Here is a 57671-nt window from a genome sequence, read left to right as displayed (position 1 = left end):
AGCGTCGACCGGTTCTTCTGATCCCGAGCGATCCAGGCGAGCCCTCTCTCCCACGAGATCGCGCTGGACGGCGCAGGCGCCACTCCCGGCTGAACCGCGGGCCTCGGAGAGGACTCGACCGGCATCATCCGGAACCGCTCCGCAAACGCGCGCTGCTCCGGGCTGGCGCTCCGCTTCAACCAGTCAGACCAGCAGTCCTTGCCCTTTTCGTGGAGATCCCGCAGCGCCTTCCGCACGTCGTCATCCAGCGCTTCGTCCGCGGAGATCTGCTGGACTTCTTCGAACACCTGCCTCGCGTTCGACTTGCCCTTGAACATCGCGACCAGCTCGCTCAGCCGGCGGCGCCTCGCCTCGGCCCGCTGCTTCTCCTGCTCGCGCTGCTTCCGCTCGGCTTCCTCACGCTCCTCCCTCTCGCGCTGCCTCGGTGACTTGTCGAGGGCCATGCGCCCGTAGCCCGCGGCCGTCTTCGCGCCGATCCCGTCGTGCCTCAACCCCACGTCGAGCCAGTCGAACGCCGCCTCGACCCATTCCTCGGGCCCGGTCAGCGCGATCAGGAACGTGCCCCTCGTCGTCAGGAACGCCACAGGATTCGGCTCGTCACAATCGGCCGGCGGGCTCGCGCCGTCCTGGTAGTAGCTCCTGTGGTGTACGGTCATCGTGTCCAGATCGAGCGGCAGCTCGTTGCCTTCGGGGACCCACCATGCGTCGTGGAACACCACACCCCCGCTTTCGCTCGTGTCGCCGAACAGCATGCGATGGTCCTCCCCCTGGAGCCTCGTATTCTTGTCGTCCGCCTTCTGCCAGGCGGGCACGCCGGCTCCGTGGGCCGCCGCGCTGGCCAGGCCCTTGAGCGCGCTGCCGGGCAGGTACGGCACGCCCCACGTGTGGAGCAGCGCGAGGTTCGTCTCCCGCACCGCGGCCGCGCCGAGGTTCACCACGAGCCGACCCTTCGCCGTCGCGCGCCGCACCTGCGTCCCGCCGCGCTCGATGCCCCCGGTGAGCTGCTCGAGGAGCGCCTGCCTTCGCGCGAACGCGCGCGGGTAGCCCTCGGGCACCTTGATCGGCGCCGCCTCCAGCAACGCGCGGAGCGCCTCCTTGCTCGCCGCCTCCTCGCCGTCCGGGTCCTCCCGGACGTCAGGCCAGACGAGCATCTTGTCCAGCAAGAGCCCCGCGTGTTGCACGTCGAGGCGCCGGATCTTCTTCAAATCATTCCGGCGCCCGTCAGTCGCGGTCATCGTCCTGCTCCCCCGCCTCGATGCCGAGCTCGCCCTGGACGAGCCGCCGGTACCAGTCCACACACGCGAGCGTCTCTCGTGTCAGCGCGAGGTATCTCGGCAGCTTCGCCCGGCGGACCGCATCCAGCAGCTCCTTGCCGCCCTTGATGCTGGCGTCGATGTGCCTGAGTTGGTCCGCGAGGTGATCGAGGACCAGCGTCTGCTCGACCGCCTTGCGCGATGACACGAAGTGCAGCGCCTGACTCAGCCCCGCCGACCGCACCAGCGCCGGCAGCCGGTGCACCATGCCGCCGTACTTCTTCCGCTTCCCTTCCGGCCAGCCCTTGACCGCGGTGACGTGCTCGTGGGCCAGGAGTGCGCGCTGTTGATCCAGGGACGGCATGTCTCACCCCACCATCGTCATGCGGCAGAGCCCTCGCCCCACCGTCGCCTTACCGCCGAGCTGCACGACGCCGCCTCCGGCGAGCCCCTGTACGTAGCCGAGCAGCTCCCCGGGGCCATGACGGTCCGCGCCGCCCTCGCGCAGCGGCTTCGGCTGCTTCACGGGCGTGGCAAGGACGAGCCCCGCGAGGATCGTCTCGACCGGCAGCGCCTCCTCGGTCCACAGCGCGCCCTTCACGACCGTCTTCTTGTCCGCATCCAGGCGGACCCGTGTCGTGATCTCGAGGCACGTCTGCAGAAAGAGCGCCATGACGTCGTCGTGCACCACGCACACGCGCGCGACGAAATGGCTCCGCTCCTCCGCCGCGCTATCGTCCGCGCCCCAGAGCGCCGTCGCCAGCGCCCCGGCAAAGCGCTCTAGCTCCTTCTGCACCGTGGCCTCGAGATCGTAGTCCTCGAAGACGACCTTGCCGCCGAGATCATCGAGCCGGAGGGCTCCTCCCGTGACGACGGCCTTCCCCTCGTCCGGCTTGATCGCGGGCGGCACGAGCTCCGCCCGTCCAGCCTCCCGAGCGTCCCGCCCGAAGCGCCGCAGGATGTACGGCGACGTCACCCAGGCGAACGTCCCGCGCGCGCTCCGCACCGGCAGGAAGAGCAGCGTCGCATCCGCGAGCTGCACGCTGCCCGCGTGCTCGCTGGCGTAGTCGGGGTCAGGTCCGAACACCGCCTTGTGCAGCCCCGCCTCCGTGCTCGGAGCGGCGCGGAGCACGCCTTTCAGCGTCGAGCCCGGGATGAGCGGGATGCCGGTCGGTTTCTCGCGGGCGATGGGCAGGTCGATGCCGCCGACCGACTGTCCCGTGCCGCAGTGGACCGGCGAGAGCGCGTGGATCAACAGGAGCTTGACGGATTCACTCATGGAAGAACTCCAGGAAGCGTTGGAGAGGATCGATGGCCGTGGCGCCCATCGGCGGCGACGTCTCGCGGGCATCCCTGGCCGACAGCACGCGTTTCACCTGCCAGCGGTCACGCTCTCGCTTGCCACGCAGCTCAACCTCGTCCGGTACACGCGGCTCGAGCAAGAAGGCGATCGCCTCGACTCCGGCGGGCCCCCGGTGTGGCCGGAGGACGAGCGGAGAGCCCCATCGGTTATGACCACGCGGGACCAGCGTCGTCGGCGCGGGCTCGCCATCCTGCTCGCCCTTGAACTGAAAGATGATCGGCAAGCCGAACGCGGCACGTGGGAACGCGTGCACCGGGTGCTCGGGCGGATGATTCGGGTGAGCACGCCCGGTGAGCCGCCGGATCTCGTCAGGCTCGGGCCAGAAGGAGCGACCTGCTCTTCTCGTCCCGCCGCCCCGTCGACCCATGGCCCCCTGTCGCAGCTCGCGAAGCTTGCCAAGGAGGAACTTCTGGGCCGCCAGGCCAGTCTGCCAGTGCGGCTCGCGGCGCACGACGAACGCCCGCGCGGCCTCGGTCCACGCCGGCAGGTGGGGCCAGGATACCTGGAGCCCGCGCACGTGGGACGCCCACCCCTCCTCGAGCGATGACTTCGGCGTGGAGCCCGGCTGTACCTCCGCGACAGCTCCGAACCCGCGTCTCGTGCGCCCACCCAGCCCGCCCAGGTGCGCAAAGGCCCAGAGCGCTGCCGCCATGTCGCGCTGAGCGCCGCTCGGATATCGGAGGCGCACCTGCCAGGGACCGGAGAACTGGTGCAACACGCCGTGCGTGCCGCCTGCTCCAGACCTCGCCTCTGCGCGCAGCGGGAAAGCTCCGTACGCGATCTCCCCCATCCCGGGCGCAGCGTCGAACTTCCCCGCGAGCACCTCCACAGGTGCATGGCTCGCCGGTTGCGTGACGACCTCCACCGTCAACCGGCTCGGCTCATGCGTCGACCCGAACACCTCGTCCTCCGCCGCGCGCAGCTCCTCGACCTCCCGGCAGCCGCGCGGATTGCACGCCCGCCACCAGAACCGGAGCTGCCCGCGGATCGACGCCCCGCGGACCGGCGTCACCGGGTCGGCGCGCTTGTGCTGGCCCTCCACCTTCACGCCCCCGCCGAAGACCGGCGTGAGGAACTCGTAGGTGCGCACTTCATCGATGATCTCGGGCGTCACCCGCTCCTTCGGCACCGCCGACGGCGCACGCCCCGGCCCTTTCCTCATGCCGCGCCTCCTTCCTCCAGCACGTTGCCGATCGCCGCGACCCCGAACCCGTCGCGCCGGTCCTCCTCCGCGTCGCTCGTCGCCTCCGCCCACGCCCGCTGGACCCACGCCCGCCGCGCAGCCGGCGGCCCCGTGAGCTCGAGCCAGTACACGCTGCCCGCCGGTGCGGCGCGCCGGATCCGCTTGGGCTGCTGCTTCGCGAAATCCCACCCGGAGATGGCGAGCGGCCGCCCCACGCACGCCGCCACGAGCCGCACGTGCGTCACCCCCTCGGCCGGCCCGAGCGGCGTACCCGGCGATAGGCGCGGACGCCATCCCTCCTCGAAGAGAGCCGGCGTGAGCAGCAGCACCCGGACCCGTGACCCGGTGTCTCCCAGGCTAGCTCCGTTCAGCACCGGCTCCGGTACCTCGGGCAGCGGTTGAGTCGCCCTGGTCCAACGCACCAACCGGCGCTTCCCTCCCATCGGCGCCAGCCCCTCGCGCAGCGAGCCCACCTTCGCCGCTGCCGCGTCGTCCACCTCGACGGCGAGCGCGAGCGGCGCGCGGGTCTCGGGGTGCACGAACCGCAGGCCTTCGGTCTCGAACAGCATCCCGTCCTCGGCTGTCGCGTGCTCGCCGACCTGGACGTGCAGCCGACTCTCGCGAGGCAGCGCGTCGATGGCGCCCTGAAGGATGCTGTCCGCGTCCTCGCCCGTGCGCCTCCCCGGCCCGGCGAGCCACCGCGCAAAGGCGTCCCAGCGGAGGAAGGCCGGTGGGCCTTTGGCCTTGCCCTCGCGCTCGTGCCGCTGCGCCCACACGGGGACGAGATCACCGGGCAGCCCCTCATCGACCAGGAGCGGCGCTGCCACCGGCGCCGGCGAGAGCGCGGCGATCGTCCGGCGGTCCGCGTCCGCGAGGAGCGCGAGGTCAGCGGGGGTCGGCGCGTAGAAGGTCCCCGTGTCGGGCTCGACCAGCCACGGCCCCCGCACCGCCACCGCGCGGAGCGCCGCGAGCTCGTCCGCGCTGGTCCGCGCGAACACGCCGTCGGCCCCGAGCCCCAGGCGCGTTCGGACCACCCCCGCGATCGTCGACGGGAGCGGAAACGCGCGCGCCGCGCTCTCGCTGCGCCCCTGGTTCGGCCGGCCGTCACGCACCACCAGCGGATCGCGCGGCTCGATCGTCCACACGCTCATCCCTGCGCCTCCTTCGCGGCGCGCGCGAAGACCCGCGCCACCGCCACCTCGCGACCCAGTGCGGGCCCGTCGATCTCGCGCTTCTCGATCCAGCCCCCGAGCTCGTCCAGGACCGCGCTTCGGATGTCCTTGCGCCCGAGGATCCGCCGCGCCTCCACGCGCTGCACGGCGCGCGCCTTATCCTGCGCTTCGCCGTCAAGGCCCGAGACCAGCCGCTCCAGCGCAGCGAGCTCCTCGATCATGGTCCCCGGCAGCTCGTCCTCGACTTGCAGATCGACGATGCGCTGGAGCCGCGGCACCAGCGCGTCCCAGCGGTCACACACCATCAAGGGCTCTCCAGAGCGCTTGTGCACCGCGATCGCGAGCGCGTTCTTCCGGTCCGTCGCGCCATCGGATCTGGCCTTGGCGTGCATCTCCGCCTCGCGGGCCGCGCCGAGCCCCTCCTCGAGCGGGCTCCACGAGTGGACCACGGCGAGCCCTGCCGACATCGACGGCACGCGCTCGGCGGTGGCCCACGGCGCCAGCTCCTCCCGGAACGCCTGAGCCACGCGCATCGCCGTCGTGAGGGCTCTGTGCAACGGCAACAGCGCCAGCACGTCATCGCCGCCGGCGTAGAGGAGCGCGCCCTCGCCCTCCTGCACGATCGCAGGCACCCGCTCCCGCGCGAAGCGCGCAAGCGTCGCCGAGAGCCTCCGCTGCTCGCCGGGCGTCTCGAGCATCGCGATGAGATCACCCATCGAGTCGCCGTCCGCGACGAGGATGCCGTAGTAAGCGCTGGGCTCGTCGCGTCCGGCGGACTTCAGCAGCGCGCGGCGCCTCTCCTCCACGACGCGCCTCGTCGCCTCGCTCGCGCCCGCGTCCTCGAGCGCCTCGCGCACGCGGCCCGGGTACAGCACGCCACCGTCGATCCTGCCGAGCAGGCTGGAGCGGAGCAGCGGCGGGGCGTCCTGGAACTCGCCGAGCACCCCGGCCTCCTCCAGCGCTGCGCGGTAGTCGCGCCATGCCCGGCGGACGGCCTCCTGGCGCGTCTGGTCCCGATCGAGCCCGCGCAGAAAGGGCAGCGTCGAGAGGTGGTTCGTGCTGGGGATGCGCTCGGCCTCGTCGATCACGCGTCGCCCGAAGCGCTTCAGCAGACCCACGCCGCAGAGCCGCTCGCTGCCGTGCACGTCGTAGAAGCGACGCCGCTCCTCGGAGCCGAGCGCGGCCGGACGCGCTCGGCCGGTGACCGGCTTCTCGTAGATGCGCTCGTCGAGCACCGCATCGCGAAGACCGTCGAGCGAGGACTTCGGCACGCCCTCCCTGGCCCATGAGGGCTGACGGAACCCGCGCGTCCGCTTGCGCGCCGCGAGCATGCGCTCGGCCTCGGCACGTCCGGCGGGGAACCCGCCACCGAGCGGCACGGCGACCCAGGTCGTCTCGAACAGCTCCGCGATCTGGGCGCGCGCGGCGCGCTCGTGGAAGTTCTCCAGGCGCCGCGGGTCGTCCCGGCCTACCCGGTCGTCTCGACCCACCCGCCCGAAGATCTCGGCGGTCCATCGATCGCGCGCCTGCTCGAACGCGCGGACTCCGGAGCGCGCCACCTCGACCGGCTCCCGGTCCGCGGGCACGAGCGCGAGCACCTTGTTGGCCACCGTGAGGCTCGACGCGGGCGCGAGCTCTTCGACCGACGCTGGCGCAGGGAACAGCAGGGCCTCGTGGCCGCCGGGTCCGATGGCCTCGGCGATGCCACGCGCCACGGCCTTGCTGAGCGCGGCGATCCACCAGGAGCCGAACCACAGGTCGTGACAGCGCCGCGCCCGGGAGATGAACTCTTGCAGGCTCTCGTGCGCGGGCGCCAGAGAGACGACGAGCAGATGCTCAGGCACCGGATCTCCCTTCTACGTGTTTCATGGCTGCGCATCGTTCGCGCCAACGAAGTGTCACGCAACCCATGGAGCAAGCTTGCCCCTGTGCTCGTCAACCAGAAACACCATGGTCTGCTGAATCGGCTCGCGCGCATAGGACTTCACGGCCTCGACGAGCGCGCCGGGGTCGAATCCTGGACGCCGAGCTTGCCTTACCAGGTGCCCGCCGATGGCACAGAACAGCTCGGTGTCGGGCAGCGCTCGTTTGACCACCTTCTCGTAGCGCTCGGTATCGAGACGACCCGCCAGCGGCGCGAGTTCGACCGTCAGCGGCGGACGCAGCATCTCATCGACATGCGACGGCTCCCGGATGGTCGCGGCGCGCGCGAGCTGAAGATGCCACATGAGGTAGCGACGGAGGCGGCGCTCGTCGAGCCGCGCCATCGTTGTCGCCCCCTGTACCATGATGTCGAAGGCCGAGATGCCGTGGATCACCATCTCCAGCCAGCGCTGAAGGCAAGCGCGTAGCTCGTCGCGAGCGGCGTCACCGCCCCTGTCGAGCTCCATCTTCATCAGCGCCCGGACCGCGAACGCGTCGGCCGCATAGTCGACCTGCTCGAGCACGAAGCCGGCGCCACCGACGGCGGAGTAGTTCGTGCTCCGGAGAGCCTGCCAGTCGTGGAGGAGCTCGTGCAGGATGAGCAACTTCGCGAAGCCTTGCTGATGAGGCACGGTGCTCCTGCGGAGCGCCTCGGCGATCCCCTCACCCAGCGCGTAGTGCCCCTCGATCACGCGCAGCCTGAACGCGCTATCCTTCTTCGTATCGGTCGACCGCTCCAGGCGGACGAGGCGGTCGATGAACTTCTTTCGATCGTTCGCCGACAGCACGTCGCCGGGCAGGTGCTCGGCCTTCATGTGTCTCTTCAGCTCGTCGATCGCCGCGGCCATGGCATCGAGGACATCCCGGCGCGCGATCACGTCCTCCGCGCCGCGCGGGATCTCGGGCTCGGTCCTCGGGTTGAACGGGAGCGAGTAGAGCCGCTCGTAGCTCGGAGCCCGGTACTCGGTGAGCCAGATGTCCTTGCCGACCACCGTCGGGTTGATGGCACGACCGACCGCGAAGGCGACCTGCGCCGGGCCGCCGACGAAGAGCGAAATGCCCGAGCGGTCCGGGTAGCGCGTGGGCGCGTGCGACAGGAACTGGGTGAGCTGCAGCACGAGCGCCGGCACGTCCTCCGGCGTGAGGCGCAGCGGGGCCGAGGAGCGGAGCTTGACGAGGCCGGCCACGTGGTCGCCCTCCTCCTTGATGAAGTCGGTGAAGACGGCCCTGGACGTGTCCCTGCCAGCGGTGTCGACGTAGATGCCGACGCGCCCCGAGCTCGGTACCTCCTCCGCGGGCAAGCCGGCCACCACGTCGAGGAGGGCCGGCTTCTCGACGGCCGCGGCCTCCATGGGAAAGTGCTCCCAGGGCCCCCCGCCAGGGGGCTGGTTGAGCACCACCTGCCTGCCCCCGAACTTGGAGAGCAGGTAGCCCAGGTGGACGAACACGGAGAGCGGGCCGCGACCGCCGATGAAGAGGACGGCGGTCCGGTCCCCTCGGATCGTCTGGACCTCCGCAACGAGCTTCTCGACAGCACGTCCCACGGCCGGCCAGTCGATCGGCGCGTCGTCGGGCGGAGGCGCGAGCCGCGGGGCTCCGAACTGCGTCAGGAGCAACGTACGGCGGTCCTCGCGCTCGTGCGGGAGCGTGTCCCGGAGCTCGTCGACCGAGACGGCAGGGTAGAGATCGACCGCGATCAGGATCTGGAGTTCGTTGTTCGGCATGATGGCTCGCTCCTCATGAACTGCTCTATCGGCCCTCGGGCAGCGGGAAGTCGTCGCCGAGTTGTTGCCGGAGCGCCTGGCAGGCTGCTCGCGTATCCCAGATTTCCTGGGCCCTCCTCAGCGCGGAGAGGAGCGCCCCGAGGCCCTCCTTGAAGCCGAGCATGCTCGCGCTCGTCATGTTCGAGCAGAAGTCGTAATCACGCGACACAGGGTGCCGGATCCGCAAATATGAAACGTATTGACGCTCCTCTGCGCTCCAGCCCGACTCGAACCTGTTCAGTATTCGGGAGACGAGGCTGATCAGCGCTCCCAGGTCGTCGTACCCGGTGATCTTGCCGGAACCATCCTTCTTGACCGACACCGCGAACTCGTCGTGCGCGGCGACCGTCAGCGCGATCCCCTTCGGGGCCTTCCTGCCGTGCTGCGACAGGCGGAGCTCCTTCCAGCGCTTCAGGACGCGGATGACGCGGCGAAACTGCTCCACGTCCTCCCCCGAGCGGCCGCTCATGATGACGCTCTGGAGCTCCTGCGGATCCGACGGCTCCCAGCGGCGCTCGTCCGCCCTCTGCCCCGGCTTGCCCTTGGCGATGTAGTCCTTGCCGTCGGAGTTCCTCTTGCCACTCGAGTAGATCGCGAGGTCGACATGGTAGATGTCCTCCCCAGCCTCCTGATAGAAGACGGTGACGCACGAGCGGCGCATTTCAACCTTCCTGGTGTGACCGTCGAGCGCATTGTGGACCCAGGTCTTCACCACGAGAGGGTCCGGGTACTCGTCCTTCGACAGGTCGAAGCGCAGGCCGACGTCGAGGTCGAAGTCGCCGTCGACGGGCTTCACGCCGAGGTTCATCGCGTAGCTGCCCTGGTTGAATGGATCCTCGTACGAGGGGATCTTCGCGCCCGCGACGCGCTGCCGCTTGATGCCCTCGCTCAGCTTGCGGAGGATGCGCTCGCGCTTCGTCGAGAGGATCTTCTTCTCGTGCTCCCTGTCGAACCGGATCGCCTCGTCGAACTGCATGAAGTACTTCTGGACGTCTGCCACGGTATCCACCTCCAGGAACGGCGCCGCAGGAGCGCGCGGTCACGGCCCCTCCGGCCAGTCGCCCGCTGCCCTGACCGAGAAGACGCCGTTCCGGGGAAGATCGATCGCGGGCTCCGTCGATTTCTCGACGGCGCGTCCTTCTCGGTCACCGCAGGCAATCCAGCCGCTCGCTCACCTCCTGCATCGCCGGCCTGGCTGCCGGTACCTTGCTCAGCATCCGGCCGGTGAGGTCGCGGAGCGCCGGCGGGGTCTGCTCGCCGAGCCGATCCATCGGCGGGCTCTCGAACAGGTGGAGCGCCATGAGGTCCTTCGGCTCCTCCGCGACGAACGGCAGGCGGCCTGCCAGCATCTGGAACAGGAGAACGCCGAGAGAGTACACATCGGCTCCCGCGCCGACGCTCTTCGACTTGATCCACTGCTCGGGCGCCATGTAGTCCCAGGTGCCGAGCAGCGCGCCGCCGCCGGTCGAGACGTGCCCCACGGCGGGCAAATCGCTCCGCGCCTCGGGGCGCACCTTGGCGAGGCCGAGATCCGCGAGCCGGATTCGTGCCTCGTCCAGCGCGTGAGCGTCCAGCAGCACGTTGGCCGGCTTCAGGTCGCGGTGGACGATCCCGCGGTTGTGCAGTGCAAGGAGCGCGCTCGCGATCTGGGCAGCGAGGTGCGCCGCGATCCTCGGCGGCAGCGCGCCCTCCGCGTCGGCGAGCGCGCGCGCGAGGTGGGTCTGCAGCCGCTCCAGGACCATGTAAGGTGAGCCCGTCGGCAAGGTCCCCGCGCCGAGCAGGCGCACGACGTGGGGGTGCTGGATGCTCCGGAGGACGCTCGCCTCGTTCCGGAACCGGGTCACGATCTCCTCGTCGGCGCACCACGACTCGTGCAAGACCTTCACGGCGACGGGCTGCGCCGCGCCGTCCGCGCGCGCCTCGTAGACGTGGCACATGGCCCCGATGGCCATGACGCTCACCACCTCATAGCCCTCGACGTTCGCTCCAGGCGCCAGCATCAGTGCTCCCCGTTCTCCTCTTCCCCGAGCTCCCCCAGGTTCGCCGGCCGCAGCGACTCGATGCGTTCCATCCACGCGATCATGTGCCGGAGCTCGCCGGCGCAGGAAGGGTGCTCGGCGATGAACGCTCCGGCATCCACCCGCTCTCCGGCGTCACGCCGGCGCACGTACGCCAGCAGCGCAGCCGTGGCGTCCTCCTGCGCCTGGATCGCGCGCAGAGAGCCGCCCTCCAACGACGGCGCCGGCTCGCCCGTCAAGCGCGCGCGGAGCGCTTCGAGCCCCCGCCGAAGGAGACCGGCGGCGGCCGCATCGGTCTTCCCCATGCTCCGGGCCACCTCCGAGAGCCGGAGATCCCTCAGGTGGTAGAGCCATATCACCTTCCGCTGCTCCTCCGGGAGCTCGAAGATCAGCCCGAAGACCTGCCGCCACTGCTCCTCGACCGCGGCGGCCTGGCTGGGGCTGGGCTGCTGCGCCGGGAGTTCGCGCTCTTCGAGCGGCGTCTCCGCCGCCCTGTCCCGCTTCTTGCGCGCGGCGTCCCGGAAGGCCTGGTTGGTACAGGTCTCGACGATGCTCCGCAGCCACGACAGCCACTCGGCTTGCGTCGTCCCCTTGAACGTGGATATCGCACGGAAAGCCCGGATGGCCGCCTCCTGCGCGATGTCGGACGGACGCGCGATCCCGGGGTGCCTCTTCCCCAGGCGAAGCGACGCCCAGTCCTCGAGGAGCGGCGAGTACCACTGGAACAGCCGCTCCACGGCAGCCTGATCCCCCGCTTGCGCGCGCGCAATCAGCTCCTCCACCGAGAGAACGCCGTCGGTCATAAACGAACGCCATCCATCCTACACAGCCACGCGGCCCCCCTCCCCCGGATGGATGCCGTCCGGCGGTGGATCGATCGTGGGGTCGTCATTTTTCTGCAGGTCACCGGCAGGCCAGGCGCTTGAACCGGGCGTCCTCGGGGTCCCGCGCGATGAATTGCTCAACGATCTCACACCGTTGCTCGTGCACCGCCGCGGCGCGCCCGCCGTCTCCGCGGCCGGTCGCGAGCTCCTCCACGCCCTGGAGGCTCTGGCACAGGAGCAGCGCGTACTCCTTCTGGGTCGAGTCGCCCAGGTGGAGCACCTCGCCGTTGCCGGTGGCCTCGTCGTAGAGGCGCGACGCCTCGGCGAGCCGTTGCTCGTCTGCCCGGACCGCTGCGAGGGCGACCTGGGTCTTGCCCAGGATCAAGCGGTAAAACGCGTTCCCCGGCTCCGACCGGACCAGCGCGCCCGCGGCCTCGTGGGCCTCCTCGACGCTCATCGCCGCCGGGCGCAGCTCGCCGGCCCTGCGCAAGGCGTCCCCCCGCGCGCTCAACGCGAGCGCGAGCAAGGCCTTGTCGTACCGGCTCCCGTCGTCGCCGGGCCCGGCGTTCTGCTGGAACCAGCGGAGCGCCTCGTCGTACAGCGCCACGGCGGCCTGGACGCGGCCGAGCTGGAGCTCGACGTCGGCCTGCTCGGACGTGCTCGTCGCGAGCGTGCGCCTGTAGTCGCTGCTCTCGTCGGCGCGCATGGCCTTCAGCGTCGCCACGGATCGCGCGAACTCCTCGCGGGCGCGCTCGACCCTGCCGTACGCCAGCTCGAGCTTCCCTCGCTTCGAGTGGTTCCACGCGAGCTGCATGAGCAGCGCGTCGCTCGACGGGTCTCGCGCGAGCCCGAAGCGGATCCGCTCCTCCGCCTGCGCGACGAACGCGGACGACGCGGACAGGCTCTCGTTGAACCGGGCGAAGTCGCTGCGGCGGTGCTTGGTCCTCACGAAGGCATCGACGACCTCCGGGGCGTCTCTCTCCTCCTGGCTCAGCGAGGACAGGCTTCCGTCGAGCTCCGCGAGCAGCGCTGAGCGGATGCTGGACGTGTACAGCAGCCTGCCGAGCCTCCAGTCGAGGCCGCCGACCTCCGTCGCGGCCTGGACGATGCGCTGCCGGTTGTCCGCCGCGCGCTCCCGCTCCGTCCACCCCCAGAGCGCGATCGCCAGGACCAGGATCGCCGCAGCGCCGGAGATCACGCCGCGCGCCCGCCGTGCCCGGCGCCGCCGCCGCTCGGCCTGCTCGGCCGTGCTCAGGAAGGCGCGCGCCCGCTCGCTCGCCATCCGCAGGAGCCGCTCGGGATGGCTCAGGGCGCCGCTCCTCCCGCGGTAGTGATCCAGCCGAGAGCCCCCGGGCAGCCAGTCATCCGCCCTCCCTGATTGCTCCCACCTGTGGGCCGCGGCCTCGAGATCGGCATGCCGCTCGAGGAGCGCGCGCTCCGCCTCGATCCACCCGACGATGGCCGGGACCCGCTGCAGCAGCGTCTCGTGTACCAGGTCGACGCGCTGCTCGGACGGCTTCGCCGCGGGATCTGCGGATATCACGACGAGCCGTAGGGTCTCGGGCGCCGCCGTCGCCTGCCCGACCGGGAACCCCGACAGGCGCATGAGCACCTCGTCCGCCAACCGGTCTCCCCCCGCGGCGGCGAGGACCTCACCGCGCGTCCGCGGGCGCCGGGTATCGGGGGCGCCGCGGCCCACCTGGACAAGATCGAGGATGAGCCATTTGGCCCGCTCCCTCCCCTGCTCGCCCAGGCCGTCGAGGAGCAGCGCGGCGTGGCGCGCCAGCGCGCCGCTGACCTCGCCGATCTGCTCGTAGTGCTCGTGGGTCAGCGTGGCCGCGGCGCGCGACGCCCAGAGGCTGCGGAGCGTGTGTCCGAGGAGCGGCAGCCGGCCGTCGGTCCCGGCGGCGTCGCGCACCATGCGCTCGGGCAGCCCGTCGGAGAGCCGGAGTCCGGCGCGCGCCGCCATGCCGCGGATCACCTGCGCGAGCGCTTGTTCGTCCATCGGCCCGAGGTGATATCGCGACGCCTTGCTGTTCAGCAGGCGCGCCAGGCCGGGCGCTTGCTCCAGGCGATGGAGGTAGTCGCTCCGCAGCGTCGTGAGCAGCCGGAGGGGTGATCGCTCATCGGAGAGGCAGCTCGACAGCAGGGCATCGACGTGGTGCAGGTCCACGCCGCCCAGCGCGAACAGCTCCTCGAGCTGCTCCACCACGAGCAGCAGCGTCGTGCCCTCGGGGACAGCGCGCGCGAGGAGCGCGCCGAGCGCGTCGCCCTCCGAGCGCAGCGCGCCCTCGATCTCGGCCGGGGCCCTCGCGGGATCGTGCGCCGCGACGACCGGCGCGATGGCCGCCGCGAGGCTCTTGATCGGGTCGTCGGACGGCCGGAGCGTCGCAAGGATCCACGGCGCTGTCCCCGGGGGTCGCTGCGCCAGCCGCGGCAGGAGCCCGGCCTGCACGAGCGACGATTTCCCGGTGCCGCTGGGCCCCTCGATCTGCAGCCAGCGCACCGTCTCTCCCTCGCGCAGCGCCTCGATCCGGCCGAGGAGCTCCCGGACGTCCACGTCGCGCCCGAAGAACAGCTCGGCCTGGGCCTCCGTGAACGGCTGCAGCCCCGGGAAGGGACACTCGTTCCTCTCGCCCTTCCACGGCCGGGCGAGCATGTCCTGGCAGCGGATCATGGCGGGGCGCTCCTCGGGCGCCTTGGCCAGCATCGACGCCACGAAGGTGCTGAGCGCCGGGGGCACCGCGGGCACGAGCTCGTCGAGGTGCGGCGGGTCGGCGTGGACGTGGTGGTAGAGGAGCTCGACGTCATCGCTCGAGGCAAACGGCCTTCTGCCCGCGATGAGCTCGAACAGCACGACGCCGAGCGCATAGACGTCGGCCCGGTCCGTGACCTCTGCTGTGTTCTTGCACTGCTCGGGGGCCATGTACGCCGAGGTCCCCAGGAAATCGTGGGCGGCTGTCTCGACGTGCGTGTCGGCGCGCTCCTCGCTGGCCGGGGGTGGCATCTTGGCGACGCCGAAGTCGAGGATCTTCGGCCGGAGGCCGAGCGGGGACGCCTCGTCCGGCACGAGGAGGACGTTCTCCGGCTTCAGGTCGCGGTGGACGATCCCTCTCGCGTGGACCTCGACCATGGCGTCGGCGATCTGCCGGCAGATCCCCAGCGCGGCGTCGAGCGGCGCCGGGCCGTTCTGCCGCTGGATCCAGGCGCGGAGCGTGCTCCCTTCGAGGTACTCCATCACGAGGTAAGCGGTGCCGTCCTCGATCCTGTCGCAGTGCAGGACCCGCACGATGCCCGGGTGATGGAGCTGGGCGAGGGCGCGCGACTCCTGGAGGAAGCGCGCCACGCGCCGGGGGTCTCCGGCCGACTCGTCCGAGAGGAGCTTGAGCGCGACCTCCTTGCCCATGTGCTGGTGGACCGCGGCGAAGACGCGCCCGACGCCGCCGCGGCCGATGGGCCGGAGGAGCCGATAGGGACCGATCCTGTCCGCGGGGAGGTCCATGGCCTGATGGGCGGAATCTATCGGAGGAGCGTCCAGCGACACCAGCGCCGGCGCGCGGACGCGAGCGCGGGCGCGGGGCGCACGCGCTTGCCGCCGCGCGTGTGCCGCTGCAAGCTGGCCGCGGGATCGCCCGAGGGCACGACGAGATGAGCCTCAGCGCTGCTGGAGCCGCGCTCCAGGGACACGACTACCAGCACCTCTTCGCCTGGTACCACGCCCTGCGGGCGCTGAGCCCGGCGGGGGACGTCACCGGCATCGAGATCGAGGCGAAGAACGCGGGCAACGTGGATGACGTCGTGGTGCGCCGCCGGGGGGCCGCCGACGAGCACTACCAGGTGAAGTACTCGGTGGATGGGCGGCATCCCATCGATCAGGCCTGGTGGGTCACGCCCGCGACCCCGAGCGGCAAGAGCCCGTTACAGAGGTTCTGGCAGAGCTGGCAGACGCTGTCGCGGGGCGGGCAGCGGCCCTGGATGGGCCTCTATACCAACCGACCGCTCGACGTGTCCGACGAGGTGCTGGCCTTGCAGGACGGGCGCACCAGCACCCTCGGCCCGAGGCTGCGGCTGGCCACGCCGGGCTCGAAGGCCGGGCGCGGGCGCAAACGATGGGCGAGCCACCTCGGCGTCGCGGAGGCCGACCTGCTCGAGATGCTGGATTATCTCGTCCTGCTCACAGGCCAGTCGGGGTGGGCGGGTCTTGTCACGAGCGTTGCGGATCGCATGGCCGCGGTGGGGCTGAGGAGCGATGAGCTCGCGGTGGAGCAGGGGGTTCAAGCCATCCGTGCGTGGGTGACCGGGGCTCGGTGCGAGGTGGACCGGCAGGCGCTCATCGCGGAGATCACGCGTCGCGGGCTGCGCGGCGAGGCGCGACAGGCGACCGTGGTGGTGCAGGGGATCGACCGCGATCCCTGGGCGGCCGGGGCGACGGCGAGCCTCGACTGGGTCGATCTCTTCGAGGGGGACCACCCCCGCGCGCGCCGGCAGCTTCGCGATCCGGGGGACTGGAACGGGCGCCTGCTTCCGGAGCTGGAGGCGGCCGAGCGCCGCGTCCGCGACCTCGGCTTCGACCGGGTGCTCGTGCGCGGCGACATGCGGCTGCCAGCGTGGTTCGCGGCCGGCGTCGCGTTCGGCGAGACGCGCAAGGTCGAGGTGGCGTGCGTGCAGCGCGGCCAGCGCTGGAGCAGCGACGTCGACGAGCCGCCCGGGGGATTTCCTGTGCACGTCGCCTCGCCCGTGGAGCTCGGGGTGGGGAACGAGCTGGCAGTGGGGCTCAGCGTGGCTGACGACCTCTCGGAGGACGTGCTCGCTTACCTGCGGGCCAGCGCGCTCCCGGTCGGGCGCTTCATCAAGATCGCGGCCTCCCCTGCCCCGAGCCGGACGGCGATCCCGGACGCTGCGGCGGCGATGGGATGGGCGCTCGCGGTGAGGCGGGTGGTGCGCGATCAGGTGCGCGCGACCGGGGCGCGCCGGGTCCACCTGTTCCTGTCCGGTCCGGCGGGTGGTGCGCTGCTCCTCGGGCATCTCTGGAACCGGATGCCCGGCACCCAGCTCTACGAGGACCTGAACCCGGGCTACGCGCCGGCGTTTCTCATCCAGGGCTGACCCGGACGGCGCGGCCCGGCGGCACTTCGCGATCCAGCGCTATCGCCGCGGCCCCGCCGGCGTCGAGCAGGGACACCAGCGCAGGATCGATGCCGGCGCGTTCCACCTCATCATTCACGCGGATCCAGGGCGAGACCGGAGGGACTCGACGCCCAGTTCCGCGGGTAGCGCGATGACGAGCTCCTCCCAGACGGTCTTCGGCACCACGATCTCCAGGTGCACCGCGCGGACGATGTCGAGGTTGCCGATGCGCGATAGATAAAGCAGCGGCACGGTATCGGCGACGACGATCACGGCGAAGAACCAAGCTCCTGCCGGAAGTCCTCGAGGTCGTAATCGATCGCGTCGACCCCGTGCGCCGTCGCCTCCTGGAGAAACGCGTCGATTCCAATCCCGACGACCTGCGCGGCACGAACGCGCGTCATGCGCCCCTGCCGCACCTCGTCGAGCGCCCAGAGCAAGCGCAGCCGTCTCGCCAGAGCCTCGATCGGCTCGCTGCCCGCGTCCTGTGGGAGATCGACGGTGACGGTGATGTGCGGCTGGGCCATGGTTCCGCCGCGAGTATACGCCTCCTCAGGGCGACCTGCGGGCGGCCAGGCTCGACACGAGCCGAGGGCCAGTTGTCGCGCGCCGGGACGGGGGCTCCGGCGTCCCGCGGTGACCGCGGCGTCGCGCCCGTGCGCCTCCGTCGGCCGAGGTCCCGTGGTCGCCCAGGGGCGCCTCTCAGGAGCTCGAAGTGGGGATCGCACTTCCAGCTTCTCGGGAGGAGGGCGGGAGGAGCAGCGCCTCGACCGCGTCCGCGAGCGCTTCACGCCGCTCGTCGCGGAGGGCCGCGACGAGGGCGACCGCGAGCGACGCCGCGTCGATCATCGGCCTGGCGAGCTCGTTCAGCCAGAGCGCCATGATCTCGCACGGGTCGCGCTCAATGGCGGCACCGCTCAGCAACTGCGCGATCGCTTCCGCGATCTCGACGTGACCTTGCGCCCTGAGCCCTGCGAGCAGCTCCGCCGCGACGCGTCCTGGATCCACCATCGGCCCGGCGACCTCGCGCGCCCAGAACATCATGAGCGACGCCGCGAGGGTGTCGCGTCCCTCGGCGCGAAGCCTCGCGACGGCCGCGTGGGCCAGCACATCCGCGGCGTGGGCGCCCGCCACGCTGTCGACGAGCGCCCTCTGGGCGGCAAGCTCGGGGCGCGGTTCGCGCGGGGCGGCGGCGATACGAGGCTGGACCGGCGGCGCTTCCTCGGCGCGCGCCTGGCGTTCGGCGGCCCTGCTCGTCGCGTTCACGGCGCGCGCGAGCTCCTCGCGTCCGTCAGCGTCGAGGCGCTGGACCAGCAGGCTCCTCAGGTAGGTCCATGCGTTCGCGTCGATGTCGTCCGCCCGCGCGTGGAGGCCCTGAGCGCGGGCCTGCGCGGCCAGCTCGCGACCCATGGCGATGAACGCGTGGGCCTCGTTCAGCCAGAGCACCGGGTCGACGTCCGGGGAACGCCCGCTCAGCAAGGCGACGACCGCGTCGGCGAGCCCGCCGCGCCCTTCGACGCGCAGCCGCCCGACCAAGGCGATCGCGAAGAACACCGCGCGCGCGGACGGTCCGCGGGCCTCCGCTTCGGCGCTTCCGGAGATGAGCCGACCCAGGGTGTGGAACCCGTCGCGGTCGAGCCGCCGCGAGAGCGCGGCGAGCAGGACGTCGGCGTCGTGAGCGCGCGCGAGCTCGTCGCTGCGCGGCATCAAGGCGGTCAGCTCCGTGGATCCCGCGCGCCTGGTCATCGGGTCTCCTTTCCCGCCGCGGGAGCGCGGGAAGCCGGGGCGCCGCCGAGGGAGCCCAGGCCTGGGCACTGCGCGGCGCACGACCGTTCCAGGCAAGTGGACGCGGCCGTCGCCGCGCCCTCCGCGGGACCGCAGGTTTCGATCGAGGAGCAGAGGGACGTATCGTTGCCTGCGGACAGGCATTCGACCCAGCAGGCGCACCCTGGATCGTCCGCGCACGCGCTGAGCTCCTCGCAACACGAGGTCTTCCCGCAGGCCGCACACCCGTCGTCCTCGGGAGCTGCCTCGCAGATCGGACGCACGGCCATGTCCGGCTCCGCGGCCTGTGCATACCGGCTGTGGGTATCCGTGCAATGCACCAGACGATAGCTCCGCACGCCCGGGGTGACCATCACCAGCCTGTCCGTCTGCTGCGCGGCCACGTCGTAGCTGGTCGCACAGGCCCATTCGGTCTGCCGCTGCTCGACGAAGCAGTCACAAGCTTCCGTGGTGACCGCGTACTCACACATCCAGATCGTCTCACCGAGGTTGTAGCACTCATCCGGAACAAGCTTCATGCATCCGGGGATCAGGAGCTGAAAGAGAACCGTCGAAACGCACGGCAAGATTGGCCTTATTTTCATGGTGAACCTCGTCAATGGGGCCGCCTTTCTGCGGCGGATAGGTTGGTAGCGATCGATTGTCTCGTCGCCCCCGCTCGGCTTCGACGGGCCGCCGCCTTCCAGCGGCGGAGAGCCGACGCGTCGCGGACTCGCTCATGCGCGAGATCGTGCTTCAATGGGGCCGCCGCTTTTCAGCGGCGGAGAGCCCCCGGACGACGGCAACGATTGCACCGCGGATCGCTGCTGCTTCAATGGGGCCGCCGCCTTTCAGCGGCGGAGAGAGGAGATCGCGTGCGGCCGCGAAGCCATCTTCTGCGAGCTTCAATGGGGCCGCCGCCTTTCAGCGGCGGAGAGAAGGCTCGAGAACGCGAGCTCGCTTCTGAATCAGAGTTGCTTCAATGGGGCCGCCGCCTTTCAGCAGCGGAGAGACATCGAGAACACTTCGCTCGATGAGTTCGATCCAACGCTTCAATGGGGCCGCCTTTCAGCGGCGGAAGGCCGCCCGTCCTGCGGCGGCATGAGCTCGATCGCGGGGATGCTTCAATGGGTCCGCCGCCTTTCAGCGGCGGAGAGCGCGCGGCTGCTGCGATCACGAGCACGAGACGTTCGCCGCTTCAATGGGGCCGCCGCCTTTCAGCGGCGGAGAGAGGTGAAACGCCCCGGGGAGAAGCCGCGCGAGGATCGCTTCAATGGGGCCGCCGCCTTTCAGCGGCGGAGAGCATTCACATCGGGTGCGCGGACAACGCGGCTTCGCTCACTTCAATGGGGCCGTCGCCTTTCAGCGGCGGAGAGTGCTCGGTCACGCTGTCGCGTCCGTGCGCGACGACCACGCTTCAATGGGGCCGCCGCCTTTCAGCGGCGGAGAGTCGAAGTCGCGTATGTTCAGAAGGCCGGGGGAGAGTACATGCTTCAATGGGGCCGCCGCCTTTCAGCGGCGGAGAGCAGCGGGCGCTGCCCGTCGTTCCGGCGTTCCTCGTTGCTTCAATGGGGCCGCCACCTTTCAGCGGCGGAGAGGTCCGGATGGCCCACGCGGCGCGCGAAGCGCTGGACGCTTCAATGGGGCCGCCGCCTTTCGGCGGCGGAGAGAGAGGAGCGCGAGATGACGATCGAAACGCTCCTGGACGAGGTGCTTCAATGGGGCCGGGGCCGCCGCCTTTCAGCGGCGGAGAGGGAAGGAGAGTTGGTGGTGTCTGGATCAGATCTTCGATGCTTCAATGGGGCCGCCGCCTTTCAGCGGCGGAGAGTCCCCATCCGAGCCGGAGCACGCGACCACGACCAAGCTTCAATGGGGCCGCCGCCTTTCAGCGGCGGAGAGGGACGTTTCCGGCTCCTCCTGAACCGCATCATCAACGCTTCAATGGGGCCGCCGCCTTTCAGCGGCGGAGAGTCCTGCCGAACGCGTCGGTCAGACCAATGGCCTCCGCCACGCTTGAATGGGGCCGCCGCCTTTCAGCGGCGGAGAGGAGCCGCGATGTTGCCCAAGGTGGCAAGCGTTTACACGCTTCAATGGGGCCGCCGCCTTTCAGCGGCGGAGAGGCCCGCGCCGCCTCGACGGCGGCGCGGGTGCCCGAGGCTTCAATGGGGCCGCCGCCTTTCAGCGGCGGAGAGTCCCCCGTGCTGATCGCGGTGAGTTTCAGCTCGCAGCTTCAATGGGGCCGCCGCCTTTCAGCGGCGGAGAGACCCTCTTGCGGCACTTTCAGGACCCGTCGGGGAAGTTCGCGCTTCAATGGGGCCGCCGCCTTTCAGCGGCGGAGAGCCAGCCACCACGCCCTTCGTGCCGCCCACGACGACGCTTCAATGGGGCCGCCGCCTTTCAGCGGCGGAGAGTGCCGCAGTGCCGGCAGAGGAAGGGGCCCGCAACAGGGGCTTCAATGGGGCCGCCGCCTTTCAGCGGCGGAGAGCTACCGCCATTTATTAAAATCAAAAGAGAAGTAACAGCTTCAATGGAGCCGCCGCCTTTCAGCGGCGGAGAGGCTGAAGACCACGGCCTCGAAAGAGCGCCCGTTCCAGGCGCTTCAATGGGGCCGCCGCCTTTCAGCGGCGGAGAGCTCGCCAGCGAGTGGAGCCCCGCGCAGGTGACGCGCATGGTCGCTTCAATGGGGCCGCCGCCTTTCAGCGGCGGAGAGGATGCGCTCCTGCGGCTCGCGGGGGCGTACACGGCGTCTGCTTCAATGGGGCCGCCGCCTTTCAGCGGCGGAGAGTCCGGGCGGAGAAGTGCGGGGAAGGTGCGACACCTCGCTTCAATGGGGCCGCCGCCTTTCAGCGGCGGAGAGTCGTGGGCGCTCCGTCTCCTGAAGAGCGAGGCGCGGGCGTGGTTCAATGAGGTCGCCGCATTTCAGCGGCGGAGAGTCAAGAGAAAACCGGAAAAGGAAAAGTTGTTCGTGTCGCTTCAATGGGGCCGCCGTCTTTCAGCGGCGGAGAGCCGCCGGACGTCTCCGTCTGGGTCACCCGGGACGAGGTCCTGGTGCTTCAATGGGGCCGCCGCCTTTCAGCGGCGGAGAGTCAAGAGAAAACCGGAAAAGGAAAAGTTGTTCGTGTCGCTTCAATGGGGCCGCCGTCTTTCAGCGGCGGAGAGCCGCCGGACGTCTCCGTCTGGGTCACCCGGGACGAGGTCCTGGTGCTTCAATGGGGCCGCCGCCTTTCAGCGGCGGAGAGGAATGACCACCGAAGAGATTCTTAAAACTTCTCAAGGCTTAAATGGGGCCGCCGCCTTTCAGCGGCGGAGAGGCCGGCGACGGTGACGAGGGGCTCGAGCAGGCGAATCAGCTTCAATGGGGCCGCCGCCTTTCAGCGACGGAGAGCAGGGCGAGCTCGTAGAGCGCCCCCGCGCGCGGCAGCATGATGCTTCAATGGGACCGCCGCCTTTCAGCGGCGGAGAGTCACGGCGGTGAAAGAGATCGCCATCGACACGGAGAGCCTCAATGGGGCCGCCGCCTTTCAGCGGCAGAGAGAGGTCTGGGGCCGCAACGATTGCCCGGTTTCGAAGAGGCTTCAATGGGGCCGCCGCCTTTCAGCGGCGGAGAGCCCTTCAAGCCCGTCGCTCACATCTACACAACGGACGTGCTTCAATGGGGCCGCCGCCTTTCAGCGGCGGAGAGTCGCCGGCGCTGCCGTAGGCCCCGATCGCAAGGACCTGCTTCAATGGGGCCGCCGCCTTTCAGCGGCGGAGAGTGCTGATCTCGTCGTTGGCGCTCCGGCGGTCGGCCGGGCTTCAATGGGGCCGCCGCCTTTCAGCGGCGGAGAGTCATGTAGAGAATCAAGAGCTTCTGTCCATTTTTAATGTTTTAATGGGGCCGCCGCCTTTCAGCGGCGGAGAGTTCGCTCGTGGTGTTGATCTCGGCCGGCGCACGCTGGCTTCAATGGGGCCGCCGCCTTTCAGCGGCGGAGAGGGAAGAGGCATGGCAACCCGAGTCACCTCCATCACGCTTCAATGGGGCCGCCGCCTTTCAGCGGCGGAGAGACCCGGTGGAGCAGGGTGCCAACATCTCGGACCACATGCTTCAATGGGGCCGCCGCCTTTCAGCGGCGGAGAGATGTAGCAGTGCAAATCCGTTGCGTCGCAAGTCGTGGATCTTCAATGGAGCCGCCGCCTTTCAGCGGCGGAGAGAGCACGGCCATCAAGTTCTTCCAGGCCGATCACGAGTGGCTTCAATGGGGCCGCCACCTTTCAGCGGCGGAGAGCACGATCGTGGAACACTTCAACTTCAACATCGGCAACGCAGTGCTTCATTGGGGCCGCCACCTTTCAGCGGCGGAGAGGGTCGTGAAGGCGCAGGCGTAGCGGGAGGGCATCGCGCTTCAATGGGGCCGCCGCCTTTCAGCGGCGGAGAGTGGAGCGGGCGAAGGAGATCACGGCGCAGTGCCTGAGGCTTCAATGGGGCCGCCGCCTTTCAGCGGCGGAGAGTAGGGCAGGGTTAACAGAAGGGGTGTCATCATGAGCGAGCTTCAATGGGGCCGCCGCCTTTCAGCGGCGGAGAGATCGCTCGGCCGCAAGACGGGTCGTCCGCAGCCTGTCGGGCTTCAATGGGGCCGCCGCCTTTCAGCGGCGGAGAGACCTCCGTTCCGGTCCTTCTTCGCCGCGACGATGCCGCTTCAATGGGGCCGCCGCCTTTCAGCGGCGGAGAGATGATCGGGCCGCACGTGCTCGCCGCGCTGGCGAAGCTTCAATGGGGCCGCCGCCTTTCTGCGGCGGAGAGCGGGAGCGCCGAGCACAACGCCCGCAGGCACAAGGGGCTTCAATGGGTCCGCCGCCTTTCTGCGGCGGAGAGCCTTGGCGGCGAGGCTCCCGCCCCCGAAGAGCGAGCCGCTTCAATGGGGCCGCCGCCTTTCAGCGGCGGAGAGACCGAACGACGCGGAACGCGACGTGCGGCGGGAAGGGCTTCAATGGGGCCGCCGCCTTTCAGCGGCGGAGAGGCCAGGACGTTCTGGCGCTCGATGAACTCGGTGTCGATGCTTCAATGGGGCCGCCGCCTTTCAGCGGCGGAGAGGACGTCCGTGGCGAAGCGGCCGTCGAGTAGGTGCAGCGAGCTTCAATGGGGCCGCCGCCTTTCAGCGGCGGAGAGCGGAGAAGTATGATCTGCCCAGCCCGGCCATCGCGCTGCTTCAATGGGGCCGCCGCCTTTCAGCGGCGGAGAGGCGGGCGCTGGCACAGGTTCGTACGCGTTCACAATGACGCTTCAATGGGGCCGCCGCCTTTCAGCGGCGGAGAGCGATCCTGCGCGAGCTCGTCTACGGCATCGACGCGTGGCTTCAATGGGGCCGCCGCCTTTCAGCGGCGGAGAGGGCCAATGAGAATCACGCTCGGCGCATTGCAATCGACGCGCTTCAATGGGGCCGCCGCCTTTCAGCGGCGGAGAGCCCGAGGACCTCGACGACGCGCACGCCCCACCCCACCCCGGCTTCAATGGGGCCGCCGCCTTTCAGCGGCGGAGAGTCGATCCAGGTGACCGCCGCGCAAGCGGGCATCATCGACGCGCTTCAATGGGGCCGCCGCCTTTCAGCGGCGGAGAGGCAGTACCCCCGGACAGCCGACAAGCTCATAGAGAAGCTTCAATGGGGCCGCCGCCTTTCAGCGGCGGAGAGGAGCGGGTCGCGCTGGTGCACGGCCCGTCGAACAACGGGCTTCAATGGGGCCGCCGCCTTTCAGCGGCGGAGAGGTGTGGGCCGACGAGATCGTGAAGTGGCAGAGCGCCGAGCTTCAATGGGGCCGCCGCCTTTCAGCGGCGGAGAGTACTCACGACGTGATCGACGAAGGCGTGGTGGAGTACAGGCTTCAATGGGGCCGCCGCCTTTCAGCGGCGGAGAGTCTTTGGTCGCCTTGTCGGCGACCTCGACGAGCCGGCTTCAATGGGGCCGCCGCCTTTCAGCGGCGGAGAGACCTCGCGCGGCGCGGTGCTGAACCTCGACCCGACCCTGCTTCAATGGGGCCGCCGCCTTTCAGCGGCGGAGAGGAACCGGGCGGGCTCCTCGTCGTCGGCGAGTACCCGGGGCTTCAATGGGGCCGCCGCCTTTCAGCGGCGGAGAGCGCGCCGAAGAAGCGCGCCGCGGCGAAGCGCGCCGCGCCGCTTCAATGGGGGCCGCCGCCTTTCAGCGGCGGAGAGCCTTTGGATTGTGACGAACGGTTCACAGTTCTTTCTCGTGCTTTAATGGGGCCGCCGCCTTTCAGCGGCGGAGAGGCCTGGCGATCTGCCCGGCCGGGCGGGGCTGCACGTGCTTCAATGGGGCCGCCGCCTTTCAGCGGCGGAGAGTCCGCGTCGTAGTCGCCGAGGCCTCGGGCCAAGACGAGGCTTCAATGGGGCCGCCGCCTTTCAGCGGCGGAGAGCGGCGTTTCTCGCCGGATTCGAAGCTGCGCGCGCTGGGCTTCAATGGGGCCGCCGCCTTTCAGCGGCGGAGAGCCCACTGGCGAACGTGGCCTCCTTACGCCAGACCTTGTGCTTCAATGGGGCCGCCGCCTTTCAGCGGCGGAGAGCCCACGCTCCCGCCCAACGGTGCCGCACGTACTCAGCGCTTCAATGGGTCCGCCGCCTTTCAGCGGCGGAGAGGCGCCTGCGACGGCGACGATCACGGGCACCGACGTGCTTCAATGGGGCCGCCGCCTTTCAGCGGCGGAGAGACCGAGGGGCCCGCGTGGGACGCCTGGTACGGGCTGCTTCAATGGGGCCGCCGCCTTTCAGCGGCGGAGAGGTCGCCCTCGCTGCGCGCGCAGTACCAGGACGCGATGGACGAGCTTCAATGGGGCCGCCGCCTTTCAGCGGCGGAGAGCGGCGTCGGCCCCTCCATCGCGCGCGGCAGCCAGGTGCTTCAATGGGGCCGCCGCCTTTCAGCGGCGGAGAGTCAACGAGCTGAAGGCGCTCCAGGAGCGCGAGATCGCGCTTCAATGGGGCCGCCGCCTTTCAGCGGCGGAGAGTCGGTTTCCCGGTCAACACGTCCGATCCGAAAGCCAGCTTCAATGGGGCCGCCGCCTTTCAGCGGCGGAGAGGCCCCGCCGACCCCGCGCCGACCGCCTTGGCGAGCCGCTGGCTTCAATGGGGCCGCCGCCTTTCAGCGGCGGAGAGTACCCGCGGCCGTCTCGCGCGAACCGGCGTTGTTCAGCTTCAATGGGGCCGCCGCCTTTCAGCGGCGGAGAGCTTGTCAGGGCGGCTGAACGTGCAGGCGGTCAACGAGCTTCAATGGGGCCGCCGCCTTTCAGCGGCGGAGAGGTTCATGGTCGCAATCAGAGGAAGCGACACGGAGATCGCTTCAATGGGGCCGCCGCCTTTCAGCGGCGGAGAGCCGGAGCGCGGAGGTACGCCGCGACGCCTGTACCGCGCTTCAATGGGGCCGCCGCCTTTCAGCGACGGAGAGCCGACGACCTGCGCGACTCGCTCGCGATCACCCTGGCGCTTCAATGGGGCCGCCGCCTTTCAGCGGCGGAGAGAACCTCCGGGATGCGGATCACGCGCCGGCCGCTCTCGCTTCAATGGGGCCGCCGCCTTTCAGCGGCGGAGAGGATGGCGCAGAGCAGGCCGGGCGCGCGTACCGGGAGGCTTCAATGGGGCCGCCGCCTTTCAGCGGCGGAGAGCCTGGTGGGTCGGCTACGACGGCTCGACCCGGGCCGGGCTTCAATGGGGCCGCCGCCTTTCAGCGGCGGAGAGTCAACGAGGATACGTTGCCGCTCGCGGTGGCCCTGATGCTTCAATGGGGCCGCCGCCTTTCAGCGGCGGAGAGCGCCGCGGAGGCGATCCGGCGGGAGTTCACGCACGTGCTTCAATGGGGCCGCCGCCTTTCAGCGGCGGAGAGGGGGTCCCGCAGGTACCGCGTGCTGCCATGCCCGTCGCTTCAATGGGGCCGCCGCCTTTCAGCGGCGGAGAGGCCCAGGTGGACCGGGAAGGTCGCGCTCGTCCCGGAGCTTCAATGGGGCCGCCGCCTTTCAGCGGCGGAGAGCCTCTAGGTTGCGCGTTCGCGGTGCGCTGCCGTGGGCGCTTCAATGGGGCCGCCGCCTTTCAGCGGCGGAGAGTTCAACAAGCGCGTCACCGCGCGCGTGTCCCTGCTGGTGCTTCAATGGGGCCGCCGCCTTTCAGCGGCGGAGAGCGCACTGACGAGTGAGAGGACGAAGGCACCGTGCAAGGTGTGCTTCAATGGGGCCGCCGCCTTTCAGCGGCGGAGAGCCGACCAGCGGCATCGTCGCCTGCACCCACTGATCCTTGCTTCAATGGGGCTGCCGCCTTTCAGCGGCGGAGAGGCCAGCGCGTTCCGCTCGGACTCATCCTCCAGGGCGGAGCTTCAATGGGGCCGCCGCCTTTCAGCGGCGGAGAGGGGCGTCGGCGGTGGAGCTGGCGCCGGCGGCTCGGGGGATGCTTCAATGGGGCCGCCGCCTTTCAGCGGCGGAGAGACGACCCCGCGCGCGGCTCGAAGCTCGACGCCCTGCGGCTTCAATGGGGCCGCCGCCTTTCAGCGGCGGAGAGGAGAGCGTGCTCCGCTCGCGTGAGAGGAACGCCGGGATGCTTCAATGGGGCCGCCGCCTTTCAGCGGCGGAGAGCCGAGCTCGACGCGCGCCCCGAACCCGGCGTCCCCGTGCTTCAATGGGGCCGCCGCCTTTCAGCGGCGGAGGGTCCTGGACGTACGATGAGAGGGGCCGGCGGCACGTGGAGCTTCAATGGGGCCGCCGCCTTTCAGCGGCGGAGAGCTCGGGGTACACCCCGGCGGACCTCGTGACGCAGCTCGGGCTTCAATGGGGCCGCCGCCTTTCAGCGGCGGAGAGGCTTCACGCTGCTCATGTCGTGCAGCGACCCCGAGTCGCTTCAATGGGGCCGCCGCCTTTCAGCGGCGGAGAGGGCCCCGACCTGTCACGAACGCTGACGTGACAAGTGCTTCAATGGGGCCGCCGCCTTTCAGCGGCGGAGAGATCCGCGTCGCGGTCGTGAAGTAGCGACACCCCATCTTGCTTCAATGGGGCCGCCGCCTTTCAGCGGCGGAGAGGGGCTTTCCAGGACTACCTGAAATTTCGCCTACTTGCAACGCGGTTTGCGAGAGGTTCCCCTCCCGCCCCCCGCTCCGGCGGCCGGGGACCGCTCCGCGCGCCCCCAGCTACCTCGAAATCCTTCGTCTTTTCAAACACCTGCCGGCCTTGCGAGCGCCCCCCGGCTTTTCCGCGTCACTCCACCGCTCGCAGCCGGTGCTCCCGCCCTCTTCTACCATGCCCCCTCCTCCCCTCGCCCAGCCCTTCCGTTCTCCCCGGCTGCTTTGCCGCCACCTGCTCCACCTCCGCCGCGCGGCTCCCCGCCTCCAGCGCCGCCGCCCCCGGCTCGCCGCGCGCATTCCCCGCCCCGACCATCTCATCCCCCGCCTCGCCGGACTCGCCCCTCGCCTCGCCCGACTCGCCCCCCGCCTCGCCCGACTCGCCCCCATCCCGCCGGCTCACCCCCCGCGGGGCGTCCGCCATCCGAGGCGGGGGCGCCGCCCGCCGCCCCGGGGATGCGCCCGCCGCCCCCATGCGCCCCACCTTCCGTACCGGGGCTTCTGGCCCGCGACCCCCGTCGTCCTTCCCCCGCGCCCCGGGTGCGGCTCTCCCAACCGCGGTCCTCATTCTCTCGCACCGGGACGCTCCCACGCCGAGCACCCTCCGGACGCACTCGACACATCGACAGCCCACCACAGCCTTGATTGCCGTACCACCGGAAGGTGGATCGTGGCCAAGCTCACCATGGATCACAGGGCGGAGCGCGTGCTCCTGCTGCTCATGGAACTCTGCAAGAACAAGGTCGCCGCCGCGCTCGTCGCTCACGGCTTCTCCGGTGACGATCTCTCCGAGGGATGGCGCCAGATCCAGCGCGTTACCCGCACGCGCCCAGGCTTCGTCGCCACCGCCGCCGCGACCGACGCCGGCTTGATCGACGAGCTCGGCGCCTGGGAGAACAAGTGGTTCCCCGTTGTATCCGCGACGCTCAAGCGCCACGCCCCGCGGGCCCACGCGTTCGTGTTCCGCAACCTCACCCAGACCGGGGGCGCCGCCGTTCTCGTCGCCGTCAGCACCTTCGTCGCGCGCTGGGAGAGCCTCGGCAGGCCCAAGGAAAAGGGCGGCCCCGACGCCGAAGGCGACGAGGCCCGCAAGATCCTCGCAAAGCGCGGCCTCACCAAGGCCGTCATCGACGATGCTCGCTTCCCCGCTCCCTGTCCGCCTGTCATCCATCGCACCCCACGTCGCTGCCGCTGCTGTTGGCGCCGCTCACAGCGGCAGCAACGGCACGGCACAGCACCACGCGGCACAGCACCGCGCAGCGCCGGCAGCCCGCGCCCGCGGACAGCGCCGTCAACACGATACGAGCACAACATCGATGCGATGCGCGTAATGCGCTGTAGCGGCTCCGGCCTCTCCTCTCGCCCCTGCGCCGCCACTTACGCGGAAGCACGCTCTTCCGCTTCACATAAACCGCACACAGCACGCCTCGATTGCCTTGCTGGTCCCTTCGCGATCTCCCATTCTGCCGCCACCCCGATGCGCAGCAGATTCGACGCGTTCGGCAAGAACGTCCCGCGCGAACCCCTCACCCGCGCTGGCGACGCCGACACCGAGGTGGAGGCCACCGCCGCTTCCCAGACCATGGACGTCTGGTACGTGCCCGACCCGGCCCGCGCCGCCTTGCGCGCCGAGCTCGGCTTGCTCGGCGAGCTTGCGGCCGAGCCGTGCCAGTTCGAGCTGTTCCACGACACCCCGGGTCCGGGCGAGCTCCGTGGCTGCGTCCGCAAGCAGCTCCACTGGCACCAAGAGCTCGAGCGCCGCGCCGCCGCCGAGGTTCCCTACCAGCGGCTGTGCATCCTCAGCACCGGCCGTCCCGCCACCGTGCTCGACGCCTTCGGCTTCCAGCCGGACCCCGCGCGCCCAGGCATCTACCGCACCGCCCCCGGATGGCGCGTCGATGTCGTCGTGATCTCCGAGCTGCCGCGCACCCGTGAGACGCTCCCGCTGCGCTTGCTCGGCGCGGGCGCCGTCCTCCACGACGCCATCCGCGAGCTCGCCGCCCTGCCCGATGACGCCTGGGAGAGGAGCATCGCCCTGCCGTGGCTAGCACGCTTGTGCTTCGAGCTCCCGCCCCACGCCTCCACGCGCGCGGCCCTGGACCCAGAAGAGGAGGAGATCGTGACCGAAGCTCAACAGTGGTTCGAGCAGCTCAAGCAGTCCCTCCGCGACGAGACGCGCAGGGAGGCGCTCCAGGAGAGCATCAAGGAGGGGCAGCTCGGGACACGGGCGAGGCAGTTCGAGAAGAAGCTCGGCCGGCCGCTCGCCGACGCCGAGCGCTCCGTGCTGGCCGAACGGTTCGACCGGCTCGGACCGGATCGCCTCGACGACGTCCTCCTGGAGCTCCCCGCCGGCGCGCTCGCCGCGTGGTTCGCTGACCCGGCGGCAAGCTGAGGACAGCCTTGCCGATGGCCGGCAACGCCTCGACGTACGCCGGTGCCGCGCCCGGCTCGCAGCCCCGCGTCATGTGGGCCGTCGTCACCTGCGCTCAGCTTCACCGGACCAGCGGACGAATACCGGCGATCTTCTTGCCGTCGCGCTGCACCTCGACTTCGACAGGCGCGTTCGGCCCCGCGGCGCGCAGCGCCTCAACGTCCCGCACCACCTCCCGGCAAGCCCCGCGCACTTCCCCTGACCTCCCGCACCACCTCGCGGCAAGCCCGGCGCACTTCCCCTGACCTCCCGCACCACCTCGCGGCAAGCCCGGCGCACTTCCCCCGATGTCCCGCACCACCTCGCGGCAAGCCCGGCGCACTTCCCCTGACCTCCCGCACCACCTCGCGGCAAGCCCGGCGCACTTCCCCTGACCTCCCGCACCACCTCGCGGCAAGCCCGGCGCACTTCCTCTGACCTCCCGCACCACCTCCCGGCAAGCCACGCGCACTTCCCGCCGGATCTTCCCTCCCGGCTACAAGCCCGCCCCGGTCCACCCTCCATCGGGTTCACACCGCGTCCGCAGCGCAGCCCGCGGCAGCGCAGGCCGGCTCATGGCCACCCGACGCAGCGCCGTCCAGCAGCGCGCTGCCCCACGAGATCAGCACACCGCTCGCAGGCCGCGCGGAAAGCTCGCAGCTCTCCTGCATCACCGCGCTCGCACCAGCTCGATGTCCTCTTGGAGCTCCCTCCCGATGCCCTCGCCGCGTGGCTCGCGGATCCGGCGGCGCGCTGACGGCAGCTCGCCGCCGGCCTGGCCCCCCCGCCGGCGCCCCGGGTCAGCCCCTCACACCACCACGGCGACGCGCTCCGACGGCACGTACGCCCTGCCGAGCGACGCGATCGCGCTCAGCGCGCGCCCGCTGACCGGACCGACATCGATGATCAACACCTGGTCCACCTTCGGATCGATGATCTGCCCGAGATCGCGCCGCAGCTCCACGAGCTCCCTCCGGCTCAGCTCGCACTGCCACACCGAGAGCTGCAGCCAGTCCCCGTAGCCCCGCATCGCCTTGAAGATCTTGCGCAGCCGCTTCGGATCGCACACGTCGTAACTCACGATGTAGCTCTGCCTCACGCCCGCCTCCTCTCTCTCTCACCCTCCCGTTCCCCTCTCCACCTTCCCTGCCCGCTCACCGCGTCCGGAACGACGGATACGCCCCCACCTCGCCGAGCAGCACCCGGGCGAGCAGCCGCGCCTGCACCTCCAGCACCCTGCGGTAGCTGATCCGGTATCCGAACACCGGGTGCGTCACGAGCTGGTCCATCCGCCGCTCGTAGGCCTGGAGGAACTTCTTCCGCCCCGCAGCCCGGAGCGCCACCGCGCCCCCGAAGCGCTGGAAGTCGTCCGGCGCGACCACCCCGTTGTTGATCGCCGCCACGACCACCGAGTCCGCCACGATCGGCCGGAACTCCTCCATCAGATCCAGCGCCAGCGCCGGCCGGCCGAAGCGCGGCTGGTGGTAGAACCCGAGCAGCGGATCGAGCCCCACCGTGCCCAGCGTCACCGCGAGCTCCTTCGCGAGCAGCGCATACGCCAGCGACAGGAGCGCGTTCACCGGATCGCGCGGCGGCCGGCGGTTGCGCCCGTCGAGGTCGAAGGCGCCCTTCACCTCGTCCGTTCCCTTCAGCATGCCCGGGAACGCGCCGAAGTAAACGCGGGCCGCCGTGCCCTCCAGCCCGAGCAACGACGCCAGCGACGCCGCCTCCGAGGCGTTGCGCGCGAGCGGATCGAGCTCCGACAGGACCGAGACCTCCGGCGCCGTGTGGTTCCGCCGGAGCATCGTCCTCGCGTTCTTGATCTTCGACACCACCACCCCGCGCGCGAACGACAGACAGAACGCCTCGTCCGCCGCCGCCCGGTGCTGGGCCACGCGGAGCTCCACGTTCCTCGACTCGAGCCCCGTCGCGCGACCGACGTAGTACCCGCCGTACGTCATGAAGCAGAGCGGGATCCCGCGCTCCAGCAGCGCCCGCATCGCCTGCGTCGAGATCTGCACGTTGCCGAGCAGCGCCACCTGCGACGTGTTCGAGAGCCGCGCCTCCGTCTGTCCACCGGCCCGGCTGTGGATCACGAGCCGCTCCCCCGCGAGCCCGAAGCGCGCCCCCTGCTCCTGCACGTAGACAGGCAGCCTGTCGTCGCGCGCCGGATGGAGCCGCCTGAGCTCCGCCTCGCCCTCCTCGTCAGCGCCCCCCGACGAGCGGCGGGGGGATCGCCGCGGCCCTCGTCACCTCCCGCGCGCGCGCCGCAGCCGCCTCGGTCGCGGCGATCAGCGCCTCGTCGATCGCGATCGGGACGCGCCGGCGGGACGCGGCGAAGTAGATGGCCGCCTCGTCGCACGCATACCCGTGCTCGCGCAGGAGCAGCACGTGCGCGCAGAGCTGCGCCCGCTCCGGCAAGTACGCCCCCCAGGGCACGTCCGGCGCGTGGCCGCGCTTGTACTCGATCGGGAGCAGGCGCCCCGACGCGTCCCCCTCCACCACGTCGATCTTCGCCGTGATGCCGAGCCGCTCCGACGACAGCCACACGCTGCGCGCCTCGTACGGCGCGGGCTCGTTGGCCTCTTCGTCCCGATCCGCACGCCTCCCCGTCGCGCGCCGAGGCGGCGCCGGCGCTGCCGAGGGCGCCGCCGCGGACGGTTCCCCGGCGGAGCCAGGCGCCGCGCCCGCCGGCCGCGGCGGCAGCTCGCCGCCCGCGACGTCCGCGCGCCGGTGCACGCTCCGGCCCTCCACCGTGAAGACGTTGTCCTCGAACTCGCCCTGCGCCCACTCCAGGTACATCAGGCGTTCGCAGTAAAGTACCTCGTTGATCATCCGCGCCGGCACCAGCTCCGGCGGCGCCCCCGCGACAGGCAACCTCCGCGGAAGCGGCTTCGCCCGCATCAGCGGCTCGCTCGACTCGTCCGTGACTCGCTCAGGAGCTCGCGCCATCGTGGCACCCCCTATGGACACCATCAGACGCGTTCGTGTCAGGCAGAGTCGAGCGCGCAAACCTCTGAATTTACCTGGGAATCATTGACAGTCCACGGGAATGCAAGCCAAGGCGCAACGGTGTTCTCCCGGCGAGCCCTCGCCCGCACCGACAGCGGCGCGCCGCAACCACCGCTGTCTGCACCGGCGCCTGAACTGCCTCGGCAGATCGCTCCGCTCCACCTCTCCCGCTCCACCTCCCGCGCTTTCCCCTTTCCCCTCGACGCCAGCCACCACGGCCCGGAGCCGCCCGGCCTCGAGCAAGCCCCTCGGCAAGACGGGCTCGGCGGTGCACATCACGCCGTCTGGTGACTTCATGGATGTTTACGGAAGTAGACGCAGTCGCGCACCGCCCCCTTCCCATTCCCTCCCTCGTCTGCGATGGTAGGCACCGTCGCCTCGGCCGCACGACGCCGGCCCCCAGCCGCATGAGCTCGCCCAGCCCTGCGCCGCCCGGAGCTCTTCACCCTTTCCCGCCCACGGAGGCCCGATGCGCTCTCTCGATCTCGACACCCTCGCGAACGCCGTCGCCGGCGGCGCCGCCGCCATCCGCGCGATCACGCGCCTCGAGCCCGCGGGCGGCCCCGGAGACAAGGTCTTCCCGCCGACCTACGTGAAAGAGCGCAACGCGACCACCAAGTACGCAACCGAGCCGCGACGCATCGACGGGCGCGAAGTGACTACGGTGCTCCTCGACTCGGTCGCTTCCCAGGCAAACCGCCTGGAAGAGGCGCTGCTCGAAGGATGGCGGCGCGGAGAGCTCCCCTTCCCCGTCGTCCAGGTCGACTTCTCGAAGCAGGAGGGGCTCGAGGATCTCGAGCAGATCACCGCGCTCCAGGCACCGCACCGCATCGCGGACGCGCTCCTCCGCGACAGCGTGCTCGGCGGCACCCCGTTCCGCCACACCACCGTCGGCAAGGACGTCACCGACGCGCGCCCCAACCACGCGACGGCCATGTTCAAGCACTGCCCGACAGCCCTCATCTTCGGCGTGTGGGACAGCACCGGTCCGAAGGGCGGCCTCGGCGCCAAGTTCCAGCGCTGCCTGGTCTCCGAGATCGTCGGGATCGACGTCGCGACGGGCGTCAAGACGGCGAGCCGCCTCGACCCCGCCGGCATCCAGACGAAGGCGGGACCGGTCTTCAAGCACAAGGACCCGAGCCAGGACTGGACCGTCGACCCGAAGGAGGCCGAGCTCGCCAAGGGCAAGCCCATCGAGTTCTCGCGCAGCGGCGGCGACGGCAAGAAGGGCTCTCCGTCAGCCATCAACCATGGCAACATCCCACCGAGCATCGACGCGGCGGCGGGCGGGGTCACGATGAGCCACGCCGTGCAGACCATCGTGCTCTCGCTCGGCGCCCTCCGCCGCCTGCGGTTCCAGACCGCCTGCTCGGGCGAGCGCCTCCCGGCCGAGCAGCGCGACGCGGCCGAGGCGGCGGCGCGCACCGCCCTCGCCGCGCTCGCCCTCGCGGCCGTCGTCTACCAGCGTGACCAGGGCTACGACCTCCGCTCGCGCTCGACCCTCGTCGCGAAAGAGCCGCTCGTCCTCGAGCTCCTCGGCCGCGACGGCGGCGAGCCGGAGCGCTTCTCGCTCGCCCGGGCCGAGGCCGCGGCCCTGCTCAAGGACGCCGAGCAGAAGGCGCGGCAGCTCGGCCTCGGCTGGGATCCGAAGCCCGTCACGCTCACGCCGGCTCCGAAGCTTGCCGGCCTGATCCGGAAGAGCCGCGAGCTGGCGGCGAGCGGCGAGGCCGAGGACGAGGGCGGCTGATGCTCGCGATCGAGGTCGCCCTGCTGACCGGCCGCTACGTGGCGACCGCTGTCGACGACCGCAATCGGGCCGAGTGGCCACCCCACCCGGCGCGGCTGTTCTCGGCCCTCGTCGACGCCCACTTCGAGGCGCTCGACCCGTCCGCCGACGAGCGCGACGCGCTGGAGTGGCTGGAGCAGCAAGGCCCGCCCGAGATCACGGCCCCCGAGGCCGCCGCGCGGGAGATCGTGACCGTGTTCGTGCCGGTGAACGACACGAGCGTCGTCGGCTCGCTCGACGACGAGGCGCTCACCGTGCGTGAGGCGCGCGCAGAGCTCGACGCCGCTCGCCCCAAGGGCGGCAAGCCGCTCGCCGCCGCCGAGAAGAAGTTCGCCAAGGCCGAGGCACGCTTCCTGGAGGCCGTGCGCAAGGCGATCGCCCCCGTCCCGGCCGGCAAGGAGGGGAAAGACGGGCCGGGAAAGGCGTCGTCGATCCTGCCCGAGCGACGAACACGGCAACCGCGCACCTTCCCGTCGAGCGCGCCCTCCGAGATGGATCCTGCCGCGTCGCGCATCGTCTTCGCCTGGCCGAGCGCGACGCCCACGCCCGAGCAGCGATCGACGCTCGACACGCTCGCTGCGCGCGTGACGCGGCTCGGGCATTCCTCGTCGCTCGTGACCGTCCGCGTGCGCGACGATCGCCCCGAAGCGACATGGATCCCGGACGACACAAGCCCGAGGCGCGCCGGGGACGAGGCCGTGCTCCGCGTCGTCGGTCCGGGCCAGCTCGCGGCGCTCTGCGCGGCCTTCGAGCTCCAGGCCGACACGCCCGGGCGGGTCATGCCGGCGTCGTTCCAGCGCTACGTCAGGCCCCGCCACGCCAGCGTGGCGAGCGCCCCGGTGCCCCTCTTCGGCGACGGATGGATCGTCCTGCGCCGGCTCGCCGGCCCGCGCCTCCCGTCGATCCGGGCCGTGGACGTCGCCCGGACGGTGCGCAAGGCCATGATGGCGGCGTACGGCCCCGGCGCGCCCGAGATCCTGTCGGGGCATCGAGCGTCCGGCGGGCCGAGCGAGCGCCCCCACCTCGCGTACGTCCCGCTGCCGTTCGTCGGGAGCGAGCACGCGGACGGCGCGATCCTCGGCGTCGCGCTGATCCTGCCGCGGGACGCGACGCGCGACGAACGGCTCGACGTCTACCGCGCGCTGGACGCCTGGGAGCGGCAAGGGCGTCATGAAGACGAGGAGGCGCCGACGCTCCCTGTCCACCTCGGCAGGACAGGCGAGCTCGTCCTCGCGCGGCTCGAGGAGCAGGCGTCCCCGTCGACGCTGCGGGCCGCAACCTGGTGCGCCGAGTCGACATCCTGGGCCAGCGCGACGCCGGTCGCGCTCGATCGCAACCCGGGGGATCTCGGCGCGCAGGATCCGCAGAAGGAGGCCGCCGCGTACGCCGAGGCCGAGGCGACCCTCGCCGTCGCGTGCGAGCGGATCGGCCTACCGCGCCCATCGCGCGTGACGGTCCTCCCCGCGGCGCCGATAGCAGGTGCCGACAAGGCCCGGCGCTTCCCGCCGTTCCATGCGGGCAAGCCTCCCGTGCAACGCGTGCTGGTGCACGCGACGCTCACGTTCGACGCGCCGGTGAGGGGGCCCATCCTGCTCGGCGCCGGGCGCTACTTCGGCCTCGGGCTGTTCCGGCCGCTGAGGGGACATGGCTGATCTCTCGCCCGGCGACTTCGCCGCGTACTTCGAGGCGATCCATGGCGCGGCGCCGTTCCCGTGGCAGGCGAGGCTGCTCGCCGACGTCGCGCGCGAGGGACGCTGGCCGGCGTTGCTCGATCTTCCCACGGGCACGGGCAAGACAGCAGCGATCGACGTCGCTCTCTTCCACCTCGCGCTCGACGCCGCGTCACCGCCGGCTCAGCGTAAGGCCCCGCGGCGCGTCGTGATGGTCGTGGATCGGCGCACGGTCGTCGATCAGGCGTTCGAGCGGGCGAAGGCGATCGCCGAATCCCTGACGGGCGCGCGGGACGGCGTCCTTCGCGCCGTGGCCGATCGGCTCCGGGCGCTCGCCGGCCTGCGCGGGGATGAGGCGCCGATCGCCCTGGCGCAGCTCCGCGGCGGCATGCCGCGCGACGACGCGTGGGCGCGGAGACCCGATCAGCCGCTCGTCGCCGTCTCGACCGTCGATCAGGTCGGCTCCCGGCTGCTCTTCCGCGGCTACGGCGTGAGCGACGCCATGCGCCCGATCCACGCGGGGCTGCTCGGCAACGACGCGCTCCTGCTGCTCGACGAGGTGCACCTCTCGCAGCCCTTCCGCGAGACGCTGGCCTCGCTGCGCCGGTACCGCGCGTGGGCCGGCACCAACCTGGCCGACCCGTGGAAGGCCTGCAAGCTGCCCGATCGGTGGCAGGTCGTCGAGATGTCGGCGACGCCGGGCAGCAGGCCGGCCGCACGAGGCGACGCGACGGCGATCCCCGAGGGCGATCGCGCGTTCGGGCTGAACGACGACGATCACCGGGACGAGCGGCTCGCGCTGCGGCTCCGGGCGAAGAAGCCGGTCGCGCTCGGTGAGGTCAAGGTGAGCGGCGGGGAGGACGCGCGGAAGGCGACGTTCGTCGAGGCGATCGCCGAGCACGCCGTGCGCTTCGTGGCGCCGGGGCGCGCCGTCGGCGTCATCGTCAATCGCGTGGCCACGGCGCGCGACGCGGCCGCGGCGATCCGGAAGCGCACCGGCGCCAGCGTCGACCCCATCCTCGTCACGGGCCGCATGCGTGCGCTGGACCGCGACGACCTCGACGCAAAGCTCGGCCCCCTCGTGCGCTCGGGCCGCGCGCGCGACGCAGCCGCGAAGCCGGTCGTCATCGTCGCGACGCAGTGCATCGAGGCGGGCGCCGACTTCGATCTCGACGCGATCGTGACCGAGTGCGCCTCGATCGACGCGCTCCGGCAGCGCTTCGGCCGGCTCAACCGGATCGGCGCCATCGAGGACGCGCGCGGCGTGGTGCTGGTGCGCTCGGACGCGCTGGCCAAGGATCACGTCGATCCGGTCTATGGCAGGGCGATCGCCGAGACGTGGACGTGGCTCGGCGAGGCGGCGCGCGATTTCGGTGTCCAGACGATGGCGGCAGCCCTGCCGACAGGAGAGAGACTCGACGCCATGCGCTCGCCCAAGGCGCGCGCGCCCGTGATGCTCCCCGCGCACCTCGATGCGTGGGTGCAGACGCGGCCCAGCCCGGCGATCGACCCCGATGTCTCCCTGTGGCTCCACGGCGCCGATCAGGAGCAGGCGCCCGAGGTGCAGGTCGTCTGGCGCGCCGATGTGACCGGAGCGCTGCTCACGCAGGCGAAGGGAGACGAGGAGGCGCGCGAGGCGTTGTTGAAGCGCGTGGAGGCGTGCGCGCCGGTCGGGCTCGAGGCGATCTCGATGCCGATCCATGCAGTGCGGATGTGGCTCCAGGGCGGCGCAGCCCCCGATCTCGCCGACGTCGAGGGGCGCGCGGTGGGAGAGGACGACGCGAAACAGCGGGGCGGACGGCTCGCGCTCCTCTGGAAGGGCGACGAGAGCCGGGTGATCGAGACCGGTGATCTCCGCCCAGGCATCACGCTCGTAATTCCGAGCACCTATGGAGGCCTCGCCGGCGGCACCTGGGATCCATCATCCCAGGTGCCCGTCTCGGATCTGGGCGATCGCGCGCGATGGCAGCAGACGGGGCGCCCGACGCTGCGGCTGCACCCGGACGTCCTGCGGCAGCACGCTGACGTCATGGATGCTGCATTGCCGAAGATCCCCGTCCCGGTGGTGGACGAGCGGTCGGATGCCGAGGATCGCGCGGAGATTGACGCCTGGCTTTCGGAGATGAGCGAGGCGACGGCCGCGGCATCGTGGCTTGGCCGGGCGCTCAAGGCGCTCGCGGTGAAGGGCAGGAGGCGCCCCGCGCTCGTGCGGCTCGATGCCGTGGCGATGGCGGACGAGGAAGGCGAGCGGCGGGCCGAACCGGGCTATTTCGCGCTCGTCGGCCGCTTCCGCACGCGTGACGCGGGGGCCGGCGACGTGACGACGGAGGACGACGGTGCGTCGTACACGGGCGTCGAGGTGACGCTGCGCGAGCATCTTGGAGGCGTCGCTTCCTGGGCCAGGCGGTTCGCCCAGCAGTGCGGGCTTCCGCCCGAGGTCGCGCGCGACGTCGCGCTGGCAGCGCGTTGGCACGACGCCGGGAAGGTCGACCCGCGGTTCCAGCGGATGCTCCACGGGGGCAGCGAGCTCCGGGCGGCGGTGGCGCCCGAGCCGCTCGCCAAGAGCGCGCTCGTCGCCGCGGATCGCGCGGCGCGGGCCCACGCGCTCGAGCGCTCCGGATATCCGCGGGGAGCCCGTCACGAGCTCGCGTCGGTCGCGCTCCTGGAGGCGGAGGCCTGCACGCCGCTACTCCGCGAAGCCGTCGATCGCGATCTGGTCCTGCACCTCGTGGCCTCGCATCACGGCTGGTGCCGACCGTTCGCGCCAGTGGTCGAGGACCCCGCGCCTGTCGAGCTCGTGCTGAACGCCGGGGACATCGTCGTGCGTGGCGTCTCGAGCGATCACGGCCTCGCGCGGCTCGACGCGGGGATCGCCGAGCGGTTCTGGCGGCTCGTGGAGCGCTACGGCTGGTTCGGCCTGGCGTGGCTCGAAGCGATCCTGCGGCTCGCAGATCACCGGCGGAGCGAGGAAGAGCAGCGGGGCGACCTCGGGGCGAAGGAAGAGAGATGACCGAGCTCTTGCTGACCGGGCTTGATGGCAAGAACCCGCTGGCCTTCCTGGCGGCGCTCGGGGTGCTGGGCGCGCTCGCCGACCGGGTGAAGGACGGAACGCCGGAGCCCAGGCTGGTCTGGCGCACCGGCGGCACGTACCGGCCGGCGATCGTGGGCGGCCCGGACCGCGGCGCGTTGCTCGACATGCTCGTGCAGGATCTGGAGAGCTTCCGGGGCGAGCCCGCGATCGAGCGGCTGCGCTATCGGAAGGACGGCGATGGGGCCGAGGCGCACGATCTCAAGCCGCCTCCGAGCAAGTTCGCGGAGTACCTGAGCGGCCTTGTCGACGACGACCTGCGGCGGAGCCTAGCCTTCGCCGCCGCGTTCGCGACGGATGTGGCGGTGGACAACAACGGCAACACAAAGCCGACTGCGCTCCACTTCACCGCGGGCCAGCAGGAGTTCCTCACGATGGTGAGCGAGCTCCTCCGGGGCGTGCGCGTCGAGGATCTGGAAGAGGCCCTGTTCGGACCGTGGCGCTACGAGCGACCGCTCCCGGTGCTCCAGTGGGACAACACCTCGGCGCGCGACTATGCGCTTCGCGCGAGCGATCCCTCGAAGGACAAGAAGCTGGGCGTACCCGGCGCGGACTGGCTGGCGTTCCGTGGCCTGCCGTTCATCCGAGTAGCCCCCGTCGGCGACCGGATCGTGACGACCGGGTGCAGCGGGGAGTGGAAGACAGGGACCTTCCGGTGGCCGATCTGGACGGTGCCGCTCCCGCGCTCCGTCGTCGGCTCCGTCCTGACGTCGCCAGAGGTATTCGAGGCGGACCCGGGCGTCCTGCGCGCCCGCGGCATCGCGATCGTGCTCGAGTCCGCGATCCGCCGGAGCGATCAGGGCGGCTACGGGAGCTTCGCCCCGGCGCGCGTGGCACGCCCGACCCGGGGAGACTGACCCCTCGGATCTCCTTCATCCCCTCCCCACCCCGCCGTATCCTCCTCGCTGGAGGCGCTCCATGCCGACCGCGACGAGACCCCAGAACGCGACGCTCACGGGCGCGCTGCCGCTCGACAGGCCCACGGCGGAGCGGCCGCACCGGCTCTACGTGGCCACCTCGAACCACTGCAACCGCTCGTGCCCGTGGTGCTGCACCTGCTCGTCGCCCCGGGGGCAGACCTTCCTCGCCCTCGATCGCTACCGCGCGAGCTTCCCGGCCGAGGGCCCGTTCGAGGTGCAGCTCGAGGGCGGCGAGCCCACGATCCACCCGCACTTCGACGAGATGGTGCGGCTCGCCCGCGCCGAGCGCCGGTGCGCGCGCGTCGTCGTGGTGACCAACGGCGTCGAGCTCCCGCGCGACCCGGCCGGGCTCGACGCCTGGCTGGAGAAGCTCGGCGAGCCCACCACGATCAAGCTCTCGGTCAACCACCACCTCCTCGAGCACGACAGCGGCCTGCTCGACCTCGCGCGCGCCCTGCGCGAGCGGCTCGCGGCGCTCGGCGGCGACCGCCAGCTGGTCCTCAACGTCCGGCTGCGCAAGAGCGAGCCGGACGGCGACGCGTGGGTCGTGCAGGCGGTGCGCGACGCGGGGCTCATCGAGCTCGCCAACGTCTTCCACCTGCAGCGCTACGGCTTCGCGCAGAAGCACGAGGACTGGGAAGAGCCGTTCCTCGTCGGCACCCATTTCACGATGCTCAACCCGGACGGCCGCGCCTTCGGCCCCGACCTCGTGGCGCGCTCCGACGCCATGCGGAGGCTGCCGTGAGCGCGCGCCCGTTCCGCGACGAGTGGCGCCGGCTGAAGAGCCGCGCCTTCGACCTGACCGGCAACAGCACCGCCGGCGACACGGTGCGCTTCGACCTGTGGGGCCGGCCGGTCGAGGTCTACCGCAACGCGAACTTCTCCATCTACAGCCGGCAGCCCTGCAATGCGAGATGCCACTTCTGCGTCGAGGAGCTCAGGCCCGCGTCGCGCGGGCGGAGCCTCTCCGTGCAGAAGAGCGTCGAGGACGACGACGGGCGCTATTTCGACGCGATGGCCGAGTCGCTGGAAGCGCTCCGCCCGCTGGATCCGACGGTATCGATCACCGGCGGCGAGCCGAGCCACGACCCGCGGTTGCCGCGCATCCTCGCGCTCGGGCAGGCCCGCCGCGGCCGCAAGCGGACGCTCACCACGAACGGCTCGGGGCTGCTCCAGCAGCGCGAGGGGAAGCGGGTGATCGACTGGATCGTCGAGACCGGCGTCCAGCACCTCAACATCAGCCGCGCCCACCCCGACCACGACCGGAACGCCAGGCTCATGGTGATGAAAGACGGCCTGACCGTCGACGAGCTCCGCCGCGTCGTGGCGGCGGCAGCGGCCGGCGGCACCCGGGTGCGCCTCTCCTGCGTGCTCCTGGAGGGACAGATCGACACCGTGGAGCACATCGTGGCCTATCTGCGGTTCGCGCGGTCGCTCGGCGTGGACAACGTGATCTTCCGGCAACTGATGAAGACCGACCCGACCGCCGTGGTCGAGAACCACGTTGTCAAATACAGCGATCGCGCCCGCGTCCAGCTCGAGCCGCTCCTCGACGCGCTGAGCGCCGACGCGCGGTTCTCGTTCGAGCGGCAGATCGTCGGCTATTACTACTATGTCGAGGTGTTCCGCTTCGAGGACATCGATGTGGTCTTCGAGGAGGCCGATCTCGCCCAGCTCGAGGAGACGAAGCGCTCCGGCCCGGGCATCGTCCACGAGCTCATCTTCCACCCGAATGCCAGGCTCGCCTCCACCTGGCAACCCTGGGACGGCATCCTGGGCCCGCCGCCGGCGGCGCGCGCCGCGCTCGACGCCTCATGACGCCGCCCGTCATCCCCCTGCCCTACATCGGCCGGAACCTGCTCTTTCTCGAGGAGGTGCTGGACGAGCTCGAGGCGCGCGGCATCACGGGCCCTCTGCTGTTCCGCGCGAGCGAGGCGGACAAGCTGGCTCGCCTCCTCGAACACGGCACCGACCGCGCCGGATACCCCGGAGAGCGTCCGTGGACCGACGGCCCGGATCAGGGGCGCCCGATCCGGCACGAGGACGTGATCTTCGCGACGACCGCCGACGAGATCCGGAGGGGAGAGCGGGATCCGGAGCGGTCCACGTCGCTCAAGAAGTTCGCCGTCATCGAGCGGCCGCTGTTCGTCGCGCACGACGCCCGCTGCTTCGTGAAGCTGTGCGACCGCCAGTACGAAGTCCGCGATCCAGCGCGGAAGCCGGCGGCGCTCCTCGCGCTGTTCCCGGTGACCCGGCTCGACCCGATCCAGGGCTGGTTCTCCGAGGAAGCCGGCCTCGCGTACCGGGCGCTCGTGCGCTCGCTCCGGGGCGGCGCGATGGTCGAGGTAGGCTCCTGGAAGGGGCTCTCCACGGCGTACGTCGGGCGGCTCGCGGCGAGGAACGGCGTCGCGCTCCATTGCGTCGACGCCTGGGAGGGCTCCAGCGACGAGTACGCCGCTCGGTATCGCGCCATGCTGGCCGCAGAGGACGTGCCCGGCGTGTTCCGGGCGAACCTGGAGGCGCTCGGGATCCGGCCGAGCGTCCACCGGCTCGCCTCCACGGAGGCGGCGGCGCGCTTCGCCGACGCGAGCCTGGATCTCGTGTTCCTCGACGGCTCGCACGACCCGGCGGCGGTGATCGCGGACATCGAGGCGTGGTGGCCCAGGCTGAAGCCGGGCGGGGTCCTGGCCGGACACGACCACAACGAGAAGCACGCGGGCGTCATGGAGGCTGTCGCGCGCTTCACGGCGCTCGCTGGGCGTGCCGTCGAGGTCGGCGGAGGCTCGGTGTGGTGGACGCGGCGGTGAGCTGGAGATGAGCAAGCGTCTCTTCGTGGCGACAGGCGCGTACGCGTGCGGCAAGACCACGACGCTCCGTCATCTCGCGTCCACGCGGGGCCACCGCGTGCACGGCGAGGCGCACCGGCGCGTGCTGGACGAGCTCGGGGCGCGCACGCACGGGCATCCGCCGGACGAGCCGTTCCGTGCGATTGACGCGCCGGAGCACGTCTGTCCCCTGTGCCGAAAGCGGGAGTTCGCCGCCCGGGTGCTGGAGACCCAGAGGGCGATCGAGGCGGAGGCGCGCAGCGGGGACTGGCTGGAGCGCGGGTACCTCGATCCGGTCGAGTACTACCTGCGCACGAGCGGAGAGGTGGAGTATCCCTGGCCGCCCGGCGAGCCCGCGTTCGAGCGCTATGCGCTGGTGTTCCTGTTCGCCGTGATGCCGGAGCTCCAGGCCCCGCGCTGGGGCAGGAGCCGAGAAGAGCGCGCCGCCGAGGCGGAGCGGATCAACCTGCGGCTCGGCGCGATGTACCGCGCGGCCGGCTTCGAGGTGGTCGACGTGGGCCCGGGGCCCGTGGAGGAGCGAACGGCGTTCCTGGCGAGCCGCGCGGGGGTGGGTGATGCAGGGTGAGCAGCGCTTCGTGATCCACGGCGTTCCCTGGCAGACCTACGTGAGGATGCGGGACGAGCTGGACACCCCCGGCCTGCGGATGACCTTCTACGAGGGGACACTCGAGCTGATGAGGCCGTCCATCGATCACGAAGCAGCGAACAAATGCATCGCCCGCCTGATCGAGTTCTTCGCGCTGGAGCGGGATGTGCCGCTCTACGGCTACGGCTCGACCACGTTCCGTCGAGAAGCCAAGGCGCGCGGCCTCGAGCCCGACGAGTGCTATTGCATCGGCGGCACGCTCAAGGAGTTTCCCGATATCGCCATCGAGGTGGTGCTGACGAGCGGTGGGCTCGACAAGCTGCCTGTCTACAGCGGCCTCGGCGTTCGCGAGGTCTGGTTCTGGGAGCGCGACGCCTTCCGCATCCATGCGTTGCGCGGCGAGGAGTACGAGGCCATCGCGGCCAGCGAGCTCATTCCTGCTCTGGATCTCGTCGCGCTCGCGCGATTCGTGCGCTGGCCGGACCAGCACGAGGCGGTCAAGGCGTTCCGCTCCTGGCTGCGGAACGGAAGCTGACTCTGTAGCTCTCCCAGCGACGGCGTTGCTTCACGTCGGAGGACCACCGCGCCTCCGGTGTGCATCCTCCAGGGCACCGGATCTCACGAACACATCGAAGAAGAGAGAATTGAACCACAGAGGCACAGAGGCCACAGAGGATGAGAAGAAATCAATCTCTCTTCTCTCCCCTCTGTGCTCTCTGTGCCTCTGTGGTTAATTCTCTCTTCTTCCAGACCGTCGCGCGTGGCACATCGCGCGGCAGCACACGACGCTCACCCCTCCGCGAAGTCTGGAGCGAGCCGCACGTCCTTGAGCTCCGCGCCGAGCAGCTCGATCGCGGCCGCGACGAGCGGGTGGTCGGCCACGGCGCGCCGGGCGGCCTCGACGCGCGCCTTGCGTTCGGCGGTCTCGACCTGCGCGAGCGACGGGCCGGCGCTGCCTCGGGTGATCGTCTCGAAGACGAGCTCGGCGGGGCCGCCGAAATGGGCTTGCAGGACACGGGCGAGCAGGTCGCGGGCCGGGGGCTCGGTGGCCTGGCCGGAAAGAAACGAGTTCGCCTCGTAGCCGAGGACGACGCGGGTCGGCTTCAGCTCCAGCACGGCCGCGTGCTCGAGCACGGAGGCGAGCGCCGGCCGCTGCCCCCGGACCGCGGTGATCACCGCGCGCCAGGTGGCGAGGTCGTCGGCGCTCATCGCCGGCGGCGGCGCGCTCGCCGGCGGCGGTGCGCTCGCCGGCGGCGGCGCGCTCGTCCTTGACACGGGGCTCGGCGCCGCGGGGGCTGGAGGGGCGCTCTGCGGGACGGAGTAGAGCGCGCCGCGCGGCGACGGGGGCGGCGCGCTGTCGGGGCGGAACGCCGGCGCGGCCGCGCCGTTCGCGTACGGCGCCTTGGCGAACGCCGGCGCGGCGCCGCCCGCGAACGCCGGTGCGGCGCTGCCCGCGAAGGTCGCCGCCGCGCCGCTCACGCCCGGCGCGCCGTTCACGAGGGAGACGACGTTCGCCGCTGCGCCGTTCGCCGCCACGCCGCCGCTCGCCCTCGCCACCCCGCTCGCGGCCGGCGCGGCGAACGCAGCCGGCGCGGCGAACGCAGCCGGCGCGGCGAACGCAGCCGGCGCGGCGAACGCAGCCGGCGCGCTGAACGCAGCCGGCGCGCTGAACGCAGCCGCGCCGTTCGCTCTCGCCGCCCCGTTCGTCGCGGTCACGCCGCTCGCCGGGGCTGCCGCCACGCCGTGCGCCGCCGCGCCGTTGGCTCTCGCAACGCCGCTCGCGCCCGACGCGCCGCTCGCGAACGCGGCGACGCCGTTCGCCGACGCGCCGTTCGCCGACGCGCCGTTCGCCCTCGGCACACCGTTCGCCGCGGCGCCGTGCGCAGGCGCCGCTCCCGCGCCCCGCGCGTCCTCCGGCGCAGCCTCGGCCGGCGCCGCGCCGCGCCTCGGCGCAGCCGCTCCGCCGGGCGGCGCGCCGGGCCGCTGCGGCCCGCGCTCCGGCGCTCCGCCACCTCCGCCGCCGCCACCTCCGCCGCCGTTCAGCCGCCGCTCCAGGTCGCCGAGGCGGCGCAGCAGCTCGTCGATCGGCAGCAGCGGCGGCCGCCTCGCGAGCCGCACCAGCGCCATCTCCAGCGAGGCGCGCGGCTGGCCGCTCCGGACGATGTCGTCGAACGCCCGCGAGAAGCCCTGGTGCAGCCGCGTGAGGTCGTCCGCGTCCGCCCGCGCCGCGAGCGCGCGCGCGTCGGCGACCTCCTCGTCGGCGAGATCGAGCAGCGGCGCCGGATCGTCGCAGACCTTGGCCACCACGAGGTCGCGCAGGTGCGCGAGGAAGTCGCGGGCCACGTGCGGCAGGTCGTACCCCTGCTGCGCGAGCTCGCCGACGATGCGCACGCACGCCGCAGGATCGCCGTCCACGAGCGCCTCCGCGAGCCGGTGCAGCACCACGCGGTCGGCCACGCCGAGCACCTTCGCCACGCCCTCGGCCGTGATGCGATCGCCGCTCGTGCCCACCCACGCGATCACCTGGTCGAGCAGGCTCATCGCGTCGCGCATGCTCCCGGCGGCCTCGCGCGCGAGCGCGCTGAGCGCCGGATCGTCCGCGGGGATCTTCTCCTGCTCGAGCACCCAGCGGAGCCGCGCCGCGATCGCCTGCGCGCCGATGAGCTTGAAGTCGTAGCGCTGGCACCGGCTCAGGATCGTGACCGGGACCTTGTGCACCTCCGTCGTCGCGAAGATGAACTTCACGTGCGGCGGCGGCTCCTCCAGCGTCTTCAGGAACGCGTTCCACGCCGCGTTCGAGAGCATGTGGACCTCGTCCACGATGAAGATCTTGAACCGGTCGCGCGCCGGCCGGTACGGCAGGCTCTCCTGGAGCTTGCGCACCTCGTCGACGCCGTTGTAGCTCGCGCCGTCGATCTCCTGGACGTCGACGTCCGCGCCGACCGTGATCTCGGCGCACGGCGCGCACGTCTGGCACGGCTTCGCCGTCGGGCCGTGGACGCAGTTCAGCGCCTTCGCGAGGATGCGGGCGCTCGTCGTCTTGCCGACCCCGCGGACGCCCGTGAAGAGAAACGCGTGCGCGACGCGATCGCGCGCGATGGCGTTGGCGAGCGTCGTGGAGACGTGCTCCTGGCCGACGAGATCCTCGAAGGACTGCGGGCGCCATTTCCGCGCGAGGACGACGTAGCTCATACGCTGCTCGACTAGCACCTTCTCGCGGGCGCGTCGCCGCGGCTGTGGCCGGCACGGAGGTCGCCCCGCATTCCGGAGAGTTTGCCAGAGTTGCCGCGCCGAACGCACCCCGCTCCGTCACGGCCACGCGCGGATACCGCGCAGCAGGGGGAGTGCCTGGAGAGCCGGAAGGGCCCGGCCCCTTGGACCCCCTCCGCTCCCCGGAGCGCGGCGGCGCCGCGCCCATCCGCGCACCGCGTCGGATGCCCGCGCTGGCCCCCTCCCCTTCCTCCCCTTCCCGGTTGCGGCCCGGCGCCGTTCACGGCATAGACCGCCGTCTGACCATGCAATTTCGCGGCGGAATGAATGAGCTGGTTCGCCAGGCGGCGCGCATGCAGCGCAAGATCGACCAGGTGAAGGGCGAGCTGAAGGACCGCGAGGTGAGCGCGACCGCCGCCGGCGACAAGGTCTCGGTCGTTGTCTCCTGCGAGGGCAAGCTGCGCCGGATCGACGTCGACCCCGCGTTCCTCGCGAGCGAGGGCCTGGAGATGGCGCTCGACGCGATCGTCGCGGCGACGAACTCGGCGCTCGACACGGCCGACAAGCTCGTCGAGAGCGAGATCGCCAAGGTGACCGGCGGCGTCAAGCTCCCCGGCATGCACACTTGATCGCGTTGCGTCCCCCGGCGTCGCCCCCCGGCTCCTCGAAGGTCCCGAACGGCGGCCGCGCCGCGCCCGCGCCCGGCTTCCGCGGCGCGCCCGGCGGCATGCCCGCCCGGCTGTCGCGCGTCGCCCAGCTCCTCGCGCGCCTGCCCGGGGTCGGCGAGAAGACGGCCCAGCGCTTCGCCCTCTTCCTGGTGACCGCCGGCGAGGACACCGCGCGCGACCTCGGCGGCGAGCTCGTCGAGCTCTGCGATCACATCCGGCCGTGCGCCCGCTGCGGCAACATCGCCGAGATCGGCGAGGACGGCCAGCCGCTCTGCGCCGTCTGCCTCGACACGCGGCGAGACGGCGCGCTCCTCTGCGTCGTCGCGCGCGTGCAGGACCTGCTCGCGATCGAGCGGAGCGGGGCCATGCGCGGGCGCTACTTCGTGCTCGGCCGGCTCCTCTCGCCCCTCGAGGGGGTCGGCGCCGAGGAGCTGCCGCTCGAGGCGCTCCGGGCGCGCGTGCGCGACCCAGAGCAGCCGGTGCGCGAGGTGCTGGTCGCCACGCCGCCCTCGGTCGACGGAGAGGCGACCGCGCTGCTCATCGCGCGCGAGCTCGGCGCCATGGGGATCCAGGTCACGCGCATCGCCAGCGGCGTGCCGCACGGGGGAGATCTGGAGTTCGCCGACCAGGTGACGCTGGGGCGAGCCATCGAAGGCCGGAAGAGCTTCGGCTAGGGGGAACCGCGCCGACCGGCCCCCGGCGCGCCGTGCGGGCCGGGCGGGCGGGCCTTCCGCCTCGCCGGAGCGCTCCACGATTCAGAGGTCGACATGTCCAAAACCGCAATCACATCCGACCGGGCCCCGCGCGCCATCGGCCCCTACTCGCAGGCCGTCAGGGCCGGCGATCTCGTCTTCTGCAGCGGCCAGATCCCGATCGACCCCGCGACGGGCGAGCTCGTCGCCGGCGGGATCGAGGCGCAGACCGCCCAGGTGATCAAGAACCTCACCGAGGTGCTGTCCGCGGCCGGCGCGAGCTGGAACGACGTGGTGAAGACCACGATCTTCCTCACGGACCTCGCGGATTTCGCCGTCGTCAACCAGGTGTACGGGGCGGCCGTCGGCGGCGTGCTGCCCGCACGGGCGACGGTGCAGGTGGCGGCGCTGCCCAAGGGCTCCGCCGTCGAGATCGAAGCTGTTGCCCATCTTTCGCGATAATCGGGGAGCCGCGGCCGCGGTCCCCATCTTCAAAATGTCCCCGGGAGCCTCGACATGAGCACAAAGAACGAGAGCGAGAGCACGGAGCGGACCGCCAGCGCAGTTCCCGAAGCTGCGCGCGAGGGCGCCCCCGATGCAGAGAGCGCAGACAAGCCGCGCGCGCGGAGGGTCGTCCGCTCGGCGAGCACGGCCGTCGCGAGCAAGGCCGACGAGCCGTCGGAGGGCGCCTCGGCGCAGCCCGCGGGCGAGGCGCCGCGCCCCCCCTCGGCCAAGGCCGCGGCAAAGGAGCCGCAGGGCTCGCTGCTGGACGTGATCGCGCCCCGCAAGCGGCCCGCGCTGGCCGACGCGCCGGCGCCGGCCCCGAACGAGGACGCCGCGCCGCCGCCCACCGTCGCGCCGCGCGTGGTGCGCGACTACCGCGCGCCCAGGCCCGAGCGGCCCGCCGCCGCGTCCGGCGGCCCGAGGCCCGATCGCGGGCCCAGGCCCGATCGCGGCCCGAGGCCCGATCGCGGCCCGAGGCCGGACCGCGGGCCCAGGCCCGACCGTGGACCCAGGCTGGAGCGTGGACCCAGGGCAGAGCAGGGACCTGGGGCGGCGCAGGGAGCCGGCGGGGAGCAGGGCCCGAGGCCGGACCGCGGGCCCAGGCCCGACCGTGGACCCAGACCGGACCGTGGCCCGAGGCCCGATCGCGGGCCGAGGCCCGACCGCGGCTTCTCGGCGCGGCCCGTCACCGAGGGCGGGCGGCCGGAGGGCGGGCGCCCGCAGGGCGCTCGGGCCGGGGCGCAGGGCGCCGAGGGACGAGGACCCGCGCCGAAGCAGCAGAGCCAGCGGATGGTGACCGTGACCGGCCAGGGCGCGACAGCGACGGTGGTGACGGCCAAGGAATCCCGGCCGCAGCAGCAGCAGGGCCCGGCCAGGCCGGCGCACCTCCTGTTCTCGCTGCCGGCGGCGAAGGCGAAGCAGGTCGCGGCCTCGGACAAGCCGGCGCTCACGGCGCGCGAGGCGCTCAGCGCGCGCACCGCGAAGGCCAAGCAGGCCGCGGCGGCCGCGAAGAGCAAGGCCGAGGGCGGCGCGCGCCAGGAAGGCGGCGCGGGGGCGGCGAAGGTCGACTTCGACGCCGAGGTGCTCGCGGCGGGCTGGGACCGGGCGCTCGAGGCGCTGCGGGCCGCGGGCGACGCCGCGCCGGCGCTCGTCGACGCGTGGCTCGGCGCCTCGAACGCGGAGGCGATCGCGGCGGCCGCCGAGGCGGAGGACGCCTCCGGCGCGGCGCGCAAGGCGGCGCGGCGCGCGCTCAACGTGCTGAAGTCGCGCGGGGCGGCGATCCCGACGCGCCCGCGCGTGGCGCGGCTCGCGGACGACCGCGCCGAGGTGGTCGAGGCGACGCTGATCCCGCCCGACTCGAGCGGGACCGAGGCGATCGCGATCACGAGCCGCGACACGAGCGGCCGCTACCGGATCGCGGAGGTGATCGTGCGCGAGTCGGTCGGCGTGCTCCACGCCGGCGCGGGGTGGCTCAGCGGGTCGCAGCTCAAGGAGGGCCGCGCGCGCGCGTACGACAACCTCGGCACGGCGCCCGTGCCCGTCTCGCTGGAGTGGGCGCGCCACCGGATCGCGCTCGCGAAGCGGCAGAACGCGGCGTCGGGGCAGGTCGTGCCGCTCGGGCTGGAGGGGTGCCGCGATCTCATCGAGCCCGCGCCGGAGGCCGAGCCGCGGCACCCGGTGGCCGACCTCGAGGAGAGCCTGACGGACGAGCAGGTGACGGCGCACATCGCCGGCTCCGCCGCCCTGCACGAGGAGCCGGAGTTCCGGCACTGGCTGCCCGCGCGGCCGGCGCTCGACGAGCTCCTGCAGAAGGTCGGCCAGCGTCTCGGGGCCGCCGGGGCGCGCGATCCCGAGCAGGTGAACGTGGCGCTGCGCGAGGAGCTCGAGCTCGCGACCGACCGGTTCTTCTCGCCCGAGGTGCGCGCGCAGCTCGCGGCCCGGATGCGCAGCAGCGCCGTCTCGCTTCGCGCGCGCAAGGGCGACGCGGCGGCCACCGCCGCCCTCGCCGTCGCGCGCGCGGTCAAGGACGCCGGGCTGATCACCTCGCCGCCGCGCGAGGTCCCGTTCCTGGCGGCGTTCTTCCAGAAGGCGCTCGGCGTGCTCGCGCAGCAGGGCGGCGGGCAGCTCCGGGTGCCGGTCCCGGCCGGCGCCGGAGCGCGCCCCGGGGCAGCCCCGGCGGCGGGCGGCGCGGGCGACGAGGCCCAGGGCGCCGAGGCCGCTGGCGCCGAGGCGCAGGGCGCCGAGGCCCAGCAGCCGGCCGGCGGGTGATCGGGAGCGCCGGCCCGGGCGGCCGGTGATCCGGGGCGCTGGCTCGACGGGCCGGTGATCCGGAATGCCGGCCCGGCCGGCGCCGGCAGACAAAAGCAGAGAGGCGAGCCCCGGGGGGAAACCCGGCGCTCGCCTCTCGCTTTTGTGCTGGCGGCGCTACTTCACGTGGATCGCGATGTCACCAAGCTCGGTGAAGAGCGTGAGGTGGCCGCCGTCGCCGTCGCCCATCGTGTACGACGTGCCGGCGTCGTTCTCGGCGGTCGCCCACGTCGAGGGCAGGCCCTCCTCGACGATGTCGCCAAGGAGCGTCTGCGCGGTCATCGTCCCGTCCACCCCGGCCGGCACCGAGAGCTCGAGCGCGCCGTTGCCGCTCGAGATCGAGCCATCCGAGTCGCTCCACGCGTCGACGTCGACGAAGACGCTGCCGTTGTCGGTGGAGACGTCGAGCGCGCCGCGCGCGCCGACCACATCGATGCTGCCGTTGCCGCTCTGCACCGTGGTGCCGCGGGACGGGGCGCCGTCGAGATCGACGTCGACGCTGCCGTTGTCCTGCTCCACGCGGAGCACGCCGTCGAAGTCGGCGGGCAGGACGACCTGGATGTCGGCGCCGAGGTACCCCGAGGCGCCCGACGTGGTCTGGGTCGAGATGACGACGTCGCCATCGACGATCGCGGAGAGCCGGAGATCGTTCTCCATCTCCGCCACCGCGAGCTTGTTCTCGTCCTTCTTGCGCATCGTGAACGGCGAGAAGGTGACAACGACGTCGCTCACGTTCCCGGTGCTGACCTCGACGTCACCGTTGTCGCTCACGATGCGGATGCTCTGGGTCGGGAGGTACTCGACGCGCGCGCTCTCGTCGCTGCCCTCGTAGCGAACGAGGGTCTCGGCGGTGATCGAGTTCTCACCGGTGGTCACGGCGCACCCGGCCGTCGCCGCGGAGGTCGCGGCGCAGATCAGGAAGCAGGCGATTCGAAGCGAGCGATTCATCATGGATTCCTCTCGGACTGAGTGTACGGCAGGCCAGGGCCGAGCCCCATCCGGCCGCGCAGGGAGCGTGCCAGGTTGCTACTTGGACGCGCGCGCCGCGCTGGCCATCCAAGAATCCGGCGCGGTCGGGTCGGGCGCGCGGCTCAAGGTACGTCCCAGGGGAGAGGTGCCGCACCGAGACCCACCTTCTTGCGGAAAGCGGCGTGTAGCGCGCGAGTCTGCGGGCCGGGAACGCCCGCGCCGATGGGGTGCGCGTCCACGCGGACGACCGGGACGATCTCGCGAAGGCTCGAGGTGATGAACACCTCCTCGGCGGCGAGGAGCCGGGACATGGTGACGGGCTCGCAGCACGCGGGCATGCCGAGCTCGTCCGCGACCTCGATCACGTTGGCCCGGGTGATGCCGACCAGGATCCCCGCCTCCTTGGGCGGGGTGATCAGCACCGGTCCGGGGCATTCCTCGCCCTCGTGCGCCGGGGGCCGCCGCTCCACGAGGAAGACGTTGGACGTCGTCCCCTCGACGACGTGGCCTGACGGGTCGAGGATGAGCGCCTCGTGCGCCCCCGCGGCCCGCGCCTCCCGCAGGGCGAGCAGGCTCTCGAGGTAGTTCGAGACCTTCGCCCCGGGCGCCGCGTCGCCGGCCCGCTGGGTGCGGGTCGTGACGACCGCGATCCCGTCGCGGTAGAGCGCGCCCGGCAGCGGCTTCAGCGGCTCGACGAGGACGACGCGGAGGGGCGCGCCCGCGAGCGCGGGATCGAGCCCGAGCGGACCGCTGCCGCGGGTCAGCATCACGCGGACGTAGCTCTCGACCGGCGAAGCGGCCGCGGCAGCAGCGCCGGACGAGCCCGCCGCCGCGCCGGCGCCCCCGGCCGTGTGGGCGGCCCGGATCAGCGCGCGCACCTCGCGCTCGAGCTCGTCGCGCGGGATCGGCAGGGCGATCGCGATCCGCTCGGCCGAGCGCTCGAGGCGGGCGAGGTGCTCCCCCAGGGCGAACGGCTCGCCGCCGTAGGTGCGGATGGTCTCGAAGACGCTATCGCCGTAGAGGAAGCCACGGTCGTAGACAGAGACCCTGGCTTCCTCCGGCGGGAAGACGACACCGTCGATGCTGACAAGCCGCGTCACACGGCGAGATTACGTCACTTCTTGAGCTGCGCCAGGAGCTCCTTCGCGGGGGCGAAGTCCCTGTCGTTGTCGAGCGCGCGCTCCAGCATCTGGATCGCCTTCTTGTCGTCGCTCTGACGGTGGCTGATGACGCCGAGGTAATAGAAGACCTCGCCCTTGCTGATCGGCGCGCCCTCGTCGAGCTTCTGCAGGAGCAGGGCGCGGAAGGTCTTCTGCGCGCGATCGATGTGCGCCGCCTTCGCCGCCGCGTCCTCGCTCGACTCCGACAGCTCCAGCGCGAGCACGCCGAGATCGCGGAGGATGGCGATCGAGCCCGGGTCGATCTTGAACGCGACGTCGAGCTCGGCGAGCGCCCGGTCCCGCTGCCCCTCGGCCAGGTAGGCCTTGGCGAGGCGGTGGTGGATCGCCGCGAGGTCCTTCGAGCGGCGACCGCCGTAGGACTCGACGATCTGCTGGAGCGCCTCGGCCGCCTTCTGGCCGCGGCCCGAGGCGCTGTAGGCGTCGCACAGCGCGAGCAGGAGCTCGCGATCGCCCGGGACGAGCTCGGTGGCCTTGACCAGGAGGTCGGCGGCGCGGCCGGGATCGTTCCGCTTCGTCAGGTGGATGCCGGCCGCCTTGCGGTAGAGCGCCACCTTCTCGGCCGGCTGCGTCGCCGTCTCCGCGTCGCCGGTGATGAGGTCGGCGAGCTCGGTGAAGGCCTGCTGCTTCTCGTAGAGGGCGAGGAGCTGCTTCCGGATGTCCTGCGCCGACCCGTCCGCCGCGAGGCCCCGCTCGAGCACCCGCCGGACCGCGCCCTCGTCGCCGAGGGAGCGGTGCAGGTCGGCGAGCCGGAGCGCCGTGCTCACCGCCTCCGGGCCGGCCGCGTCCTCGAGGATCACCTCGAGCCGCTGCGCCGCCTCGGCCTTCTCGCCGCGCTGCTCGTGCAGCCGGGCCAGCGCGAGGAGCGCGCCGGGGTGGCGCGGCTCGCGCTCGAGCACCGCGCGGTAGGTCTCGATCGCCCGCGCCGTGTCGTTCAGCCGGGTCTCGTAGACCTCGCCGAGGCGTACGCTGTACGACAGCTCCGCCGCGACGTCGCCGCGGTCCTTCGCGCGCTCGATCTGCGTCACGAACAGGTCCGACAGCTCCTGATCGCGGCCGGTCTTCTCGAGGAGCTGCGCGAGCAGGACCGTCGCCTTCTCGTTGTCGGGCTGCTCGTCGAGGACCGCGCGCAGGTGCTCGGTCGCCTCGCTCACGGCGTCGAGCCGCGACAGGCAGATCTCGGCGCTCTCCAGGCGCAGCGCCGACCGGGCCTCGGGGGACTCGGCGAGGTCGGTGAGGCGCTCGAGCAGCGCGAGCAGCTCCTTGTGCTTGCCGGCCTTCGCGTAGAGCTCGCGCAGCGCCGTCGCCGCGCGCGCGTCGGCCGGATCCGCCTCGAAGAGCGTCTCGTAGAGCTCGATCGCCGCCGCTTCGTCGCCGAGCCGCTCGCGCGCGACCGCCGCCGCGGCGTGCCGCGCGTCGCGGATGCGCTCGGCCTCGGCGTAGAGCTCGGACTGCCGCACGAGCAGCCGGAAGACCTCCTTGTGGTCGCCCGCAGCCTCCCGCACCTTCGTGAGCTCGGCGAGCGCCCAGGTGTCGCCCTCGTCCGCCGCGATCATCTCGCGCAGGATCGCCTCGACGAGCTCCCGGTCGCCCAGCGCGCGCTCCGCGAGCTCCTTGGCCTCGCGCCGGAGCTCGCCCGCGGTCCCCTCCATGCCGTCGAGGGCCGCGATCCGCCGGAGCGTGCCGATGAGGTCGCGCTCGCGCCCCGGCGCCCGCTGGAGCTCCTCGATCGAGCGCAGGATGTGCTCGCTCGTGGGATCGTGCGTGAGCGCCGCCTCGTACGCCGCCTCGGCGGCCTTCGCGTCGCCGACCTTGTTCTTCTGCCACTCGGCGATGCGCATCCAGAGGTCGCGCGCCGTGTCGCCGTCGAGATCGGCCCCGGCCCGCACCGCCCGCTCCAGGGCGGCCGCGGCGCTCGCCCAGCCGCCCGTCAGCGGGGCGAGGCGCTCGATCTCGCCGAGCACGTCCGGGTCCGACGGGTCGTCGGCGAGCGCCTTCTCGAGGGTCTCCAGCGCCGCGCGCGGGTCGTTCGAGCGCACCTCGAGCACCTTGGCCAGGTCGAGGCGCATCCGGATCCGCTCGACGCCGGTCGGCGCGAAGCGGATGCGCTTCTCGTAGAGGCGCGCCAGGGCGGCGTTGTCGCCCCGCGTGCGGTAGACGCCCTCGAGCGCCTCGGCCGCCTCGTCGAAGAGCGCCGGATCCTCGGTGAGCGCCTCGAGCGCGGCGCTCGCCCGCTCGTGATCGACCGCGCGATCGAGCGCCTGCCGCAGGGTGTTCAGCCCCTGCGACTTGTCGCCGAACGACTCGATCTGGATCACCGCGAGCCGGTAGAAGAGGTCCGCCTGGTCGCGATCGCCGGGCGTGACCGCGACGCGCCGCTCGAGCACGTCCGCGAGCGCCTTCTCGTCGCCGAGCCGGCCGTACAGCCGGTCGAGCGCCTCGAGGAGCTCCGGCGTGTCGCCGGCGTGCTCGACGGCCTTGGCGTAGGCCTGGGCGCTGCGCCGGTCGTCCCTGAGCTTCTCCTCGGCGATGCGGCCGATCCGGAGGAACAGGTCCTTCGCGATCGTCGCGTCGAACGTGGACGCGGCCCGCTGCGCGAGCGCGTCGCAGTAGCGACCGAAGCCGTCCGTGCGCTCCGCCAGCCGCTCGATCTCGCCGTGCAGCGACGCGTCGTCCGGCGCGTCCTCGAGGGCGCGGAGCAGCGCCTGCTCCGCCTCGATCGGCCGGCCGAGCTGCACGTCCTGCACCGCCGCGATCGCCCGCAGCGTCTCGGCGCGGTCGGCCGGCTCGGTCTGCGCGCGGAGGCGCAGCTCGAGCGCGGCCGCGAGCTCCTCGTGGCGGCCGGCCGCGCGCAGGACGGGCTCGAGCACCTGGGCGGCGTCGAGGCGCAGCTCCTCGCGGCCCTCGCCGATGGAGCGGACCGCCCGGATGGCGTGGTCGTTCACCGGATCCTCGTCGAGGACGAGCCGGTACTGCTCGATCGCGTCGCTCGGGCTCTCGAGCTCCCCCGCGTAGAGGTCGCCGATCGCCGTCCGCAGCTTGATGCGCGCATCCCTGTCCGCGGCGGCGCTCGCCTGGAGCGTGAGGTTCGAGAGGAGCTCGTCCCACATCCGCTCGGCCCGGTAGAGCCGCTCCAGCGCGGAGAGCACCGCCGGGTCGCCGGGCTTCGCGTCGAGCGCCGCGTTCAGCGCGGTGATCGCGTCGCGCGGGCTCGAGAGGTCCCTCTCGTAGCGCTCGGCGGCGCGCACGTTGAGGTCGTAGCGCAGCTCCTCCTCGTCGGGGCCCGCGAGCTCGACGCGGCGGCCGTAGAGCTCCACCAGCCGGCTCGCGGCGCCGCGCGGCTCGTGCAGCTCGATGAGCGCGTCGATGGTCATCGCGCTCTCGGGATCGAGCTCGAGCGCCCGCTCGTACGCCTGGATCGCGCCCTCGGTGTCCTCGAGCATCTCGAGCTTGGTCTCGGCGATGCGCCGGCAGATCGAGGCGTTCTCCTCGTCCGACGCCATCTCGCTCTTCTTCTCGAGGACGGCGATGAGCGTGTCCCAGTCGCTGAGGAGCACGGCGAGCGTGTCCATCTGCTCGAGCGGCTCGGGGTCGCTCGGGTCGAGCGCGGACAGCCGCGAGTAGGCGCGGAGCGCCCGGCGCGGGTCGTCCACGCGCGTGTCGTAGACCCTGGCCAGCGACGAGAGCAGCTCGCGCTTCGTGAGCTCGTCGGACGTGATCGTCACGCCCCCCTCGAGGCTCTCAGCGAGCTCCTCCCAGGCGCCGAGCTGCTCGGCGAGCCGCTCGAGCTCGCCGCGCGTCTCGCCGTCGTCCGGATCGAGGCTGAACGCCGACCGGGTCGCGTCGAAGGCGCGCAGCTCGTCGTCGCCCCGCGTCTCCCAGAGCTTCGCCGTCTCGCGGAGCACCGCGACCTTCTCGCGCGCGTCCGTCGCGAGGCCGAACCGCTCCTCGTTGAGCCGGATGAGCTGCCGCCAGTCGTCCGCCCCCTCGTAGAGCGGCCGCAGGATCTCGACGACCCGCGCCTTGTGCTGCGGATCCTGGATGAGCGCCTCGAGCGCCCGGATCGCCTCGGCGTGCGTCGGCACCTCGCCGACGATCGCCTCGAGCTGATCGATCGCGCCCGCGGTGTCGTCGAGGCGCGTGCGCAGGAGCTCCGCCAGCGCGAGCCGGTAGGGCGCCGCGCGCTCGCCGTTCGGGGCCGCCTCGGCGCGGCGCAGGTAGAGATCGGCGAGGTCGCGCGGCCGGTCGAGCTCGCGGTAGAGCTCGGTCAGCGCGTCGAGCGCCCTGGCGTCGTCCTCGTCGACGTCCAGCGCCGCCCGGTACGTCTCGATCGCGCGCGCCGGCTCGCGGAGCTC

The 57671-nt window shown here is 71.7% G+C and carries 38 protein-coding genes and 2 CRISPR repeat arrays (2 of these 40 only partly in view); of the genes, 15 read left to right on the top strand and 23 right to left on the bottom strand.

Annotation, left to right across the window (positions count from 1 at the left end; genetic code table 11):
- From cmr6 to WME96_RS01860, 11 genes are all read right to left on the bottom strand, one after another.
- Window positions 1-1235, bottom strand: the 5' portion of a protein-coding gene (cmr6, locus tag WME96_RS01910; RefSeq protein WP_437288481.1) for a type III-B CRISPR module RAMP protein Cmr6. It extends 175 nt beyond the left edge of the window; only the first 1235 of its 1410 coding nucleotides appear in the window; it begins with the start codon at window positions 1233-1235; its stop codon lies off the left edge, out of view.
- The gene (cmr5, locus tag WME96_RS01905; protein ID WP_437288480.1) at window positions 1222-1617 is read right to left on the bottom strand and encodes a type III-B CRISPR module-associated protein Cmr5; all 396 of its coding nucleotides are present in this window, start codon (window positions 1615-1617) and stop codon (window positions 1222-1224) included. Before cmr5 ends, cmr6 begins: the two co-directional genes overlap by 14 nt.
- Before the next feature lie 3 nt (window positions 1618-1620).
- A complete protein-coding gene (gene cmr4 / locus WME96_RS01900) occupies window positions 1621-2532 on the bottom strand; it encodes a type III-B CRISPR module RAMP protein Cmr4 (RefSeq protein ID WP_437288479.1) in 912 nt (303 codons plus the stop codon).
- Entirely contained in the window at window positions 2525-3778 is a 1254-nt protein-coding gene (gene cmr1, locus WME96_RS01895) for a type III-B CRISPR module RAMP protein Cmr1 (protein WP_437288478.1), read from the bottom strand. Before cmr1 ends, cmr4 begins: the two co-directional genes overlap by 8 nt.
- Entirely contained in the window at window positions 3775-4950 is a 1176-nt protein-coding gene (gene cmr3, locus WME96_RS01890; protein WP_437288477.1) for a type III-B CRISPR module-associated protein Cmr3, read from the bottom strand. The genes cmr1 and cmr3 overlap by 4 nt, the downstream gene beginning before the upstream one ends.
- On the bottom strand, window positions 4947-6815 hold the full coding sequence (gene cas10, locus WME96_RS01885) for a type III-B CRISPR-associated protein Cas10/Cmr2 (RefSeq protein WP_437288476.1): 1869 nt from the start codon (window positions 6813-6815) through the stop codon (window positions 4947-4949). Before cas10 ends, cmr3 begins: the two co-directional genes overlap by 4 nt.
- 54 nt (window positions 6816-6869) lie before the next feature.
- Entirely contained in the window at window positions 6870-8618 is a 1749-nt protein-coding gene (locus tag WME96_RS01880; RefSeq protein ID WP_437288475.1) for a hypothetical protein, read from the bottom strand.
- A 25-nt stretch (window positions 8619-8643) separates the two neighbouring features.
- The gene (locus WME96_RS01875) at window positions 8644-9657 is read right to left on the bottom strand and encodes a cyclic GMP-AMP synthase DncV-like nucleotidyltransferase (RefSeq protein WP_437288474.1); all 1014 of its coding nucleotides are present in this window, start codon (window positions 9655-9657) and stop codon (window positions 8644-8646) included.
- 145 nt (window positions 9658-9802) lie between these two features.
- Entirely contained in the window at window positions 9803-10657 is an 855-nt protein-coding gene (locus WME96_RS01870; protein WP_437288473.1) for a serine/threonine-protein kinase, read from the bottom strand.
- Entirely contained in the window at window positions 10657-11478 is an 822-nt protein-coding gene (locus tag WME96_RS01865) for a sigma-70 family RNA polymerase sigma factor (protein WP_437288472.1), read from the bottom strand. Before WME96_RS01865 ends, WME96_RS01870 begins: the two co-directional genes overlap by 1 nt.
- A gap of 100 nt (window positions 11479-11578) precedes the next feature.
- The gene (locus tag WME96_RS01860) at window positions 11579-15001 is read right to left on the bottom strand and encodes an nSTAND1 domain-containing NTPase (protein ID WP_437288471.1); all 3423 of its coding nucleotides are present in this window, start codon (window positions 14999-15001) and stop codon (window positions 11579-11581) included.
- A 146-nt stretch (window positions 15002-15147) separates the two neighbouring features.
- Here WME96_RS01860 and WME96_RS01855 point away from each other — a divergent pair, with 146 nt between their 5' ends.
- Entirely contained in the window at window positions 15148-16605 is a 1458-nt protein-coding gene (locus WME96_RS01855; protein ID WP_437288470.1) for an SAVED domain-containing protein, read from the top strand.
- 114 nt (window positions 16606-16719) lie between these two features.
- Here the strand turns inward: WME96_RS01855 and WME96_RS01850 are convergent, their stop codons facing one another.
- The 5 genes from WME96_RS01850 to WME96_RS01830 all read right to left on the bottom strand — a co-directional run bounded on the left by WME96_RS01850 (window position 16720) and on the right by WME96_RS01830 (window position 27894).
- Window positions 16720-16899, bottom strand: coding sequence for a hypothetical protein (locus WME96_RS01850; RefSeq protein ID WP_437288469.1), 180 nt, complete (start codon window positions 16897-16899; stop codon window positions 16720-16722).
- Window positions 16896-17153 carry a UPF0175 family protein gene (locus WME96_RS01845; protein WP_437288468.1) on the bottom strand — a complete coding sequence of 86 codons (258 nt, stop codon included), beginning with the start codon at window positions 17151-17153 and terminating at the stop codon, window positions 16896-16898. The genes WME96_RS01850 and WME96_RS01845 overlap by 4 nt, the downstream gene beginning before the upstream one ends.
- Window positions 17154-17328: 175 nt before the next feature.
- Window positions 17329-18372: a hypothetical protein gene (locus tag WME96_RS01840; protein ID WP_437288467.1), complete on the bottom strand. Its 1044-nt coding sequence runs from the start codon at window positions 18370-18372 to the stop codon at window positions 17329-17331.
- Window positions 18369-19010, bottom strand: a complete 642-nt coding sequence (locus WME96_RS01835; RefSeq protein ID WP_437288466.1) for a hypothetical protein — start codon at window positions 19008-19010, stop codon at window positions 18369-18371. Before WME96_RS01835 ends, WME96_RS01840 begins: the two co-directional genes overlap by 4 nt.
- A gap of 500 nt (window positions 19011-19510) precedes the next feature.
- Window positions 19511-20060: a CRISPR direct-repeat array (repeat unit 36 nt; unit sequence GCTTCAATGGGGCCGCCGCCTTTCAGCGGCGGAGAG).
- A 121-nt stretch (window positions 20061-20181) separates the two neighbouring features.
- Window positions 20182-27431: a CRISPR direct-repeat array (repeat unit 36 nt; unit sequence GCTTCAATGGGGCCGCCGCCTTTCAGCGGCGGAGAG).
- A gap of 175 nt (window positions 27432-27606) precedes the next feature.
- On the bottom strand, window positions 27607-27894 hold the full coding sequence (locus WME96_RS01830) for a hypothetical protein (protein ID WP_437288465.1): 288 nt from the start codon (window positions 27892-27894) through the stop codon (window positions 27607-27609).
- Between the two features lie 282 nt (window positions 27895-28176).
- Here WME96_RS01830 and WME96_RS01825 point away from each other — a divergent pair, with 282 nt between their 5' ends.
- Window positions 28177-29862, top strand: a complete 1686-nt coding sequence (locus WME96_RS01825) for a hypothetical protein (protein WP_437288464.1) — start codon at window positions 28177-28179, stop codon at window positions 29860-29862.
- Between the two features lie 826 nt (window positions 29863-30688).
- Here WME96_RS01825 and cas2 read toward each other — a convergent pair.
- The 3 genes from cas2 to WME96_RS01810 form a co-directional block, all read right to left on the bottom strand.
- Window positions 30689-30979 carry a CRISPR-associated endonuclease Cas2 gene (gene cas2, locus WME96_RS01820; RefSeq protein WP_437288463.1) on the bottom strand — a complete coding sequence of 97 codons (291 nt, stop codon included), beginning with the start codon at window positions 30977-30979 and terminating at the stop codon, window positions 30689-30691.
- A 55-nt stretch (window positions 30980-31034) separates the two neighbouring features.
- Window positions 31035-32021: a CRISPR-associated endonuclease Cas1 gene (cas1, locus tag WME96_RS01815; RefSeq protein WP_437288462.1), complete on the bottom strand. Its 987-nt coding sequence runs from the start codon at window positions 32019-32021 to the stop codon at window positions 31035-31037.
- Between the two features lie 64 nt (window positions 32022-32085).
- Entirely contained in the window at window positions 32086-32832 is a 747-nt protein-coding gene (locus WME96_RS01810) for a CRISPR-associated protein Cas4 (RefSeq protein WP_437288461.1), read from the bottom strand.
- A 529-nt stretch (window positions 32833-33361) separates the two neighbouring features.
- On the opposite strand from WME96_RS01810, the gene cas7g reads away from it, so the two are divergent.
- The 9 genes from cas7g to WME96_RS01765 all read left to right on the top strand — a co-directional run bounded on the left by cas7g (window position 33362) and on the right by WME96_RS01765 (window position 44323).
- Complete coding sequence (gene cas7g, locus WME96_RS01805) at window positions 33362-34639, top strand: type I-G CRISPR-associated RAMP protein Csb1/Cas7g (RefSeq protein ID WP_437288460.1); 1278 nt, start codon at window positions 33362-33364, stop codon at window positions 34637-34639.
- Window positions 34639-36330, top strand: coding sequence for a type I-G CRISPR-associated protein Csb2 (csb2, locus tag WME96_RS01800; protein ID WP_437288459.1), 1692 nt, complete (start codon window positions 34639-34641; stop codon window positions 36328-36330). Before cas7g ends, csb2 begins: the two co-directional genes overlap by 1 nt.
- Window positions 36323-39358 carry a type I-G CRISPR-associated helicase/endonuclease Cas3g gene (cas3g, locus tag WME96_RS01795; protein ID WP_437288458.1) on the top strand — a complete coding sequence of 1012 codons (3036 nt, stop codon included), beginning with the start codon at window positions 36323-36325 and terminating at the stop codon, window positions 39356-39358. The genes csb2 and cas3g overlap by 8 nt, the downstream gene beginning before the upstream one ends.
- The gene (locus WME96_RS01790) at window positions 39355-40293 is read left to right on the top strand and encodes a type I-G CRISPR-associated protein, Cas3-extension family (protein WP_437288457.1); all 939 of its coding nucleotides are present in this window, start codon (window positions 39355-39357) and stop codon (window positions 40291-40293) included. Before cas3g ends, WME96_RS01790 begins: the two co-directional genes overlap by 4 nt.
- Window positions 40294-40354: 61 nt before the next feature.
- Complete coding sequence (locus WME96_RS01785) at window positions 40355-41101, top strand: radical SAM protein (RefSeq protein WP_437288456.1); 747 nt, start codon at window positions 40355-40357, stop codon at window positions 41099-41101.
- The gene (locus WME96_RS01780) at window positions 41098-42174 is read left to right on the top strand and encodes a radical SAM protein (protein WP_437288455.1); all 1077 of its coding nucleotides are present in this window, start codon (window positions 41098-41100) and stop codon (window positions 42172-42174) included. Before WME96_RS01785 ends, WME96_RS01780 begins: the two co-directional genes overlap by 4 nt.
- Complete coding sequence (locus WME96_RS01775) at window positions 42171-43163, top strand: class I SAM-dependent methyltransferase (RefSeq protein ID WP_437288454.1); 993 nt, start codon at window positions 42171-42173, stop codon at window positions 43161-43163. Before WME96_RS01780 ends, WME96_RS01775 begins: the two co-directional genes overlap by 4 nt.
- 7 nt (window positions 43164-43170) lie before the next feature.
- Complete coding sequence (locus tag WME96_RS01770) at window positions 43171-43767, top strand: ATP/GTP-binding protein (protein ID WP_437288453.1); 597 nt, start codon at window positions 43171-43173, stop codon at window positions 43765-43767.
- Complete coding sequence (locus WME96_RS01765; protein ID WP_437288452.1) at window positions 43757-44323, top strand: Uma2 family endonuclease; 567 nt, start codon at window positions 43757-43759, stop codon at window positions 44321-44323. Before WME96_RS01770 ends, WME96_RS01765 begins: the two co-directional genes overlap by 11 nt.
- A 254-nt stretch (window positions 44324-44577) precedes the next feature.
- Here the strand turns inward: WME96_RS01765 and dnaX are convergent, their stop codons facing one another.
- Window positions 44578-46980 (bottom strand): DNA polymerase III subunit gamma/tau, encoded by a 2403-nt coding sequence (dnaX, locus tag WME96_RS01760; protein ID WP_437288451.1) that lies wholly within the window; start codon window positions 46978-46980, stop codon window positions 44578-44580.
- A gap of 323 nt (window positions 46981-47303) precedes the next feature.
- Here dnaX and WME96_RS01755 point away from each other — a divergent pair, with 323 nt between their 5' ends.
- From WME96_RS01755 to WME96_RS01740, 4 genes are all read left to right on the top strand, one after another.
- Entirely contained in the window at window positions 47304-47627 is a 324-nt protein-coding gene (locus WME96_RS01755) for a YbaB/EbfC family nucleoid-associated protein (protein ID WP_061606776.1), read from the top strand.
- Window positions 47624-48340 (top strand): recombination mediator RecR, encoded by a 717-nt coding sequence (recR, locus tag WME96_RS01750; protein WP_433932868.1) that lies wholly within the window; start codon window positions 47624-47626, stop codon window positions 48338-48340. The genes WME96_RS01755 and recR overlap by 4 nt, the downstream gene beginning before the upstream one ends.
- A 93-nt stretch (window positions 48341-48433) precedes the next feature.
- Window positions 48434-48820 carry a RidA family protein gene (locus WME96_RS01745; RefSeq protein ID WP_433932867.1) on the top strand — a complete coding sequence of 129 codons (387 nt, stop codon included), beginning with the start codon at window positions 48434-48436 and terminating at the stop codon, window positions 48818-48820.
- Between the two features lie 54 nt (window positions 48821-48874).
- Window positions 48875-51130, top strand: a complete 2256-nt coding sequence (locus tag WME96_RS01740) for a hypothetical protein (RefSeq protein ID WP_437288450.1) — start codon at window positions 48875-48877, stop codon at window positions 51128-51130.
- Window positions 51131-51286: 156 nt separating this feature from the next.
- On the opposite strand, the gene WME96_RS01735 is transcribed toward WME96_RS01740, so the two are convergent.
- The 3 genes from WME96_RS01735 to WME96_RS01725 all read right to left on the bottom strand — a co-directional run.
- Window positions 51287-52117 (bottom strand): hypothetical protein, encoded by an 831-nt coding sequence (locus WME96_RS01735; protein WP_437288449.1) that lies wholly within the window; start codon window positions 52115-52117, stop codon window positions 51287-51289.
- 143 nt (window positions 52118-52260) lie between these two features.
- The gene (locus WME96_RS01730; protein ID WP_437288448.1) at window positions 52261-53238 is read right to left on the bottom strand and encodes an aminotransferase class IV; all 978 of its coding nucleotides are present in this window, start codon (window positions 53236-53238) and stop codon (window positions 52261-52263) included.
- Window positions 53239-53252: 14 nt separating this feature from the next.
- A protein-coding gene (locus WME96_RS01725; protein WP_437288447.1) for a tetratricopeptide repeat protein crosses the window boundary here: on the bottom strand, window positions 53253-57671 show its end. 6804 nt of this gene lie beyond the right edge of the window; the window shows 4419 of its 11223 coding nt (coding positions 6805-11223); its start codon lies beyond the right edge, outside the window; its stop codon occupies window positions 53253-53255.

Origin of the sequence: Sorangium sp. So ce406, assembly GCF_051474675.1 — a bacterium.
Lineage (GTDB): Bacteria > Myxococcota_A > Polyangia > Polyangiales > Polyangiaceae > Sorangium > Sorangium cellulosum_G.
The sequence above is the reverse complement of the archived record's forward strand: the minus strand, read 5'-3'. Positions and strand labels throughout refer to the sequence as shown.

Bases quoted from the DNA above. Each gene is read 5' to 3' on its own strand.
- dnaX (WP_437288451.1), bottom strand. From the start codon at position 46,980: ATGAGCTACGTCGTCCTCGCGCGGAAATGGCGCCCGCAGTCCTTCGAG.
- WME96_RS01755 (WP_061606776.1), top strand. From the start codon at position 47,304: ATGCAATTTCGCGGCGGAATGAATGAGCTGGTTCGCCAGGCGGCGCGC.
- cmr4 (WP_437288479.1), bottom strand. From the start codon at position 2,532: ATGAGTGAATCCGTCAAGCTCCTGTTGATCCACGCGCTCTCGCCGGTC.
- cmr3 (WP_437288477.1), bottom strand. From the start codon at position 4,950: ATGAGCGTGTGGACGATCGAGCCGCGCGATCCGCTGGTGGTGCGTGAC.
- WME96_RS01775 (WP_437288454.1), top strand. From the start codon at position 42,171: ATGACGCCGCCCGTCATCCCCCTGCCCTACATCGGCCGGAACCTGCTC.
- csb2 (WP_437288459.1), top strand. From the start codon at position 34,639: ATGCTCGCGATCGAGGTCGCCCTGCTGACCGGCCGCTACGTGGCGACC.
- WME96_RS01840 (WP_437288467.1), bottom strand. From the start codon at position 18,372: ATGACCAGGCGCGCGGGATCCACGGAGCTGACCGCCTTGATGCCGCGC.
- WME96_RS01880 (WP_437288475.1), bottom strand. From the start codon at position 8,618: ATGCCGAACAACGAACTCCAGATCCTGATCGCGGTCGATCTCTACCCT.
- WME96_RS01765 (WP_437288452.1), top strand. From the start codon at position 43,757: ATGCAGGGTGAGCAGCGCTTCGTGATCCACGGCGTTCCCTGGCAGACC.
- WME96_RS01740 (WP_437288450.1), top strand. From the start codon at position 48,875: ATGAGCACAAAGAACGAGAGCGAGAGCACGGAGCGGACCGCCAGCGCA.
- WME96_RS01845 (WP_437288468.1), bottom strand. From the start codon at position 17,153: ATGGCCCAGCCGCACATCACCGTCACCGTCGATCTCCCACAGGACGCG.
- WME96_RS01870 (WP_437288473.1), bottom strand. From the start codon at position 10,657: ATGCTGGCGCCTGGAGCGAACGTCGAGGGCTATGAGGTGGTGAGCGTC.
- cas7g (WP_437288460.1), top strand. From the start codon at position 33,362: ATGCGCTCTCTCGATCTCGACACCCTCGCGAACGCCGTCGCCGGCGGC.
- WME96_RS01830 (WP_437288465.1), bottom strand. From the start codon at position 27,894: ATGGCGGACGCCCCGCGGGGGGTGAGCCGGCGGGATGGGGGCGAGTCG.
- WME96_RS01745 (WP_433932867.1), top strand. From the start codon at position 48,434: ATGTCCAAAACCGCAATCACATCCGACCGGGCCCCGCGCGCCATCGGC.
- WME96_RS01810 (WP_437288461.1), bottom strand. From the start codon at position 32,832: ATGGCGCGAGCTCCTGAGCGAGTCACGGACGAGTCGAGCGAGCCGCTG.
- cmr5 (WP_437288480.1), bottom strand. From the start codon at position 1,617: ATGCCGTCCCTGGATCAACAGCGCGCACTCCTGGCCCACGAGCACGTC.
- WME96_RS01790 (WP_437288457.1), top strand. From the start codon at position 39,355: ATGACCGAGCTCTTGCTGACCGGGCTTGATGGCAAGAACCCGCTGGCC.
- WME96_RS01735 (WP_437288449.1), bottom strand. From the start codon at position 52,117: ATGAATCGCTCGCTTCGAATCGCCTGCTTCCTGATCTGCGCCGCGACC.
- WME96_RS01860 (WP_437288471.1), bottom strand. From the start codon at position 15,001: ATGGACCTCCCCGCGGACAGGATCGGTCCCTATCGGCTCCTCCGGCCC.
- WME96_RS01770 (WP_437288453.1), top strand. From the start codon at position 43,171: ATGAGCAAGCGTCTCTTCGTGGCGACAGGCGCGTACGCGTGCGGCAAG.
- WME96_RS01855 (WP_437288470.1), top strand. From the start codon at position 15,148: ATGAGCCTCAGCGCTGCTGGAGCCGCGCTCCAGGGACACGACTACCAG.
- WME96_RS01785 (WP_437288456.1), top strand. From the start codon at position 40,355: ATGCCGACCGCGACGAGACCCCAGAACGCGACGCTCACGGGCGCGCTG.
- cmr1 (WP_437288478.1), bottom strand. From the start codon at position 3,778: ATGAGGAAAGGGCCGGGGCGTGCGCCGTCGGCGGTGCCGAAGGAGCGG.
- cas3g (WP_437288458.1), top strand. From the start codon at position 36,323: ATGGCTGATCTCTCGCCCGGCGACTTCGCCGCGTACTTCGAGGCGATC.
- WME96_RS01865 (WP_437288472.1), bottom strand. From the start codon at position 11,478: ATGACCGACGGCGTTCTCTCGGTGGAGGAGCTGATTGCGCGCGCGCAA.